We start from the raw sequence: 50,103 nt of genomic DNA, 5'->3' as shown, positions 1-50,103 counted from the left end.
TTGAGACGGATGGCGCAAATGATCGGGCTGCGCGATAAGGTGAGAGGGGAAATGGAGGTTTTTGGACAACCGTTTTAATGAAGAGAAGGCGGAGAAGGGTGCATGGCGTTGGAACGTCTTACGCTCCGGGTTGCTTAAGGCCCGGTCTGAACCACGGTTTCGACGGCCAGTGCTTTCTGTGAGTTGGAAGGTGTGTAATGGAGTTTTTCAAATCCGATCACGTGACCGGCTTTATCCTTCATGAGAATGACTTCTTCATTCGTTTCTTCGCAGACATGCTCTCGGGCAGGATCATCTAACCATACCGTTAAGGTATGGCCCACTGTGTCATGAATTACTTTGATCTTGTCCATATTGGTTCTCCTGCCTTTATTATGTCGGTTGGATAGGCGGTAATCAAGAATCCTGTCCCATTTTCCTTTCTGACAACTGCGCAAAGCCATCGTGCCTGAGATTCACCATAGAACAATATGACGTGTGGGTCTTTTTTACTTCGACGAATTTCAGTGGGTTCCTTGAGTACTTGCTGAATTTCATCTTCCCTTCCAAGTAATACTGGGTGCTTTTCTGAAACGATAAACGACCAATAGTCTTGTGTACATCGGATTGTGAAGCCAAGGGGAGATTCCACCTGAAAAAGCCAATCCTTCATTTCATTCCTTGAAAGATATATTTATGCATCGGCTTGGGATTAGCCAGCCTGATATCTGAGTCTTGGCTTTTAGCCGATTTTTGGCCATTCATAGCTCCTGTCGACTCTGGTGCGGTGGGGACCAGGTTGGGGCCCTTTTTTGAGGGACTTAGGTCATTTAGTAGGGGAAGGGCATGAGTACAAGGTTATTGGCGCTACACGTCATTCCACACCTCATCCTCGGAATTGTCCCATACATGTTTCATGGCCGGAGTTTGAGCGAGCTTGAGTTCTTCAGCTAGTCGATCTTTGAGCCCATGTTTCAACTCAATGTACCCGATGAAATCTAAGACTTCCTTCGCCAAAGGTTCTGGAAGCTTTTGAATTTCTCGCATGATTTGTTCTGCCGTTGACATGGCGTGACCCTCTTTTTTTGTTCTAAGGGATTCCTTAGAAGAATGTACCCAACCTATTGCTTAAAGTACAGATTTTGTAGAGCCGGGGGTCGGCACGGCAGCCGAGGTTCTTTTGTTTCGGCAAAAGGACCCAAAACCATTGACGCCCCGTCTGGGCGCATGGGAGAGGAGGGACGCGAACTTTTTGAAGAGCGGACCAACTCGCCAGGCTCAAACAGGGTCCGCTGCTGAAAAGAGCGTCCCTCCTTGGGGCCAGCCGGCAGGCGTCGGATCAAAAGAACCTTGCAGAGACCCATATGAAAAAGCGAGGACTGTAGGAATGTGGACTGGGGAAGATAGATGCCGGGGGTCGGCCCGGCAGCCGAGCCACTTTTGTTTCGGCAAAAGTTGCCAAAACCATTGACGCCCCGTCTGGGCACATGGAAGAGGAGGGACGCTAACACTTTGAAGAGCGGATCAACTCGCCAGGCTCAGACAGGGTCCGCTAGATGCGAAGAGCGTCCCTCCTTGGGAACAGCCGGCAGGCGTCGGGCCAAGATTAATGCGTATCGAGGTAAAACCATGGAGCGTGAGCCCACTCGCAAGGTTCAGGATTTCAAATACAGAGAATATGAATTTTGCTGGTTCATTGTTCACGTGGCTGGGCACAGATCCTTCGCTGCGCTCAGGATGATGACCACGAGGGGAGAGGGATGGGCGAGGACGGATGGTGAGGATGACGGAGGAATTAGGATGAAGAGTCTGTGGCCATGGTGGAGGAGTCCTATGATTTTGCTAGATCCTTCGATTCTCTCAGGATGACAACTTGGGAGGGGGATGGGCGAGGGCTGATGGAGATGGCGGGAATGCCGGAATGGGTTTTAGCGGAGGCCGTATTCTTTGAGTTTGCGTTGGAGGGTTTTCCGGTGGATGCCCAGGAGTTCCGAGGTGCGGTTTTCGTCGCCTTGCTGGGCATCGAGGACTTTGAGGATGTGTTCCCGTTCGAGCTGTCCGAGTGTTTTCCAGTCCGGGTGGGATGGCGATTGGTCGGGTAGCGCGGGAGGCGCGACGAGCGCTAACGGGAGGTCGTGAGACATGATAAGGGAATGTGGAGTCATGACCACGGCTCGTTCGATGGTATGTTCGAGTTCACGCACATTTCCCGGCCACGAATAGTTGGTGAGCAGGGCTAACGCCTGCGGGTGCACGCCGGTGATGACCTTGTTGTTGAGCTGGGTATATTTGGTGAGGAAGTAGTCGATGAGTGTGGGAATGTCTTCGACCCGTTCTCTCAGCGATGGCAGATGCAGCGTGACGACGTTGAGCCGATAGTACAGGTCTTCCCTGAACTTCCCGGATTCTACCAGTTTTTTGAGGTGTTTGTTGGTGGCGGCAATGATGCGGACATCGACTTTGATCGATTCCATGCCGCCCACACGGCGAATTTCATGCTCTTGCAGGACCCGGAGAAGTTTGCTCTGCAGGTTCGGGGAGATATCGCCGATTTCATCCAGAAAACAGGTGCCTCGATTGGCCGATTCCAGGAGTCCCTTCTTGAGCGTGATGGCTCCCGTGAAGGCTCCTCGTTCGTGACCGAATAATTCACTTTCCAGCAGATTTTCTGTGAGGGTGCCGCAATCCACGGCGATAAACGGCCCGTCGCTTCGGAGACTGTTGGCATGGATGGCCCTGGCAATGAGTTCCTTTCCTGTTCCCGTTTCACCATGGATGAGGACGGTGGATTCCGTCGGGGCGACGCGGGCGATAAGTTTGTAGACGGCCACCATCGGCGGACTGTTGCCTTGTATCTGATTGATGCCATTGCCTTTTGGCAGAAGCGGCTGGATCGATACGCGTGCCTGCTCCAGGGTATGTTTATGGTCACAGGCCCGTCGGACGACGGAACGAATTTCTTCCAATGCGAACGGCTTGGAGAGGTAATCGAAGGCCCCGGCTTTGATCCCTTCTACTGCGGTCGACAACGACCCATAGGCGGTGAGGAGAATGACCTGGGTGAGGGGGCTGCGTTTCCGAGTTTCAGCCAGGAGGGCCAGCCCGTCCATGTGTGGCATTTGAATATCCGACAACACCACATCCGGTGTTTGATCGACGAAGGTCTGTAAGGCGGCTTGACCGCTCGTCGCGGTGTAGACCTGATAGCCTTCTTTTTCCATGATTTCCCGAAGCAGGATCAGTGTGTCCGGTTCATCATCGACGATGAGGATGGTGGCTTTATGCATGATCCAAGTTCCTCCAGGCCGGCAGCCGAATGAGAAAACGGGTGCCATGGCCCTCTTCGCTGTGCACGGTGATGTGGCCCTTGTGCAATTGAATAATTTCGGTGGTGATGGCTAACCCCAGGCCCGTTCCCGATCCCACGCTTTTGGTGGTAAAGAAGGGGTCAAAGATTTTTTCTATGTGTTCCCGCGGAATCCCTGGCCCTGAATCGTGAATATCAATGATGACCTCCGGTCCCGCTTGAGGGGTATCTTCGGCGTTTCGGGCCTGAATGGTCAATTGTCCGCCGTCCGGCATGGCATCGATGGCATTATCGATGAGGTTGTTGATGGCCTCCTGAAGATGAAAGGCATCTCCCTGGACCGGCCACAGATCGGGTGCAAAGTGGGTCAGGCCTTGAATGCCGTGCTCTTGGAGAAGCGGGCGAAATAATAGCAACGACTGGTCGATCAGGGTCGGAACCGAGACCTGTTCGACGGAGATGGTGGGTGTTCGCGTAAAGGTGAGTAAATCCTGGATGCTGTGGGTGAGACGATCGGTTTGTTTGAGCATGGTTCGCACCCGCTCCAGGACTTCCTGGGGAAGATGCGGATCTTCCTGGAGCAGTTGCAGGTGTCCGAAAATGGCCGTTAAGGGTGTGCCGATCTTGTGGGCGATGGTGGCGACCAGTTGGCCCAAGACCGCCAACCGTTGTTGCCGGAGAATGTCACGTTGCGCAATGGAGAGTCGCTCGTTGACGGCGGCCAGTTCTTCATTCCGTTGCCGGAGTTCTGCTGTCGCATCCTCCACTCTGGTCTGTAGGGCATCCCGGGCCTGAGCTAACGCCTGATTCAATGAGGCATTTTCCCTCATGACCTCTTGGATCTGTTGTGCCATGGAATTGAACTGGTGGGCTAAATCGCCTATTTCGTCTGTTTTTTCTATCGAGACCAGGGTGGCCCATTGGCCCTTTTCGACTTCAGCCAGCCCGGCTTTTAGGCGTCCAAGTGGACGGATCACATGCCGGTAGAGAAAGAAGTTTAACGCCGCCACGATGCCGAATCCCATGATCAGGCTGATGATGAGCGACCAATTGAGAAAGAATCGGGTGATGGTGGTGAGTTGTCCCGTCCAATATTCGGCGTAGATGACCCCGGTGGTTTTTCCCTGTATGGCAAGAGGCGTGGAGAGTTTGAGCCGATCGTCACCGGGTTGATTGTGAAAGCGGCCTTGGGGTTCTTCGAATTGGAAGGTGTGGGTGACCATCAACGGGATTTCACTTGAAGCGTCCTTGGTATCTCCCACTTGCGTCAGCAATATAGGCGGTTCATCGGGTTTGGCGCCTTTCCCATACACACGGAGGAAGATGAGGTCCGGGTTCCGGCTCATCAAATCTTTTAAATATTTCTCCCGCAATATCGCATTGTGAAAATGCTTTTCTGATTGAAAGCGCGCGCCGATTTGCCGCAGAAGGACAAGAGATTTGGAGTGAATGACATCTTTGGCCAATTCCGCCACATAATATTGATGCAAGAGTTCGGTAACCAGAATGGCCCCGCCCACAATGAGGATGATGATGAGGGAGGCCTTGGCTTGGAGTTTCCAGGGATGTTGCCAGGACATCATTGGGTGAAATTTCAACGGATTATGATCATCTTGTGGTAAGAATTCCAGGAATGCTACAGCCCGCATACCGGATGGAGGATTGGGGAATGCGTTTGTAACATGTCTCTATCCTGAATAAGCTTTTTCATCCTGAGAGAACCGAAGGATCTCGCCCAGATGTGCCTCTTCAATCTTGGCACAGATTCTTCGCCTCCGGCTCAGAATGACCATATGGTGCGGGCTTGCCGGTTCACCGTGCCAATGTCTCATGCAGGGTCTGTTGAAAAAAGCCGCCAGCGGCGTTCTCGTCATTTTCCCGTGCTCACGTACTCAGCGTACGCTCTGCGCGTAAAAACGGCTGCGGCCATGCTGGACGGACCCTTCGGGCAGACTCAGGGCATGCTTTTTTGAACCGACCCGGAGCCTTTGATGAGTCATCTAATCCTGGGCAATTTTGCCCTTGAACATCCTTATTATTCAACACTCCCATGCCGGATGAGTGCCTTTCAGATTGCCGCATGGCACAGCCTGCCACTCTTCCCCGTTTCATTTTCTGATTCCTTGCCCGTATGGATTACGATGTTTGGGTTGGACAATTGGACGAGTGAAAGGCCTTACGAGTTTCTTCTTCGCTGGTAGTGTTGGCAGGATCGGACGAAGGCCCGCAAGAGCCGTTGTGTGGTTTGGCTGCGAAGTTGTCGTTCCGGATGCCACTGAATGGTAAAAATCTGAGGGTATTTGGGATGTTCCATCGCCTCAATGAGTCCGTCGCTGGCGATGGCGGCAGGAATGAAATCCGGGGCCAGAGTCCGGACGCCCTGATGATGTTGTGTGGCCACTATCTTGCGACCCTTTCCGAGAATTTTTGCTAATCGAGTGCCCTGAATGACTCGGACCGGATGCAGCCCGTTTTTCTTGCCTTCATGATCCACATTGTAGCCCTTCTTGGGGGGATGAATATGTTGATGAAGAGTTCCGCCTTCCAGGACATTGATCAGCTGCATGCCATAGCAGATTCCTAAAATGGGCAACCGCCGAGTTTTCCCGGCCTTGTATAACCAGGCTTCAAATTTGGACCGGTTTTGAAACGCCACTTTTGTGCGTTTTTTGGGACGTTCTCCATACCAGGTGGGATCCAAATCGTCTCCTCCGACAATAACCAACCCGTCGATGCCCTCTAGATAGCGATTGCGAAGGGTTTCCCTGTGGTTAATCGGGAGCAATACGGGGTGTCCGCCCGCTTCGGTGACGGCGGCCGCATAGCGGTGATCACATAACAAGTCGTAGTTGGCGAAGTCCTTGCGTTTAGACACGGCTTCACAGGTGATCCCGATTAACGGAGCGGGATAGCGTTTACTCATCGATGGATGCTCGTTTCCGGCCCAGCCAGACCCGTTCGGTGCTGGGAAAGGGCACTTCGAGTTCTGCTGCAAAATCCTGCAAGGTATTCCCACTGAGCAAATGACCCAATCCTGAGCGATAGCGTTTGGCGAACCGGCGTTGCCAGGTTTGCGGGTGCTCGCGAATGGCCAGAGCCACCGCATCATGAATGAGGCGGGCTCCGTTATACCGGCGTTTGAGCAGGCGCAGGACCTCATAAATTTCTTCAGGAATATCCATGGCATCGAATTCCTCACGGTGCTCCCACAAGAACTGGTCTAAATAGTCCGGGGCCGGCATCCATTCACGTTTCCAGGGAAGCCTGGCTTTCATCCCTTTAGTGGCGGCTTCTGTGCGGGCGAGGAGGTAATCGGCATGGCTCATTCGATTGGCGGCGGCTTCTCCCCTTAGCCATCGCAGACAGACTGCTTTCACCAGACATAAATTAGCCACGACAAATTCCGGAATGTTGGAATCAAAGACCCGAATTTCCAGAGTGGGAGGTTTGGTTTTCCGGCCTTTGCTATAGACCAGTTCTCTGGTATCGACCGATGTGAGATCGCCTCGTTTCGTAGGCGTGAAGTAGGTGGCATTGCCTCGAAGAAACCGGTTAGAGGCTTTTCCTGTGACTTTTTTGTCCCATATGGGAGAATTGGCTCCGGTCGCGATGAGTAACGGGAGTTGGTCATGGAGATGCCAGCTGAGCGCGGTGGCTTCTTGTTTGGTGAGTTTACGATTGGCGACAGAGATGTGGAGGTGGGTGCCGGCAAACCGGTTCGTCCAGCCTCCCACAAATAAGGGCACACGATAGTCCTGTTCGTCCTCTCGACTGCGATACAGGCCTCGTAGATATTTCCGCAAACCGGCCTTGAGTAAAAACAAGCTTTCCCGGATGGTTGTGAATGGGCGGCTGTTATATTCGCTGCCGATGGAGGCATCACGGGTAAATCGTTCGCCGGACTCAGAAAGACCCGGCCGGGGTTTTGACAGGCGCCTGCCGATCTTGTGATCGGTGACATTGATACTGTAGGCCTCAATTTCGACGCCGATGACGATTCGTTGATGAAAGGGAGTGTGTGTTAGGCCTGCCATGGCAAGATCGTATGTCCTTATCTGTTGTGGTGGTCCAAGAACTGGACCGGTGTTGTGCCTGGTGTCTTATCGGATTCGTGCCATCTTCCCCCGGCGAAACTATCCGTCAGAGAGGGGGATTTTCTTGAGAATGTGAAGGAGGTGTGTTTGGTCAATGTACAGCAGACCACTGCAGAGAATCCCGCTCAAAATTTCGGGAATAACTTGTATTGTGGAAACACGTTCAATAGATACCGGAATATTGGAAGGTTAATGGGACAGACAACAGAAACTGATTGTATCCCTCTGGGCAGGAAGTGTCTAGAAGGTATCAGTTGTTCCTCGATTTTTTCAGGTTGTTCCGGGGGTCCAAGGCTCCAGGGTTTGAAGCAGGCTTGGGAGTATGTGGATAACCAGGGATAGCCTTATTCCGGCCAAGGGCAAGCACCTGCTCCATTAGCGAGGTCGTCTCCAAATATTTGTCTCCCTGACCCCGTGGGAAGATTCTGCGACAAGTTTGGATAGGCCACACCTGACTCAAAGCCTCCGATGAACTTGGGCCGAGCCCCTTCGATTATGCTCAGCGCAGGCTTTTCGAACGGTTCTGTATGATTAGGTCGTTCAGAATCTCATCGCCCGCCACGGCGTGTTCTTCGCTTCGTTCAGGGCTACACGCTTTGCCTCCTGTCTGACCGCTCGAGTACAAAACGTGCCCGAATTAGGCGCCCATGACGGCCGCTTTTCCTCGTTTGACAAAATCGTCAACGGTTTCTTTGGTACTATCTAGCCAGTCTTCGGCTTGCTCTAATGTATCGGAGGCAAGATCATGCAGATCTTCTCTGGTTCGTTTCCCGGATTGCGGAGCCCACAGGAGCCCGGCTGCGATTCCCAATGTGATTCCGGACACAAAGGCCATAGTCCCGATTGCGCATCCTGAAGACATCCATTTCATTGCGACCTCCCTGGGTTTTAACGTCTGTTGAAAATGGTGAAGGCTGCCGTCTTGTTTGGTTTACCTTCTCTTTCTCAATCTTTTAAGAAGCAACTGATGTGCCAGTAATGGTTGTGTCGATTCATTATAAACGATGGTCTGATTGTGAGCATTATGTGAATTTCCAGTTTGGTTCTGTATTCAAGATGGAACAATTTGTCTTTGTGTGAGACGGTTTGTTTTGGTAAAGGATAGACTTGCCGGGTTTTGGGGTAAGAGGATATGCCGGGATATGCACCGCTCTCGCTTGAGGTCTATGGACTCTACCAATTCCGGAAAACGTTAATTGTTGGATACGGCCTGTGGGCCCTAGTGCATTGTTCATGAGCGAGGAGAGTTAGTGGATGTCAGATGACATGTTGAATTCGGAAAGTTCCCCCTTCATTCAAATCCACCATGCGACCGTATTTCGCGGAGCTCAGCCTGTTCTCCATGATCTTTCTTTGGTGATTAACCAGGGGTGTTCGACCGTTATCCTGGGTCCCAATGGGTCAGGGAAATCGACATTTATGAAGCTGTTATCGAGGGAACTGTATCCCGTCGTTGGGCCGGATCAATATGTCCGGCTGATGGGTAAGGAGCACTGGAATGTGTGGGACCTACGCGCACAGATCGGATTAATTTCAGCGGAAATGCAACAGGTCTATCCCTGTCATACGACCGGGCTGGATATTGTTATTTCCGGGTTTTTCTCCAGCTTGGATGTGTATGACCATCAAACCATCAGTCTGCAACATCGAACCAAAAGCTTTGAGATGATGCGCATGCTCGGGATTGCCCATCTTCGAGATCGCGCCTTCGGGGAAATGTCGAGCGGAGAACAACGGCGAGCCTTGCTAGGACGGGCTTTGGTTCACGAGCCTCAGATTCTTGTCTTAGATGAGCCAACCACCGGGCTGGATGTGCAGGCTTGTTTTCAATATCTTCAAATCATTCGGAATTTTATACGTCAAGGAGGCACGGTGATATTGGTGACGCACCATGTCCATGAAATTCCTCCGGAGATTGAGCGGGTCGTGTTGTTGAAGCAGGGCCGGATCATAAAAGATGGTCCTAAGGGTGACGTTTTGAATGATCTCAGCTTGTCCGTCCTTTTTGAGACTCCGGTTCATCTTCTTCATGATCAGGGATGGTTTCAGATTGTTCCGGCCTTCCCCGGGTAAAATCGGGTCATGAAGACTGTTTAACGGGTTGGGGATGACATTGCCCTCCGGGACGTGTTCTATTCCCTACAGTCTTTTTGTTCATCCGGCATGGCCTGGGTAGAAGTTTTCCATTTTTTCAATCATGTATTAAGGAAAGAGAACGGATATGGTTGACGGGTTTCTCCTCTTTACGGTCTTGGATGTATGGCGAATGGTGTTGCCGTTAGGGTTGACGCTTCTGTTCCTGATGACGGACCTGCTGTGTCGATGGCAGAGCGATCCCCCACATAAAGGTCTTCGCGACCTTCTCAGCCCGCTGGTTTTTCGCTTAACGGTTGGTTTCTTGGTGTTGTCCGGGATTGTCGGTCTTCTTGTGCCCGCCATCCTTGGTTTTCCGCTGCCTGAATCTCATATTGCCGTGGGACCGTGGAGCTATGAAGAAATACTGGGTTTTGTGTTAGGGGGAATCTGTCTTTGGAAAAGCCGGCCGCAGAAATATCCTGGAGGACATTCAGGACTTGTCTGGCTGGTTTGTGCAGGTATGCTATTTGGGGTAGCAGGTGTCGTATGGGTTGGGCGATGGGATGCGATGGCTCATGAGGGGTACGTGGGCGGTGGGTGGTTTCTCCTTGGATTGTCGCCTGTGGATTGGACTCGTGTCATTCCGAAAAGCCTGCACCTCCTTTTTGCCAGCTTGGCGGCAGGGGGGTTGGTGGTGACGTTGCTTGGTTTGCTCGGATGGTCCGGTACGTCGAACCAATCCTCTTCAACCGTTCCATCCCGCTTCAATCCTTCTGATGACCGTGTTCGTTACGGGGTCGGATGGATGTTAACGGGGCTGGTTCCGCAAGTGCTTATCGGACCCTGGTTGTTTCTCGTCTTAGGTGAGGGACCGAGGGGAGGGCTGATTGATGGGGCGGGTTGGCCCTCTGTGTTCTTCTTTGTGGGGGTAACGACTGCGTTACTGGCCATGGTCTTGTTGAATGCGTCATTTATGGTTCCCCAGGTCAAAGGTCTTGTTTGGGGAGGTCTCATTTGTACGGTGATCACGCTCGTGCTGATGGGGATGATCCGGTATGTGATGTTTCTAGGTACCCTTCAGGCACAAGGGATTCCCATTGCGATTGGAAATTTGACCTTGTTTCATCTTCTGACTGTTCTGGTTCTAACAGGTCTTGTTGGCGCGATTCTCGTTCGTTGGTGTGTATGGCCCATTGCTGTTGTTCCAACAGGGCCGAACCGTGCTGGAGACTAGACAAATCTTGATGAGCAATTTAAGGTATGGACATGCATATTTCAGAAGTGTTGCGGACGTATAATCCTGCGATTAGTTTTGAGTTTTTCCCTCCAAAAACGGAACGGGGGTTTCAAGAACTGTTTGAAGCGATTTCGGCCCTCATGCCGCTAAAGCCTGCTTATGTCAGTGTGACTTATGGTGCCGGCGGATCTACCCGTGAACGCACGCATGATTTAGTGGTCAAGCTCCAGCGGGAAACCGATTTGACCATTGTGTCGCATTTAACCTGCGTGGGGTCCAGGCGTGATGAAATTCATCATATTCTCTCGAAATATCAGGAGAGCGGCATTCATAACATTATGGCGTTGAGGGGAGATCCTCCCAAGGGAAGCACGGATGTCCAGATTCCCGAAGACGGCTTTCAGTTTGCCTCTGACCTTGTACGGTTTATTAAGCAGCAGTTTCCTGAGATGGGCGTGGGCGTGGCAGGATTTCCCGAGGGACATCCCGGTACGCCCAACCGCTTACAGGAAATGGACAATTTGAAGCGAAAAGTCGATGCGGGTGCTGATTATATCTGCACCCAATTATTTTTTGATAATCGGGACTTTTTCGATTTTTGTGAACGTTGCGAAGTTGTGGGCATTAAAGTCCCCATTATTGCCGGCATTATGCCGATAGTTTCCCGGAAGGGCATGGCCCGCATGTCCGAGTTGGCGCTTGGCGCCCGTATTCCCGCCAAACTCCTACGGGCTATGGATCGAGCGGAGAATGATACTTATGCGGAAGGGGTTGGCATTCATTGGGCGACCGAACAGGTGGTGGATCTTGTGGATCATAAAGTGAAAGGAATTCATTTTTATACCTTGAATAAGTCAAAAGCGACCTTGAAAATCTATGAGTCTCTCGGTATTCAAAGTTCGGAAAGTTTGCAGCAACCGGTTGAATAAGTCCTGCCTCCGTAATCCGGTATTTTCCTCCATTCATCAATGACGGGTATTCCGCTTCTCAGCTTTCGTGGCCTGGTTCACTGTTTTCCTCCTCCTGTGTTTTGTGGTGGCAGTGAGCTATTTGGGGTTGGCCAGTGGTTTGGGGATTTTACTCTTTCCCCTTGTGGGGTATGTTGGGTAAGATATCCCGGGTTCTAAAGGAGGATACTCATGACGAAGAATGCAGGGTTTCAAGTAACAGTTGATTTGGATGGCCGCCAGTGTATGGTGATTGGTGGTGATGAGGAAGCTGTGGAGAAGGTGCATCGCCTACTGGATGCCGGAGCAAAAATTACCGTGGTTAATCCCACCCTTCATGTTGATTTGCGGAAGTTGACCGCTTCAGGAAAAATTATCCACCGGGGACGGACATTTCGATCGGGGGATACCCAAGGTGTTGTGCTGATTATGAATGTGTTGAAGAATGATTTGGACTTAGCCAAGTCCTTGTTTGAGCTGGCGAAAACCGAACGCTTTCTGGTGTGGTCGATGGATTTGCCTGAATACTCCACGATCATGATGCCTGCCCTGGTCAAACGCGGGAATCTTCGAATAGCGATTAGTACGAGTGGGACTGCTCCGGCTCTGGCGAAGGTGCTTCGGCACAATCTTGAATTGTTGTTTGATGAAGAATTTGACCAGTTTCTGGATTGGCTAGGAGCCCTGCGCGAAGAACTGAAAAACACGGAAATGAGCGATCTGCGACGGCGGGAACGCTTGGCGGAAGCGGTCAACGGCTTTCAATTGTCCGGGGAGTTGCAGTATCCCAATAGTTGGAAATTGTCGGGTGAAGAACAGGTGGAACCCGTTGGAAAGGAAGGTGGGTAATGGTGCTGTTAGAATTTAGCATGTCACCTCTTGGTAAGGGTGAAAGTGTCGGAAAATATGTGTCCCGGTCACTAGATCTGATTGATAAAAGCGGGGTGGAGTACCGACTCAATCCCATGGGAACGGTGTTGGAAGGTGAGTGGGATGACGTCTTTCGTGTCGTGAAGCAATGCTATACCAGGATGAAAAAGGATTGTCCTCGAATTTCTTGTGTGATTAAGGTTGATTACCGGCGTGGCCACAAAGGCCGGTTGGCCGGCAAGGTTGCCAGCGTGGAGAAACATTTGAAGCGTAAGCTAAAAACGGCATGATCCAAGTACGTTTTGAACGAAGCGGGATGCCGTGTTGTGAAGGCACCGTTGGGTTAAGGAGTTATTCCGATATTTTTTGGGCCGACCGGGTTAGGGGCTGTCCAGGAGAGGAGTCAACTGTAGGGGAAATGTAGACCCGGTTCGCTTTTCCTCCGATTCCGCACAACACTTCATAGGGAATCGTGTTCAACCATCCGGCATGATCCTCAGCTGTTATTTCCCGTGTTCCCTGTTTTCCCAGTAACACGACCTCGTCTCCAACCGTTGGATGGGGAATGTCCGTGACATCCACCATCATCATATCCATGCAAATTTTTCCAATGATGGGAGCCTGTTCTCCTTTGAGGAGGACATGGCCGACTCCCGTGAGGTGTCTGGGAAATCCGTGAGTATAACCTACCGGTAGCACAGCAATTTGAGATGGCCTCCGTGTGCGAAATAGGGCATTATATCCCACAATTTCCCCAGGCTGTAGAGACCGGATATGGGCCACGTATGTGGTGGCTTGCATCACCGGTTCAAGAGAAAGGGATTGTGGAGAACTCTCCTGCCGTGGTGCGTATCCATATAACATTAATCCAGGCCTGACCATTCCCAAGTGGGCGGTTGGATGAAACAGGATTCCTGCGCTATTGGCCATATGAAGTATAGGTGGTTGGACTCCCAATTGCTTCGCTTGGTCGATAAAGGCCAAGAATTTTTTGATTTGAACATTCGTTAAGGTGGGATCCTGATTGTCGGCGTCAGCAAAATGGCTTAAGAGTCCCTCTATTTCAACAAAGGGGGGCGAGAGGGATAGCAGCCTGGTTAGGAGGGAGAGGGCTTCAACATCCTCCAAGCCGAGTCGGTGTAATCCGGTGTCGACTTTGAGATGGATGGGAAATGGGGTGGCGCGAGGAAAAAGTAACTCGATAAGTTGTTGAACGATTTCTGCACGAGAAATTACCGGAGTAAGCTGATGGCGAATAATTTCGCTTAGATGTTGGGGAAGGATGGGCCCCATGACCAGGATGGGGCAGTGTATATGATGTTTTCGAAGGGTTATCCCTTCCATGACTGATGCCACACCAAATCCAAAAATTCCCAGGTGTTCCAGGGTCTGGGCCACAGGAACCGCCCCATGACCATAGGCATCAGCTTTAATGACTGGAAGAATTTTTGTAGACGGAACGATCCTTTGCCGGATTTGTTGGAAATTCCTGGTCAGGGCATCAAGCCTGATAGAAACGGTAATCGGAGACGAAACGTGTCGGAGGTCGGAAGGTGAAGGTGGGGTGATCGGTATCACAAATATTCCTCAAATCGCGAGTATTTCCTCCTCCTTTTTCTTGGTGAGGTCATCGACGCTCTGTATAAATTTATCTGTGAGCTTTTGGATTTCAGCCTCCAGCCGGTGCTGGTTATCTTCGGTCAGTGAGCCTTCTTTGTGAAGATGTTTGAGTTCGTCATTGCCTTCCCGCCGAAATCCACGAATCTGTACCTTGGTCTCTTCCCCATATTTTTTGCTGAGTTTGACCAAATCTTTCCGTCGTTCTTCACTTAGTGGGGGAATGGGAAGCCGGATGAGTTTGCCATCATTGGATGGAGTCAAACCAAGTTCTGAGCTGATGATGGCCCGTTCAATTTCTCTGATTTGGGAGGTATCCCATGGCTGAATGGTGATCAGTCGGCTCTCAGGAATCGCGAGGTTGGCGACTTGCTTGAGAGGAGTGGGCGTCCCGTAATAATCAACGGTGATATGGTCGAGTAATCCCAAGGAAGCGCGACCGGTTCTAAGGGACATGAATTCTCTCTTGAGGTGCTCTATGGCTCCCTCCATTCGCTGTGTGGTTTTAAGAATGGTTGGATCGTTCATGATCATTCCCCACGTTAAGTGACAAGCGCATTTTTGGAAACAATCGTACCGACAGGTTCGCCTTCAAGGATTTTTCTGATATTTCCTGATGAGGTCAGATCGAACACAATGATAGGCAAATCGTTATCCATACAGAGTGTAATGGCTGTGGCGTCCATGACTTTCAAGCTTTTATTGAGCACCGATAAAAATGGTAACTCCGTGAAGCGTTTGGCTGAGGGTGTCGTCATTGGGTCCGCGTCGTAGATGCCATCAACCTTAGTGCCTTTCATGATAACATCTGCACCAATTTCCATGGCTCGGAGCGCGGCAGCGGTGTCGGTGGTAAAGTAGGGATTCCCGGTGCCGGCGGCAAAAATCACCACCCGCTTTTTTTCCAAATGCCGAATAGCTCGACGACGAATGTAACTTTCGGCTAATTGCCGCATTTCAATTGCGGATAAGACACGGGTAGGGATGTCTTTGCTCTCCAAAGCATTTTGTAAAGCTAGGGCATTCAACAAGGTGGCCAGCATGCCCATGTAATCGGCCGAGGCTCTTTCCATGCCAGATGCGCTGGCAGCAAGACCTCTGAAAATGTTCCCACCTCCAATCACAATGGCGATTTCGACATTCAGGGTCAGAACGTCGGCAATTTCGCTTGCGAGATTATGTAAAATGGAAGGTTGGATGCCGTAAGTTTGCTCTCCGGCGAGCATTTCTCCACTAATTTTCAAGAGGACCCGGCGATATTTGAGGGGCATTAGTCCTGGCCGAGTTGGTAGCGCGTAAAGCGACTGATCGTGAGGTTCTCTCCTAACTTCGCGATTTTCTGCGAAAGGAGATCTTGAATGCTGATGCTGGGATCCTTAATAAAGGCTTGTTCCAAGAGGCACTGCTCTTGATAATATTTTTCGAGTTTCCCCTTGATAATTTTTTCCCAGGTCCCCTCGGGTTTTCCCGACTCTTTCATCTGTGCGAGATAAATATTCCTTTCCCGTTCGATCGAGTCCACCGGAATGTCTTCACGTTTAATATACATAGGATGGGAGGCAGCGATTTGTAAGGCTACTTCCTTAACGAACGCTTGAAATTCTTCATTGCGTGCGACAAAGTCCGTTTCGCAATTGACCTCAATCAGGACTCCAATCTTTGATCCTGAATGAATATACGAGGAAATTATACCCTCTTTGGTTTCTCGGCCCGCTTTCTTTTGTGCAGCGGCCAACCCTTTTTGACGTAACAGATCGATGGCTTTTTCGACATCATTTCCTGTGTCTTGAAGGGCTTTTTGGCAATCAAGGATTCCTGCCCCTGTTTTGCCTCGCAACTCCTTCACCAAGGCACTCAAACTAGACATGTGCATGCTCTCCTGCTGACAGTAATATTCATTTCAATGTAAATAGATGAACCCGGGATCCTTAAACAGGTTGGGTATTCTTGTTTGGCACAACCGATGGATGACCTTGTTCGGTGTTGTCGGGAAGAAACCCCTCGCCATTTGCCACTGACTCCTGGCGCTTCCGGCGAATTTCCGCACCTTCTATGCAGGCATCGGCAATTTGTCCGGTAAATAATTTGAGGGATCGAATGGCATCGTCATTGCCGGGTATAGGAAAGTCCACGCCTTCAGGGTCACAGTTGGTGTCTACTAAAGCAATAACCGGGATGCCAAGACGATTAGCTTCCTTGACCGTAATGTGCTGGATCCTGGTGTCCAATATGTAAATGCATCCGGGAATATCGTTCATTCCTTTTATGCCGCTTAAATATTTTTCCAGTTTGGCTTGCTCTTTTTTCATGCGAACGATCTCTTTCTTTTTGAGTCGTTCGTATGTGCCATCGGTTTCCGCGGCTTCGAGTTTTTTTAGTTGGTTGATGCTACGACGGAGTGTCTGGAAATTTGTTAACATGCCACCCAACCATCGCTGGTTTACAAAAAACATTCCACAACGATTGGCTTCTTCCTCCACAATACCCATGGCTTGCCGCTTGGTCCCCACAAATAAGACGGATTCTCCGGCAGCCACTGTATCCCGGGTAAATTCGTAGGCTTTTTGAAAGCATTGGAGAGAAATTTGGAGATCAATAATATAAATACCGTTCTTTTCCCCAAAGATATAGCGTTTCATCTTCGGGTTCCAGCGATTTGTTTGATGCCCGAAGTGAACTCCAGCTTCTAATAACGATTTAATCGTGACCATAACGGACCTTCCCACCCCCTTTCAGAGATATACGGATTAACACAAAACCGTGGATTTTTTAAAGAAACACAAAACAGTAATTTGGCTCAAATGGGACCGGCAGGAGACAATAGATATGGATTGTCTTATCAGGCAGGCTGTTCCATGTGAAGAGACATTCATGCAATTAAGTGATGTTCAATATTTTTCCACTAAACCGATCGAGGTTAACATAGGTGAAAATTATAATTCAACCCCGACCACCTTTTATGGGTACGCGAGGCACGCTTAGCTTGGAAGAGGGATCATAGAATAAGCTGAAGGTATTTTGATGAAAATCTTTTTTGAATCAATGCTGTTTTTGACTCTGTGAGCTTTCATGGCTATAGTCAGTTCGGCATTCAGAAAATTTTTATGATGAAGGAGTGCGAAGGATGGTTGAAGTACCTCTGAAATTATATGTGCAAGCGCTTCTAAAAGCAGCGAAGGTGGCTGGTCGCCCAACGGCGTGCCTGTCTTCCTGTGTGAAAAATCAGGTATTACAGGCGATGGCCGAGAGTTTAATCGATCATACTCAGGAAATTTTAGAGGCCAATGCAAAAGATCTGGCTGGCATTTCTAAGGAAACCGATCAACAGGCCCATCGTGAGGCGTCAGAACGGATTCGAATTTCAGAAGATACCATTCGCCACATGCACAAGGGGTTGTTAGATTTGCAAGCTCTTCCTGATCCAGTCGGAGAGGCGAGTCATGCCTGGCTGACTCCAGATGGAATGCAGGTTCATACGGTCCGTTCCCCCTTGGGTGTTGTGGCAGTGGTGTCGGATATGGGGCCCTTGGTGACCGCTGAATCATTAGGGATGTGCATGAAGACCAATAATGTCTGTATCTTTCGGGGAGGAACCGAGTGGTTTCATACTAATAGTGCGATTGTTCACCATCTCCAATCAGCAGCGGTGGCCAACGGTGCTCCTAAAGGTGGGCTGACATTTCTTGACAGGAGTTCTCCGGAGGCGGCCCTGGAAATGGTGCGATATCCTCAATATGTTCAAGCTGTGATTGCACGAGGGAGTGCTGGTTTGCGAAATGGGATCTTGGAACATTCGAGAGTTCCCGTCATTGGATTTGAGGGAGGCCTGTGTCATGTTTATGTTGATCAGGATGTCGATATCCCTTTAGCTCAAACCATTGCGGTGAATGCCAAGCTGCAAGCGCCAGCTGCCGCGAATGCTATGGATACTCTTCTGGTTCATCAGGGGGTTTCCCGGCATTTATTGCCTGGGTTAACACGAAGACTTCTTCAGGAGTATCGGGTGAGCTTGCGTGGCTGTCCTAAAACGGTTTCCATGATGGGTATTTTGGAAATGACCGGGCATTTAGGGATTAAAGCGGCGGAGGAAGCGGATTGGGGGAGAAAATATCAATCCTTAACTCTGAATATTAAAGTGGTGAAAGATAGTCAAGAAGCTATCGATCATATTGGGACCTATGCCCCAGGGCATACCGATACTATTGTCACTCGGGATTATCAGTTAGCCATGCGCTTTGTTCGGGAAGTCGATTCGAGTGCCGTTATGGTGAATGCTTCGACCCGTCTTCATGGCGGACCCCAGTTTGGACTTGGTCCGGATATCGGGAGTAATAGCACTCGTATGCATGGGCGAGGTCCTCTTATTCTCTCAAAGCTCACGATTGAAAAATATATGGTATTAGGAACCGGACAACTTCAACAGCCACATCCAGTTCCTCAGACCTACCAGGATGCGATGATGTTATCTGCCAAGTTCTAGATTTTGAGATGAAGAATGCATGGCCAGTCTCTTTGTGTCGGCTGTGCATATACCCAGGTCTCGGTTACCCTCTCCCGTTATTGGTCTTTCTTCTATCCCTGTGCTTTTCTTGTTTTCCAACATTTACTGTATTCATTTTTCAGAGGAATTATCTCAATCTGATTAATTATGGGATATAAAAGGGAAGAAACTTCTGATTACCATGCGGAGCTTTTCCCGTATTTGCTGTCATGGGGATTGCGAGAATTTTATGAAGAGACGTCATACTATGACTGGCAACGAAAGACTCTTTCCAAAGAGGAATTGTGCGATTTTCAACGATTAATCGAGAATCGATACGGTGGCGAAGACGTAAAAGGCGACATTGATTTTTATGATGAATTGGCGCGTCGAGATCTTATTCCTGTTCTGTATTCTCAACGGTACCATTATTTTTTGACGATTGGAACCGCTGTATGTGCCAGGATTGCTCCGGCCAACCAGGTATTGGACTTCGGTTGTGGGGTTGGCATTCTGACACTGTTTTTTGCTCAACAGCATCCTGGGATTCAATTTGTAGGAATCGATCGGTCGTCTCGTTCGATAGAAATGGCTTGTTTCGAAGCAGAAAAGCGACGAATCAGGAATGTTCGCTTCGAAGTCTCTCAGGTGCCACCACAGCAGATTTTGGGAACCTACGATCTGATTCTGTCAACGCATGCGTTGTTCCAGGCGGAATGGGAGCCAGGGCTACCAAGCCAGACCTGGAAAACGTTTCAGCGTGCCTGGGACTTTCAACGACAGGAACAGCTGGAAGTTCTGACGGGGATAAAGGGACGTTTGGATGCCTTGTTGCGGACTTTAGGGCCAATGGGACGGATGATCCTTTTTGAAAAAACATGGAATCTTGGTCGACGGATTTTGTTTCAACGAGCGTTAGATGCCAGAGGCCTGTTTCCCATATCCTCGCCGGTTTTCTGCCGATATCGGTCAGTTGATGAAGAGGTGCTTGATGGACCTCTGTATGAAGTTGCCCGACTCTCATATGGCGTGGAGCCTTTTGAGTGGAATGAGGAACCGTATCGGGCGCCGGGCGAAACACTCTATCGTTGTATTGGAATTGCCGCCGAGCGAATGAGGCAGGTGCTGGTTAAGGATAAATTGAGTACCACCATTACCGGTGTTCATTCCAATATGGGATCCTGGAGGTTTCGTTTCGGACTATGGAAGGAGATCGTTGCTTGGGGTTTGTGTGAATTTTCTTCTGGTTTGACAGGATTGGTCATTGGGGGTGAGGCAGATCGGGATTTACTGTACCAATTAGTTGCAACTGTTTCAGACATAACCGAACCTGATTTTCAACACTTGGTTCATGACTTTTGGGGAAACATGATTGACGCACCTGAGGATCCATTGTTGCCATGTTATGAAAATCACCATGCCTCTGCTCAAATCATCTACGAGGGGCTTCCCTCCAAATGCATTCAACAGGAGACGACGTGCCAGGATGGTGGGGGAAGAGAAATGCATATCGAGTTAGGGACTACAATCCATTTGACCTATCTGTATTGCGCCAATACATTCGATCAACGCCAGCTCGTTCTTATGGATGAAGGACGGGCTCAGGTTCTATATGATTATTATCGAGAGTCCATCCAGCGCCCACACGGTCTACCTGCCTGAGTTCCTTCCACCTTTGTCGTGAGTTAGGTTCATTTATTGCGTTTCCATAACCTGTAGTGTGCGACGTTGTGTTTTGGCATAGCAGGCGACTGCTTCATATGTCTCCTGCTGAACGTCAGGGGGGAGGGATGTCCAATCAGGGGGGAGGCCAATAGTGAGTATGTGCCCATTATCCCTTATGCCCTTAATCCTACCTATGTATAGATAATCCAGGAGAACTTCTCCATTGGCTTCTCCCGAACAGGCTTGAGCCATGGAAGTGGTGCCGGGATTTCGATCCCCATACTCAATCGAGATGGTCATTGACCAAAAAAAAAGACTTGACAAGAAAATAAGGACAAATCGCATATGACTAGATCTCGATACTGCGAAGATTCTGTCCGACCTACCCTTACCGGTAAATACCTCAAAGGTAGGACCTGGAGTTAACGGGATGCCACGGCGGCAGGGTCTTGGGAAGGAGATTGGGCTGGAATTAATTATCAAAGCAAAGAGCCTGTATCAAAGTGGGTGGGAACTCATTTTCTTAAGATGCCTTGGGAAATTTCCGACAATGAAAGCGAGGCTATGAAATGCACCCGGTAAGGGATTTGTATTTCATGGCACGATCCGTTCTCGTTATAGCCGACATGATTGGAGACACGTTAAAGAGAGAGTGGCTTATTCAAGGTGAAGAAGGAATGTCCAGGGGAGTGTTGAATAATAATAATTTCCAAGGGCATATTGACCGACAGGCACATTGCATATTAGAGGCCTTGGAGCTGTTCAAAAAAGTTGTCCAGCAAGGCCGCAGTCATTTTTGCGCGCAGAGCGTACTTCCAGTACGTGAGCACGGAAAAATGGGGAGAACGCCGCTGGCGGCTTTTTTCAACAGCCCCTCCAGGTATCCTGAGGAAAGGACGTCTTACATAGATGGCTAGTGGAAGCTTCCTGTTTTGGGTATTGCTCGCAACCTGTCTGATGCATTGGTTGACGGTCTTTTTGCTTCTTCGTCGAATACGTTCGACTGAAAACCCCATGGTGTGGAACCTTTTGGGGGCGGCAGTTGGGCTCCTGGCCATTCAAAAAACCTATGGGGTATCTATTCAATTTCTTGAAATCCTTACGCCTCCTTTGAATTTTGTGAGTACATGGCTTGGTTTTATTATCGCGGGATTATTATTAGGCGGAATCATACGTTTGTCTCCATTCCTCTATCTTCTTCAACGCAACAAGGAATTATTAGCCGTCATTGAAGAACGAAATGTAATTATTCTACATTTTCATGAACGAATAGCCCGCGCCTTACATAAAATTCAAATGTCTATGGAAGTGGGGCGTCCCACCACCTTCATTATTGAGCAAGTGGCGGAAATGTCAGAAATGCTCCAGGTGTTTTTGGAGAATCTCAAGGCAGGTGTCTTGCTGGGAAACAAATTTGAGGTGGCACTTAAGACCCTTATTGAGGATTTGAGTCGAGAAGCCTCATTCCCGATATTGGTTTATGTTGATCCTTCTTGTGAGGATCATCTGTCACGGGAGCAGGGAACGCAACTGTTACATATTGTACGAGAAGCCGTTCGGAATAGCGTACAATATTCGCATGCCAAAAGAGGACAAGTGTCTGCAAAGGTGACACATACAAGCGCGGTTATTGAGGTGTCAGATAATGGAAAGGGCTTTGAAGTTGATCTTGTCGGGGCTCAGGGCCATGGATTGGGAAATATGGTTAACCGGGCAAAAAAGATTGGGGCTCGTCTGAAAATCCACAGTCAACCTTCTAAGGGGACTTCGGTGCTCATTGAGGTGCCATTGAATGAAGCCTCGTTCGATAGAAAACATTCCGCTTCAATCGTGGATGCCTCATTGAATGCAGACAAAAACATTCATGTCGGATGACGTTTGTGTCGATGCTTCCGAAGAGGGAGAACCTTCTGGCGTCTTCTGGGATCCGGGCAGCAAAGGGGGAAGAAGGAGCTTGGTGGCGGTGGAGGGATTTGAACCCCCGGCCCGCGGCTTATGAGTCCGCTGCTCTACCACCTGAGCTACACCGCCGTATTTCACCCTGAACGAAAAGATCTATACCATAGCTGGAGAACTTGGGACAATTCTTTTTCAGAAAATGATCAAGTTTTAGGTGGATTTTTTAGCTCTAGCGTCCTGGATTCAATGAGAGCCGCCTTATTTGATCCTTGTAGGTCCTAGGGATCGTGGAGATACTTCTAAAACTCATATTTATTTACCTTGGAAGGTTTTTATGACTTCAACGGCTGCTCCAAACATCAAGGAATCCGTTCTGGTTGGGCGACAGGCTATTTTTGATCGTCAAAAAGAAGTTTTTGGGTATGAACTCCTATATCGAGATGGTCAAGCCAATAGTGCACAAGTCGTGGACGGGGATGAGGCCACCGCCAGGGTCATGGTGAATACGTTTTTGGAGATGGGAATTGACCAAATAACTGGAACGAGTCAGGCGTTCATAAACCTGACAGCGAATTTCTTTTTAAGCCAAAATTATGAAGTCCTCCCAAAGCACAATGTGGTTCTTGAGGTGTTGGAGTCCATTGAGCCTACGCCCATCGTCATTCAATCTCTTGTCAGAGCTAGGCAGCTGGGCTACAAAATTGCTTTAGATGACTTTATCGTTCGGGATTCTCATCGAGGATTACTAGAGGTTGCTGACTTTGTAAAAGTGGATATTTTGGCATTGACGAGTGAACAGCTTCTTGAGCAAATTGAGGTGTTGAAGCAATATCCGGTTCGATTGCTGGCAGAAAAAGTCGAAGATCAAGAAGTGTATGCGCTGTGTTATGAAAAAGGATTTGAATATTTTCAGGGATACTTTTTCTGTAAACCGCAAATCATGGAGGGAGTCAAGCTTTCCGGTAACCGCATGGCGATTGTGCTTTTATTGGCTAAATTGCAAGATCCTGATATTCACATAAAAGATCTTGAGGAATTAGTCGAAAATGACCTGTCATTAAGCCTCAAACTTCTTCGTTTTGTGAATTCTGCATCTGTGGGCCTTCCTCGAGTGGTTAATTCAATTGGGCAAGCTGTGGGGATGGTAGGGACCGAACGAATGCGACAATGGGCCTCCTTACTGGTGCTGGCTCATACTGGTGGAAAGCCAAGTGAGCTGATGCGCATTGCCCTCATCCGTGGACGTATGTGTCAAGGTTTGAGCCGGTTGCAAGGAGAGTCTGCCAGCCAAGGCTTTACCGTTGGCCTCTTTTCTGTATTGGATGCCTACTTTGATTGTGAAATGAAGCAACTTCTCGCAGACCTTCCTCTTGCTCCTGAAATTCTGCTTGCTTTGACCGAAGGGCAGGGATGTTTAGGGAAAATTTTAAAATGCGTGATGTCTTACGAACGAGGGGAGTGGGATCAAATTGAGAACAGTCGTTTTGAACCCCATGTGTTGCGACAAGAGTATCTTTTCAGCACCGAATGGGCCAACGAAGTCATGAAGACGACTCTCGCTGGGAAGGAAAAATAGCGGAGCGGGATGAGGGGTAAGGTTAGAAGCCATGATTATCCCCTTCGTTTGTCGTCTTGTTCTCCTACGAAATAATTCAGCACCCCCAATCCCTTCTCGCTAAGCTCAATAGGCTTATCATCGGATTCCGGGGCCAGTTGGTCATCAGGGAGTTGTGGGTAGATTTTGATTCGTAGGCTTTCCTCCAACCCTTCATCGGAAAAATCCATATCATTGAGCAGAGCGTGTAATCGTTGGAAAGCTAAAATAGAACGTGCGTGGGATTTCCATGTTCCAGAGAATTCCGTGTCATTTACTTTGGTAATGCTTGTCCAAAACTTTGATTCTTCAGGCTCTGACATGCTTCCGTCGACGAATGCTCGTAACTTATCAAGTAACGCCTCTTCTGTTTTTTCCAAACCATCATATTCAACCATTGACCTTTCGATGGGGCGTTGAGATAACAGCGCAAGTGTTTCTTGCCAGAGGTTAATTGGTTGTAACGATTCATTCGATGCGGAGATTTTTTCCTGGTATTTTTGTAATTCAGTTAGAAAGTGTTGAAGTGCCTTAACCTTCCTGGCAACTAAGCTTCCTAAAGGAATTCCCCAGACATGAGCAATCTCGTGATCCTTTAACGGGGAGCTACCGGAAACAATGAATTCATTTTGAGCGAACTTCAGTCGACGTCTGAAGATCCCACGTCGTCGCAATAAGGCCTGATATTCCAGTACCAGTCGCTGAACTTGATACTCTTTCGTGGAGAGTTCCTGATTATCCCATCCACGCTGTAATTTCCGGAGTTCCTGCCGAAGTAGAACCGAGGGTGCTTGGGTTTTAGCATCATGCAAGGCATTCTGGGCTAATCCAAATTCTGAGGTGAGTAACCGCTCTGCGATCTGAATGGATTTGTCAATGTGTTTCAATGCTTGATTTAGGAATTCAATATGCATTCCTGGGCGTTCTCGTTTTTGTCGGTAGTAATCTTTGTACTGGTTCGCCCGGGATGTGATATTTCTTTCGGCTTCGAGAGAGAGGGGGTTTCCTTTTGGCTGATTGCCTGCCAGGAAGCGGGAATCAGGTTGATCGCTGACCATATAGGCGATGGATTCAGAACTCAGGTTCATGTACTGCAACAGAAGAAGCTGGAGCATGGTGCGGCCTTGAGTTGGTAGCGCCTGAATGGCTGATTCAATGTGTTCAAAACGCAGTGTTGTAGGCATAGTTATTTATGAACTCAAGGACAAGATTGTGTATTTCAGCCTTTAGGTTTATTTATGGAGTGCCACTATCAAGAGATTCGAGAACGGTGGCGGCGTATTCTCTTAGTTGCTGTACCGTTCCATTGGCATAAAGTTCCCGGGGAATTTCAATTTTGACTAATTGTGATGGATCGACCCCACGTTCTGCAGCCCAATCTTCGTCAATATATAAGGTTACGGCGCCATCTTTGTCCCGGCGCACAAAGAGAATATCTTTTTCCCCTTCCATCTTTGACGCTCCAAATTGAAAATTAGATTTTGTCTGCTTTGATAACACACCTCTTTGAAGCCTGTCAAAATCGTTGCGTGCCTTAGTTGGGGTAACCAGAGGTTCTGAAATTCCCTGCATTTTATGAGAAATTTAATTTGTTGCTGCAGGCGGGAAAATTGGTAAGGCAGATATGCCGCTGTTGTAGCTGATGAAATACTCGGTACGCACTGGCTGGCAGGGGGCACCATCAAGTATCCACCCGCTAGGGTTGAGGAAAGCGTTAATCTATTAAGAAAATTTGAATTGTAATCAGATGCAGATACCCTTCACTTGAAGGGTATCTGTTAAAAAGCTCTCATTTAGGAATGAAGTTTGTGGTCTGTTCTGAAGTGCGATACAAGAATGGTTGAGAGAAATTATCCTCCCAGGGTTTCAACAACTTCCTTGAGACTTTTCATAATACAGGTAAAAATTGGAATATCACGTTTGACATACCGGCTGCCTTCGGTAGAGCGCAATTCCATAACGAGGTCTAGAAAGTCCTGGGGGGAATCGGTTTCAAAGGCGACCACAAATTCCTGGTCATCCAATCCAAATGAATAGGTGGTATTGAGCTTGACGGAGGGGTACTTATGGCCGATGGCGATATGTTCATCCATCATGCCTTGGCGAGCGGCTTTGGTAAGCAGGTACCACTCTCTGGTTTTTTCAAATGGGTAAACAAATATATATTTCGCACGGCCTGGAGAAATTTTCAATCTTCGGCTTTCTTGCCCTTCATGCACGTGATGATCGACGTATATGGATCGTTTCGTCATGGAAAGATAAGAGTACGGCGTGGTAAGATAGCGTCCCAGGCCTGTAGCCAAAAGCTTTGAACTCATTTCTTGAAACATTTCGAGATCATAGCTAATTCGCCACAACATAAAGTCGCAATCCCCTCGTATGCCTGTTGTGGTGTAAGACACGACAATGACCTTGCCGGTATATTCTTCCGCTGCACGGATAAATTCTTGCTTGCCGAGGTCTCGCTCTTCTTTGGGAAGACGTCTCCACAAAGGGTCCACTTTATAGAAAGCAAAATTGACAAATTGTTGTTTGGCAGCCTCTTCGGCACCAGCCATAATCATACCTCCCCTGGAAAGAAAACCCGTGTTTTTTTAATCACTTAAAAAAATAGGTCTTAACATCGCTACTGCAATATTGTCAATGAGCAGGTGACCTGATGGCTGTTAAGATCCACACTAAATAGGAAGAGTAAGGAATAAGACTGTAATCTTTAGGGGAGAGAAACTTTTTGGGTCATAGCCAATGAGTCAAATCTTGTTATTTCAACTATTTACCCGATGTATAGGATCTATGCTGGGGTTAGTAAGATGTGCCGGTTTTTGGTTTCTTTTAGAGGCGGGGCTGATCCTCATCGTTTCTTCTCCTGTGTGGGGTATTGTTCCGCATCCCTCGGAATCTCAAATTCTCGAAGCCATCAAAAATGGTCAGGAGGGAGCCCGAAGCCGCACCCCCCCCAATATGCTGTATTGGCATTTCGGTGTATCTTCTGAGGATGCTCCTCATGCCCATGGATTTCTTATGACGAAATTAAATGGAATTGCGGTGATGTCCAGTCATTTTGCTCTTCGAGGAGAATCCCTCGCATCCCAGGATATTCAGCGAATCCTGGATGAACAATTCCTTCAAGTTGTGGTGTTGATTTTTGGGGATTCACCAAGCTTTGCCAAAGACAGCTACCTTTTGCTTCAACAGGGAGATCGATTGATTAAGCCTGATCGGATTCGGTTTGATGCCAGAGCGACGCTGCTCGACCCAAGCCAAGGACCTCCCATGTATCGTGCCAAGGTTGTGGCGTCCTTTCACTATGACGTTTTTGATGCCTTGGCTCAAACCACCATCAAGGTTTTCCCAGGAACCGGAGGCGAAGTGACTTTTGATCTGGATTTTGCTTCTATTCCCTAAGAGTCAAGGGGATGGGTGAACGACTGTCTCATTGATGCAATTTGGCTGAGTCTTTTGAACATGAAATCCCTCCATGCTGACATCATTGCCGTAGGTTCAGAATTGCTTCTGGGCGGACGCCTCGATAGTAATTCGGTATTTGTCGCACAACTTCTCTCTGAGTGTGGCATTGAGGTTCGGAGAAAAATCTCCGTTGGTGATCAAAAAGTTGATATTCAAGAAGCCCTTCGTGGTTCGCTGAATCGCGCTCATGTGATCGTTTTGACAGGTGGACTCGGATCAACGCTTGATGATTGTACCCGTGAGGCTGTTGCCTCGACGCTTCAATGCCACCTGATCAAACGAAAAAAAGCCTATGACCATCTCAAGGCTTGCTATCGACGCTTTGAAAGACCGGTCACACCGCTATTGGCCAGGCAGGCGTTTCTTCCTTCCCGAGCCACGATGTTGGCAAATACCGTCGGCACGGCGCCCGGTTTTTTGGTGCGTAGCGGACGAGCAGTCATCATTGCATTACCAGGTGTGCCTCGCGAGGCCAAAGTCATGATGGTTTCTCAGGTTCAGCCGATACTCCGGAAGTTATTTCACAGCAATAGGCACTATTGGCAGCATACGTTTCAAACATTTGGATTGCCCGAAACCGATGTTCAAAAACACTTGAATCCTGTTTTGAAGGATTATGGAAGCATTCAGTTCGGTATTTTGGCTTCGCCCAGGGGCGTGATGGTGACGGTGAGTTGTTGGGTGTTCGGCGGCCCACCCTCTTCTGTGAAGAAGATGTCCCCCTTTTTACCGGAATGGGATCACCTGATCCTTCAAATCCGTGAATGTTTAGGTCCCTGGCTCTTTGCAGAAGGTGAACGTACCATGGAAGAAGTCGTCGGGGAAGCCTTACGAGCTCGTTCCTGGACGGTGGCACTTGCCGAATCCTGTACCGGAGGATTAGTGGCTCATCGCTTGACGGGTGTGCCCGGGAGTTCGCGTTATGTGGACCGGGGAGTCGTGTCTTATAGTAATGAGGCGAAACGAGAACTCGTAGGAGTTCCCGCCTCGACGCTTCGTCGGTATGGGGCCGTGAGCGCACAGGTTGCCATGGCTATGGCCAAAGGCATTCGAATGCGGAGTCGAGTTGATGTGGGAGTTGGAGTCACGGGAATTGCGGGGCCTGGAGGAGGGACTCCGAACAAACCAGTGGGATTGGTGTATGGAGCGATTGATGGTCCGCAAGGGCCTCAGAGTCAATGTTGGAGATTTCATGGGGATCGCGCGGAAATTACATTGAAGACATCTCAAGCTGTTTTGGATTTGATCCGACGATACGCCAATGAAGCTGCATTCTAATCAGAAGAGCCTGCGAGTCTTTCTGGCCGTTGAACTTTCCTTAGATTTGCGCCGGAAAGTGGTCGAACTGCAACGTCAGCTGCGAGAAAGCTTACCAATGGTCAATTGGGTTCGCCCTGAGTCGATGCACCTCACACTGAAATTTCTTGGATATGTGGACACTTCCATGGTAGAAAAGGTTCTGACTGCCATTGAGCCTATCCGAACAAGGCAGGCTCCTCTCACCTTAGAAGTTCAGGGGCTGGGGGTTTTTCCGCATCCTCGACGTCCAAGGATATTGTGGGTCGGATGTACTGGGAACATTCCTGCCTTGATCAATCTTGTTTCACATATCGAAGCTGCATTGGAACCGTTGGGCTTTCCTCCTGAGGACAAGCCCTATTTCCCTCATTTGACCCTGGCCAGGATCAAACATGACCAATCTCAGGTTGGTGGCGTACTGATTCATTCCGGCTTACTGGAGCAACCTCGGAACCTTGGGACGCTCTATGTTGACCGGATCACACTTTTTCGAAGTGAGGTGAGCCAATCCGGTGCGGAATATACCGCTTTGAGGACGGTGCCATTCAATGAGCCTGGATCACCTATTTCAATCTAAGTTAGGCATTTACCTGTTAAAGAGTGTGGGGTAAGATAGCCGCCACTTTGCATGCTCGGGAATATTGAACAAAAGGATACCCAATGGCAGAACGCGTAGCTTCTCAAAAAGAGACCCCAAAAGACGGAAAAAAACGAGCGCTGGATTTGGCTCTGACCCAAATTGAAAAGCAATTTGGCAAAGGGGCCATTATGAAACTAGGGACGGAAGACGTTCCGCGTGATATTCCGGCCATTTCGACGGGGTCTCTCGGGCTTGATATGGCCTTGGGGATCGGAGGCTTGCCGCGAGGTCGAATTATTGAGGTGTTCGGACCGGAATCGTCTGGAAAAACCACCTTGTGCTTGCATGCTATTGCCGAAGCGCAGAAAGCCGGCGGGGCGGCAGCCTTTATCGATGCCGAGCATGCGTTGGATATCTCCTATGCTAAAAAGCTTGGGGTCCAGACCGATGATCTGCTGGTGGCCCAGCCGGATACTGGTGAACAGGCTCTGGAAATTGCCGAGACCCTGGTCCGGAGTGGGGCGTTGGATATTATTGTCGTTGATTCCGTTGCAGCCCTGGTTCCTCGTGCCGAAATCGAAGGGGAAATGGGAGACTCCCATATGGGGCTTCAGGCGAGATTAATGTCCCAGGCCTTGCGAAAATTAACCGGGGCCATTTCCAAGTCTCAAGCTTCGGTGGTATTTATCAATCAGATTCGAATGAAAATTGGGGTGATGTTTGGGAATCCGGAGACCACCACCGGGGGCAACGCTTTGAAATTTTATTCTTCAGTGCGGTTGGATATTCGCCGGATTGAATCGATTAAAGAGGGCCAGGAAGTGATGGGGAGTCGCGTACGGGTGAAAGTGGTCAAAAATAAAATGGCGCCACCCTTCAAACAGGCCGAATTTGATGTCATGTTTGCCGAAGGTATTTCCAAAGTCGGGGAATTAGTGGATTTAGGCGTTGAGCGTCGAATCGTGGATAAAGCCGGAGCGTGGTATTCGTATAAGGAGGAACGGCTCGGCCAGGGTCGGGAGGCTGTTAAAACCTTTTTGAAAAGTAATCCGGATATTGCCCAGGACATCGACGCGCAATTACGAAACAGCTTTGGCCTTTCCGGGGAGCCTGAAAAAAAAGAGGAATCATCCCCCCCAGTCAGTTCTAACTCAAAAAAATCAGCAGGAGATCGTGACTGATCTGGCCGCGAGGCACAATCATCTTGAGCGAAAATCATTGATATGATTGCAACATCACTCGAACTTCGGCAGGCGTTTGTAAGCTATTTCTCAAACTGTGGGCATACGGTGGTGCCCAGCGGGCCACTCATCCCGCAAGCAGATCCTACTCTCCTGTTTACCAACGCGGGTATGAATCAATTTAAAGGGGTGTTTTTAGGTGAGGAATCCCGACCCTATAGCCGGGCCGTCTCCATTCAAAAATGTCTGCGGGCGGGGGGGAAACATAATGATTTAGAGAATGTGGGTTTTACGCGCCGCCATCACACCTTTTTTGAAATGCTGGGCAATTTTTCCTTTGGAGATTACTTTAAAGAAGAAGCAATTGCGTTTGGGTGGGAATTTCTCACTCAGGTTGCCGGACTGCCGGCTGATCGATTGTGGGTGACGGTGTTTCGGGAGGATCAGGAAGCCTATGATCTATGGCATACACGAATGGGTATTTCAGAATGTCGACTTGTTCGTTTGGGTGAAAAGGACAATTTCTGGCAAATGGGAGAGACGGGGCCCTGTGGTCCTTGCAGCGAAATCCTCATTGATCAGGGTGAGGCATTCGGATGTGGTCAGTCGACCTGTGCCGTTGGCTGTGACTGCGACCGATTTCTTGAGATTTGGAATTTGGTGTTTATGCAATTTGATCGGGATCCTGTTGGCACGCTCAAACCTCTACCCAGGCCCAGTATTGATACCGGAATGGGGTTAGAGCGGTTGGCAGCAGTGACCCAGGGAGTTGCGTCTAATTATGATAGCGATGTATTCAGCCCTATTTTGGAACAAATAGGGAAGAGCACCGGACAGGTGTATGGTATCTCCCCAACGGCTGACCGGTCGATGCGGGTGATTGCGGACCACCTGCGGGCGATGACCTTTTTAATCACAGAAGGGGTGTTGCCATCAAATGAGGGGCGTGGCTATGTCCTGCGACGGATTATGCGTCGAGCCTCACGCCATGGTCGGTTATTGGGAGTGGAGCGAGAATTTTTATATGATCTCGTATCTAGCGTGGTTGATCGAATGGATTCGGTCTATCCGGATCTTCGTTCGATGAAAGATACGGTTTCTGAGATTGTCCAGGGGGAGGAAACACGCTTTATTGGAACCTTAGAACAGGCCTTGCCTCTCCTTAATCAAATCCTTGAGGAAGCAAAGCAACAGGGGAGTCAAATCCTAGAAGGGGAAGCGGTTTTCAAGTTATATGATACCTATGGGTTTCCCATTGATTTGGTGGAAGATGCCGCACGAGAAGAAGGGCTGGCCATCGATCATGTCGGTTATCAGCAAGCGCTAGAAGCGCAACGTGATCGAGCCAGAAAAACTGCAAGGTTCAGCCATGCGGATTCTCGAAGCGACCTGATGAATGCTCTCGGTCAGTTCCCTTTGACAAAATTTGTGGGTTATTCCAGTCATGAAGATAAAGGGAAACTGCTCGCCCTAGTAAAGGACGAGCATGTCATCAAGAAAGCCAAGCAAGGGGAGAAAGTGGAGTGCGTTCTGGATACCACGCCGTTTTATCCCGAAGGGGGTGGACAGGTCGGGGATCAAGGCACTTTGGTGGGCCCGTCGGCAAGAATTGTCGTTCAAGATACCACAAAGCTGGCAAAGGGGTGGTTTCTGCACAAGGGCCAGGTCATCGAAGGATCTGTTCATGTTGGCGATGTTCTTACCGCCACAGTATATGGTCATTTAAGGCAGAGTGCAGCACGAAATCATACGGCGACCCATCTTCTTCATGCTGCATTGCGGGAAATTCTAGGTCCTCATGTGAAGCAACATGGATCTTTGGTGGCCCCTAATCGATTGCGGTTTGATTTTTCACATTTCAAAGGATTGACCCCCAGAAATATTGAAGAAATCGAAGGACTGGTGAACGAACAAATCCGTCGGAACTTGTCTGTTAAAATTGAAGAAATGGGCATTCAGGATGCTCTGAGTCGAGGAGCTCTGGCTTTTTTTGGTGATAAGTATGGTGAACAGGTTCGGGTCGTAGAAATGGGTTCGTTTAGTCAGGAATTGTGCGGGGGGACACATTGTGCTCGAACCGGTGATGTCGGTCTGTTTCGTATCGTGTCCGAAGGAGGTATTGCGGCAGGCGTCCGACGTATTGAGGCCCTCACGGGCGAGGGGGCTGTGGCGCAAACTCAGCATCAGGAGGCCGAATGGAGAGAATTGGCCGCGGTGTTAAAAGCCGGCCCCAATGAAGTCGTTGAAAAAGTCAAAAAACTTATTGGAACGCTGCGTGATACCGAACGCGAATTAGAGCGTGCAAAGCAAAAATTGCTTGATCAGCAAGGGGCTGGTCAGGAAGCGTCGATTCGGGACATAGCCGGGATGCCGATCCTTATCCAGCGGATCGATGGCTTGACCATCCAAGAGTTGCGAACCTTCTCTGATAAACTCCGCCACAAAGTGCCTTCCGGTCTTTTGGTTTTGGGGTCGGTTAAAGAAGGAAAGGTTTCGTTGTTGGTTATTGTGGCCAAAGAACAGGCTCACAAAATCCCTGCAGGAAAAGTCGCGCAACATGTGGCTCAACTCGTTGGGGGGTCTGGAGGGGGCCGACCAGATATGGCTCAGGCGGGTGGTAATCAACCAGAACAGTTAGATGAGGCATTACGGAGCGTATATGACTTTGTTGCCTCATACATAGCTTGAAGGAGGAGTAAACTCCTTCAGCATGATGATGTAGTTGCATTGTCCCCCCACATGGACTGACGGGGAGCAGTAGGAAAGGGGACGTCGTGACGTGATCCTTGTTCGCCGGACCGTAGTAAGTCTTTTAACGGGTATAGTTCTGGTCATGGGTGGGTTTGTGTGGATGAATCAACCCATGGGTGGATCAACCGAACCGGTTCTTGTCGAAATCCCACCCGGTACGCCTTTTACCCAGGTTTCCCGTATTCTCGATCAACATCACCTCATTGGATCAGAATGGTTTTTTTCTCTTTTGGGGCGTGTGCAGCGGGTCGATCGAAATATCATTCCAGGCGAGTATGAATTGGATGCGGGAATGCAACCCACCCAATTACTACACAAACTTGTGAAAGGGGAAGTCTATCAATATGCCATTACCATACCCGAAGGTTATACGGTTGCACAAATTGCGGATATCCTGGATCAAAAACGTCTTGCCCTCAAGCAGGATATTTTTCGATTAAGCCATGACCCGGTATTTATTCAGAGTCTGAATATTCAGGCACCCACATTAGAGGGTTATCTTTTTCCTGATACCTACCATTTTTCTCGCTTTACTCCTCCAGAATCCATTATTCGAACATTTGTTCACCGGTTTCATGATGTGATGAATCCCGAACTCAAAGACCGGGCAACGGTCATGGGCATGACTCTTCAAGAGGTGTTGACCCTAGCCTCCGTGGTGGAAAAGGAAACGGGGTTAGCAGCTGAACGACCCCTGGTTTCCGGAGTATTTCATAATCGTCTCCGGCTGGGCATTCCCTTGCAGAGCGATCCCACCGTCATCTATGCTCTCGAGTCGTTTGATGGAAATATTCGGAAAGCCGATCTGTCGGTCGATAGTCCCTACAACACTTACAAGGTACGCGGGCTTCCTCCTGGACCCATTGCCAATCCGGGTTTGGCTGCAATTCATGCTGCGCTCTATCCAACGACAACCGATTTTGTCTATTTTGTGGCACGGAACGATGGGAGTCATCAATTTTCTGTGACATTAGCGGATCATAATAAGGCGGTAGATCTTTATCAACGACGATCGATGAGTAAGCGTGCTTCCTAAGTGAGTAGTTGCGTCACTATGGGTGTTCATGAAGCATTAAGCCGATTGGGGTTAAAGCTGCCGGCGGCCCCTTGTCCTGTCGGGTCATATGTTCCGGCTCGTCAGGCAGGAGACCTAATCTTTGTGAGTGGGGTGCTGCCTTTTCGTGACGGGGTAATTGTGCAGCCTGGAAAACTCGGGCGAGAGCTGACCGTAGAGGAAGGGGCTGCCGCTGCGCAATTAGCCATGCTCAACGGGTTAGCCATTCTCCAAGAGATGATGGGAGATTTCGCGTGTCTCAAACAGGTGGTTCGCCTGACGGGGCATGTAGCGTCAGTGGAAGGGTTTGTGGATCAGCCTGCGGTAATTAACGGGGCCTCTGATTTGTTGGTCAAGCTGTTTGGTGATGCCGGCCGCCATGCCAGATTGGCTCTTGGGGCATTCGAATTACCTCTTCATGCTCCAATCGAGCTTGAATTGATCGTTCAAGTATCTCCCCCTTAAGCTGGTTCATACTCTGAAATTACCCCTTCAGCACGCGCACAACCGGCTCCTGCTTTGGATTCATTCCTCTTGGTCCTCTAGCCGCTTTATTTGAGATTTTAGGCGTTGTTGCGATGGCTCGATATCTGAATTTTGTGAGGCTGCTTCTATTTCGGGTTGTTCAAATCGGAACAGCTCCATTAAGAAGGGTGTCGGGAGATATTTTACCTATGTGATTTTAAATTTTTTTCAGCCATTTGATCCTAAAAGGGCACTGGTAAAACTGAGCGTGTTTCGAAAATTCTATGGTAAGAAATGGCTGTGAATGTTCATCCTTCTGATTATACAGTTCCTTTAAATTGACGCATGAAAAGATCGCTTGATATAGTCTTTTTGGAAACCCGCTCTGACTTGGTTCCATCCCCTGTGTTGGTAGCCCGAAGTTGGGTTGGCTCCCCTTTCCAGTTTGATTTAATGAAGAAGTCCATTGTTCATACCTAATTCATTTTTTGAATCAATAAGCAAGGTTTGTTACCTATGAAACGAGTTAGAAGTCTCTTGAGCGTTGCCTTAGGTTTTTTCCTTTTCTCATCAATGGCCTATGCTGAGATGTTCCCTTCCGATGGGCCTCCTGGCACGACAGTGACAATTAGTGGGGAAGGCTTTGGTGAATTCAAAAATACTCAGGCTAATCGAGTGGAATTTCAGGGTGTTTCGGCGCTCATTCAATCCTGGGAACCTGATTTTATTCTGGTGAAGGTGCCTTTGCAGGCTCGTTCCGGCCCTGTCATGGTTATCAATGGATCGGACAAAAGAGAAGCCGGAATTTTTTCCGTTACCAAAGTCCGTATTGCGAGCTTGAATCCTTCGCAAGCCGAAGCGGGTTCCTTGCTCACGATTGTTGGGGAACATTTCGGCAATACGGCTGGGTCTCGTGATCCCAATACTATGTTCGGGGTCAATCAAGTGATGATCAATGGGATTCGTGCGGAGGTGCGACGATGGCGGCCAACCAAAATTGAAGTTCTTATTCCGGCTAATGCCAAGTCCGGGGATGTGGAAGTGCGCTTAGCGTCAAGCGACCCCCTACCAGATGGATCATGTTGTGCACCTGTTGAATATGCGGTCAGTAATGCCGTCCCTCTGACGATAATTCCTTCGATTGCCTTTGATCCTACGGAGGGCCCAATCGGGAGTAAGGTCGTGCTGTCGGGTCAGGGATTTGGAGAAAGCCGCCCTGGAGATGGACGAATATTTTTTGGAGGAAAACCTGCGATCATTGCGCAATGGTCCGATCGAACCATTGTGGCCCATGTGCCGTTAAATGCCGAATCAGGTTCCCTGATACTCCATCGAAAAGGAAATGAGCGGGAGATTGGAACATTTACCATATTGACCAGTCAGATATCAGGAATGATTCCCTCCCAAGGACCAATTGGGACACTCATGACGATTAAGGGAAAAAATTTCGGTGTGTATTCAGAAGCCGGCGGAACGGCATATGCCTTTGATTTTCTCTCAGGTGGCAATGGGGTGGAGATTGGGGGAGTGCCGGCTGTCATTCACCGTTGGCTTGATGAACAAATCGATGTATGGGTGCCATTCAGCGCCAAAAGCGGTCCGGTGGTTGTGAAACGTGGAGGAGCTACTCCTAAAAGTGATGGCACCTGTTGTGAACGACAAGAAATTGTGACATTAAAGGCCGGAGATTTTACTGTTGTTCAGCCGGAAATTCACTCCTATTCTCCCAAAGAAGCCGGCTTGGACGAAGTCGTGACTATTACGGGTAAGGGATTTGGTGAATTTCTGAAGATATCCGAAGCCACTCGTTTATCTCTCAATCAGGAAGCCCATGACTGGCATAACTATAGATTAGGGCAGGATGTGTCTCGCAGTGAGGTGCTGGTGAACGGCATTGCAACCCATGTCGAATCATGGACCGATACGGAGATCAGGATCCGTGTTCCTCGCCGTCCGGTCTTTGGTTTTGGAAACCCAGAAGGTTTTGAGCCTGACCTCACTAAAGGGGAACTGATTTTGAAGCGAGGGTCATGGGATATGTTGGATACCGGCGAATGCTGTACGCCAAAAAAGTATATCACGGTCGTGGGGGGGCCATTTACGATTTTAAAGAGAGGCCTTCCTGACAAAGATTATTGGAATGAAAAGGGGCGGGCACAATAATGAATTCTGGCATAATTAAGAATCATGATCTATTGAAAAAAAACCGCCCTGCCTGGAATCAAACGGTCGGGCTATGTGTGTTGGGAGTCCTTGCTGGTATAGCCTTGGTTGTGAACCCTCAGCCAACCTTTCCTCAAACCACTTCGTCTGCTCTCTCACTCCAAACCAGTCCTACCAAGGTGACTTTTCTTGGTGTGCATTTTCTGGATGCCAGAAAGGGATGGATCGTAGGAGCAGGAGGGACGATTCTTCACACCGACGACGGTGGGACTACCTGGGTTTCTAGCCCTCGACGCACCAATGCGTTATTAACTGCGGTAACTTTTGCGGATGCAACGCACGGATGGATTCTTGGACAAAACGGAACAGTATTGCATACTGTAGATGGTGGAAAAAAGTGGATCTCGCAGGAGAGTGGGACAAATGGAACGCTCTATGCGGCTGATTTTCTGACGACCGATCATGGATGGGTGGTCGGTTCCCGTGGTGTCATTTTACATACGGAAGATGGGGGAGAAAGTTGGGCTGATCAGGTCAGTGGGACGACAGCAGATCTCTTTGGTGTTCATTTTCTTAATGAAAACCATGGTTGGGCCGTTGGTGCCCTTGGTGTCATCTTGGCAACTACTGACGGGGGAAAGAATTGGGGGCTCCAGACCACCAATAATCCCGCCACATTTTTTGATATTGTGTTTACGGATAATGTGGCTGGATGGGTTGTTGGGACGCAGGGAACTATGTTCCAAACGCTGAATGGAGGCAAAGTATGGGTTGACCATACTCGATCCTGTGGAAGTCCATGTATTAAACCCGCTGATTTGGTGAATATTAGGTTTATAAATTCACTGGTTGGTCGAATCGTCGGTGAGCGGGGAACCATTTTAGAAACTCATGACGCTGGCTTTACGTGGCAGGAAATTGAACCTCTCAACTCTGAAACCCTGTATGCTCAATCATTCCTGGAACTTTCTAATGGGTTTGCTGTGGGAGACCATGGGACGATCATTCATTTGAAATCTTCCTCATCCCAACCCTAGTGCTTGGCACTTTCGTTGTTGTATTTCAGAGATAGTTGAGTTTGGCCTGTAGAATAACCAATGAGGCCAGGCTTGCAGTTTCTGCTCGTAAAATTCCCTGCCCCAATGTGGCAAAAACTACATTCAGGTTTTTGGCTATCTCGCGTTCCTCCCTCGTCCAACCTCCTTCTGGGCCGGTGAACACCGTAATTCCGTTTGGATTATCCGGTGGTAAGTCCATGGTCGATAGCAAAGCTTTCTCCTGCCGCTCGGCTAACATGATTTGTATTCCTTTATTTTTCTGTCGTAGAAATTCCTGAAAGGTCTGGATGGGAAGTATCTTTGGGATGCTCCATCGCTCGCTTTGCTGGGCCGCTTCCAAGGCAATGCGATCCCATCGCTCCTGACAATTTGTTGCCTGAGCTGGGGACATGCGTAAAATGACTCTTTCCGTAATCAGTGGTGCAAGCGCATGGACCCCAAGTTCGGTGGCTTTTTGGATGACCCAGGCCATTTTCTCTCCTTTTAAAATTGCTTGTGCGAGGGTGATAGGGGTTGTGGAGGAGAGAGGGCATTCTTGAATACTCAGAACCGTCGAAGAGATAGTCTTTTTGGTTATCTGAAGAATTGTTGTTTGGTATCGACGATTTTGCTCATCATTAAGAATAAGCGGATCTCCCGGTCTCATTCGTAAACTTTTTGAAAGATGGCTGAATAAGGGATCGGGGATCGTGACTCTATCATCCTCAACCTGGGTTGAATGGATGAAAAAGACGGGCATCTGTTTCCGTGAAGATGGAGAGGAAGTAAAAGAGGCTGGTTAATCAAACATGTTTTTCACTTTATCGAACAGGCCTTCTCCTTGCGTGTCCGTAGATATTCCGCACTCTTCCGCATATGCGGAAAGAAGCTCGTGTTGTTTTGGAGTCAGTTTTGTAGGAATTTGAATTTTAGTCCGAATCAGTTGATCGCCACGATTTTGGGACTTAAGACCAGGAGCCCCCAACCCTTTGAGGCGAAGAATTTGATCGTGTTGGGTCCCTCCAGGGATTTTCACCATGGTTGTTCCACTTAATGTAGGCACTTCGACTTTTCCTCCAAGCGTCGCTGTGACAAAATCCAATCGAAGGTCATAGAGTATATCCTGGCCTTTTCGTTGAAAGTGCGGATGAGGCCGGACATTGAGTGCCACATACAAATCTCCAGGAGGTCCACCATTCATGCCATGTTCCCCTTCATGGGAAAGCCGAAGTCTCATGCCGGATTCGACTCCAGCTGGAATGGTGACTGCCAAGAGCCGTTCCTTGTGAACGCGTCTTTGTCCTCTACATGTCTTGCACGGGTCGGCAATGACTTGACCTGATCCTTGGCATTGCCCACAGGTTCGATTAATGGTGAAAAACCCTTGTTGTAACCGTATTTGTCCGGCTCCACGGCATGCGGAACAGGGTTTGACGGCTTGATCGGATTTCGCGCCAGTTCCATGGCAGGTTTCACAGACTTCCCAACGAGGAATTTTGAGTTTGGCTTCCTTGCCGTTAATGGCCTCTTCAAAGGAAATTTCTAAGTTATATTGAAGATCATTGCCCTGTTCGGCTCGATTTTGACCTCTGCCTCCACCAAAAAAGTCCTCAAAAATATCCCCAAACATATCTCCGAAGCCGCCACCTCCAAACCCGAATCCATCGGCTCCTCCTCCTTGGCCGGCCGCTGCATGACCAAACATGTCATATTTTCTTCGGCGATCTGGATCACTGAGTACTTCATAGGCTTCCCCGGCTTCCTTAAACTTTTCCTCAGCCGCTTTTTTTTGAACTGGGTCAGCATGCAGGTCCGGGTGATGTTGCCTGGCAAGTTTTCTAAAGCCTTTTTTAATGTCTTCTTCCGAGGCATTACGGTCCACCCCGAGAATTTCATAATAATCTCGTTTTTGGGTCTGTGCCATCAGCGTTGTCCAAAGGTGGAAAAATGTATGCCTATGTTCATCAATCTGTTCAAAAGTCTTTAATTCTTGCCTTTATCAACTTCTTCAAATTCTGCGTCTACAACCTTTTCCTCCCTGCCAGCGCTTTCGCCGCCGGTGGTTCCTGGGCCGCCATCTGGTCCAGAGCCGGTGGCAGAGGCATCCGTAGAAGCTTTTTTGTACATTTCCTCTGCTAATTTATGAGAGGCGGTGGTGAGATTTTGCATGGCGGTTTTAATCGCTTCGAGGTCGGTTCCCTCCATAGCTTTACGAAGTGCGTCAACCGCCCCGGAGATGTTGGACTTCTCTGTTTCCTCAATCTTGTCTCCATGCTCGCTCAAATTCTTTTCGGTACTATAGATAAGGGTATCGGCTTGGTTCTTGACTTCGACCAATTCCCGTTTCTTTTTGTCTTCTTCGGTATGACTTTGAGCTTCCTTAACCAGACGCTCAACTTCTTCCTTGCTTAATCCGCTAGATGCCGTGATCTTGATTGATTGTTCCTTTTGCGTGGCCATGTCTTTGGCTGAGACGTGTACAATACCGTTAGCGTCAATATCAAATGTGACTTCAACTTGGGGAACACCTCTTGGTGCCATCGGAAGACCTACTAAATCAAACTGTCCCAAGAGTTTATTGTCATTGGCCATTTCCCGCTCACCTTGGAAGACTCTGATGGTCACGGCAGTTTGGTTGTCGGCGGCGGTTGAAAAAATTTGACTCTTTTTGGTGGGTATGGTCGTGTTGCGTTCGATGAGTTTCGTGAAAATTCCCCCTAATGTTTCGATGCCGAGTGATAGCGGGGTGACATCTAATAACAAGACATCCTTCACATCTCCCTTGAGGACTCCACCCTGAATGGCCGCACCGATTGCCACGACTTCATCAGGATTCACGCCACGGTGGGGTTCTTTGCCGAAAAATTGCTTAACTCGTTCAATCACTTTCGGCATCCGAGTCATTCCACCTACCAAGACGATTTCATTGATGTCGCTGGTGGTCATATCAGCATCGGCAAGGGCTTTTTTGCAGGGTTCGATTGTTCGCTCAATTAAATCATTGACCAATTGCTCGTATTTTGATCTGGTGAGTTTAAGTACCAAATGCTTTGGTCCACTGGCATCGGCAGTGATGAAGGGTAAATTTATTTCGGTCTCTTGGGAGGAGGAAAGCTCGATTTTTGCCCGTTCGGCGGCTTCTTTCAATCGTTGCAGGGCCATTCGATCATTTCGTAAATCAATTCCTTGATCTTTTTTGAATTCTTCAACCAGCCAATCCATGACCCGAAGATCAAAGTCGTCTCCGCCCAAAAAGGTATCACCATTTGTGGATTTGACTTCAAAGACTCCTTCACCGATTTCTAAAATGGAAACGTCAAAGGTTCCACCACCGAGATCGTAGACCGCGATACGTTCATCTTTTTTCTTGTCGAGTCCATAGGCCAGTGATGCTGCAGTCGGCTCATTGATGATGCGCAAGACATTTAATCCCGCGATTTTTCCTGCGTCTTTGGTCGCCTGGCGTTGGCTGTCATCAAAATAGGCTGGGACCGTAATGACAGCGTCTGTCACCTTTTCCCCCAAATAATCTTCAGCCGTTTGCTTCATTTTTTGTAGGATCATGGCAGAAACTTCTGCTGGACTATAGCTTTTCCCTCGAATGATGACGTGGGCATCCCCATTAGCACCTTCGGCGGTCTTATACGAAAGCCGGTTTGCCGCATTTTTGACCTCTGAAGAAGCATGCTTTCTCCCCATAAGACGTTTCACCGAATAAATAGTATTTTCGGGGTTGGTTATGGCTTGCCGTTTGGCAATCTGTCCGACCAATCGTTCGTCTTTGTCGGTCAAAGCCACAACCGAAGGGGTGGTCCGTCCGCCCTCTGAATTAGCAATAACCGTTGGGTCTCCACCACTCATCACCGCCACGCAAGAATTTGTTGTTCCTAAGTCAATCCCAATAATTTTGCTCATACGTGTATTCCTCCCTCTTCACCAGATTCTTCAGTTGAACCAGGATCAGTCAATTCTAATTTTTCTTTTGCTACGCTTACCATCGCTGGACGTAAAATCCGATCATGCAATAAATATCCTTTTTGAAATTCCTCGATGACAGTGTTCGGCTCCACATTTTCAGATTCCACCTGGGTCACTGCTTGATGAATAGCGGGATCAAAAGAGTTTCCTGTGGTGCTTACTTGTCGAACGCCAACTTTGCCCACGGTTTCCAGGAATTGTTTATGGGTAAGCTCTACTCCCTCCAGTAATGGGCCGCTCGTTCCGGCATCTTTCGCGCATTGTATGGCTCGCTCAAGGTTGTCAATAATAGGAAGGAGATTTTTCAATAATGATTCATTGCCAAATCGAATCGAATCGTTCTGATCCCGCTGGGCTCGGCGTTTGTAGTTTTCAAATTCTGCGGCCAGGCGCAAATATTTATCTTGGAAAATTTGAAGTTCTTCTTCCGGCGTTACGCCATTTTCAGAAGTACTTTCTGATGTGTCCTCGGTTGTTTGTGCTTGAGGGCTGACTTCTTCTGTAGTGACTTCTTCAGTAGTTTCCTCTGTTGAGGACATGATTTTACCTTTTCCCGATTGTTGCGTCATAAATGACCAGTAAGAGGAGAAAGACATTTCAAATTGCTTGTCGCAAGTCAGATAGTCACTTCATCTGGCAAGTCAACCCATCCTCTTAAATTTCTTATGATTTTTGGTTAACCTAAAGGATTTAAAGGTCTGGCATAAAGTTATCCACAGGGAGGGGTCATTCGATCATAGAGGAGCTTTAAGCCTTCTAATGTAAGGTTGGGTCTAACCTCCTGAATAGTGTGCGAAATTGGAACAATTGTTTGAGCCAACCCTCCTGTTGCGATGACAAGTGGGAATTCTCCGATTTCCTGTTGAATTCTCCTCACGATTTCATCAACTAATCCAGCATATCCATACATGATTCCTGCCTGCATACTGGATGTCGTGTCCTGGCCGATCACGGATGCCGGGATAACCAGATCAACCTTTGGAAGTTTTGCCGTTTTGGTATGCAGGGTATCTGCTGCGCTTTTTAAACCAGGGGCAATGGCTCCGCCTAGGTACTCGCCTTCTTGGGTGACGATACAAAATGTGGTCGCAGTCCCAAAATCCACAATAATGAGATATCGTCCATAGCGGGCAAATGCTGCAGCCGCATTGACGAGACGGTCCGTCCCGATTTCCTCTGGATTTTTGTATCGGAGGATGAGCCCATGAGGACATGCACTGGTGACTATTAGGGGCTGATGTCCGAATAATGATTGGGCCAACATGTCGAAACTATGTGTGAGAGGGGGGACCACACTCGTGACAATACAGCCTAAGATGTCTTCCGGCAGAATTTTATGAAATTGAAGGAGGGAGCGAAGAACAATCCCATATTCATCGGGAGTCTTGGAATGGTCGGTGGATAGGCGCCAGTGCGAGATCAGTATCCTGTCTTGAAAAACCCCACAGACGATCTGTGAGTTTCCAATGTCGATGGCTAGCAGCATGAAAAATGGGCACTCCTTTTTGAGCCATCCTTCAGAGATGGGCTATTGTTGGGAGGTTGTGCGCAGATGAAGGATTTCGCCGGAATGAATATTTCGAATCCTAGCTGATTGATCATTTGAATCGGAAGGGGAGGGTATGACTCGTAGTTGGCCATGCTCTCCGATGGAATGAGCCAGCCCTTGAAGTTGGCTTCCGTCAGGAAACAGAATCTGAATCGGTTGCCCAATGGTGACACACCAATGTGTGTATTCCTCAAGATAGTACAGAGGTCCGTTTGCCTTCAGGGTTTCCCAGTTTTTTTCCAAGGATGTGATCACCTTCATGATGAGTTCCTCTCTGTCCACAGCGCCATGACAATGGATCTTCAGAGAAGTCGCACTCGTTTGAAGTTCTATAGGAAATTCCGGTTGAGAGAGGTTAACGTTAATCCCAAACCCGATAACCACGCATGAATGGTGTTTTGGATTCCGAAAAGAATCACATAAAATGCCGCCTAATTTTCGTCCTCCAATTACCAAGTCATTGGGCCACTTTAGATCGATACGAATAGATGCTTGTTGTTCGATTGCCTGGGCAATGGCCACTCCGGCCATCAGAGGAACCCATCCTAAATATTGAATGGGGGTCTCTTGAACAAAAAGGAGAGATCCGTAAATATTGGACTTGCCCGGGGAAAACCAAAAACGATCTAATCGACCTCGTCCCGCGGTTTGTCTGTCGGCCAGAATAACGGTTCCAGAAAGTGCTTGGTTTTTTGCTTTTTCCATGGCAAATGCATTGGTTGAGGCTAATTCTTCGAAAATATAAAGGGTCTCGCCAAACTTTTTTGAGGGGAGAAGTCCGGCTAGTTTAGTGGAAGATACCACTGATTAGTCAGGGGGTTAGAGTAAAATCAGGTTCGTGGTCCGCGCTTTTGAGGACGTCTTTTTGTTCGGAGAGGAACGATCTCCATGGAAAGGTCCATGGATGGGGCGGAATGTGTGAGTGCCCCAATCGAAATGAAATCCGGTCCCGCTGCTGCCATATCTCGAACATTCTCCAAGGTCATGCCCCCTGATACTTCCACTAAGGCCTGCTTTTTGATGATGTCTATGGCCTGTCTGACATGATCGGGGGTCATGTTATCTAATAAAAGGACATCGGCCTTTCCCTTCAAGGCCTGTCGGACCTGCGCCATTGTTTCGACTTCCACGCAAATTCGAAGGCCATGCGGGGCATGTTGTCTGGCCAATAGGCAAGTCTGGGTAATGTTTAACCGTTGGGATGCCATCACCATCAAGTGATTATCTTTAATGAGAATGCCATCATGAAGTGAGAAGCGATGATTTTTGCCCCCGCCAAGGCGAACGGCCCATTTTTCTAAGGCCCGGAGTCCCGGTGTTGTTTTCCGTGTGTCCACTAAATTGACTGGATAATCACGGACAGCCTCGCAGAACTGATGGGTGAGCGTGCTGATCCCCGAAAGCCGTTGGAGAAAATTCAGGGCGATACGTTCGCCTTGAAGGAGCGATTGTGCCTTTCCTTTCATGCTCAGGATAGTGGTTGACGGGCGCACTATGGTTCCATCGCCAGCATGAGTGGTCAGTTCAATGGTTGAATCGACAGTTTGAAACACCTCCCTGGCAATGGCCACGCCAGCCACAATCATGTGGCCTTTCGCGATGATGTTGGCGCGAGCTAATAAATTCGGTGGAATGAGAAGGGTTGAAGTCAGGTCTCCGTAGGCAAGATCTTCTTCCAGTGCAGCGCTGATTATGCGCCGCATGGAGAAAAGGGAAGCAGGAAAGTCGGGAGAAGGCACACCCATCAGGTCGTCATGGAAACCAGTTGTTGTTCGGTCATGTTCAGAATTCCCAACTCATCGATCAGCTTGGTACGGCGGTCTTCTGATTCCTGGATTACGGAAGGATCCGCTTTCTCCCTGAATTCCGGAGAGGATAACCGACTGCCTAGGCGCTGCACTTCTTTTTCTTTTTCTCCAATTTGTTTCTGAATTTTTTTAACCACTTCATGGAGGTCAATCTCATTGGGAACGGGGATACCAATAGTGCTGAAATGACCAGAAGGCAATTGTAATGTACGGAGAGATGGGATGCCCTGGTCTGTGATGACCGATGAGCGTAGAATTGACTCAATATAGGGCGCAAGAAAGGTCAGAAGGGCCGTGTCATTGACCTGGGTGCTCGCTCCATAGATCGAAGGGGTTTGAGCGGAGGAAATATTCAGGAAGGCTCGCCCAGTTCTCGCCGTGTTGACAAACGCCTGGAGAAGTAAAAAAGCCTGTTCGGCTTCAGCATTGAACCATTCCGGCTTTTCAGTGGGATAGGGCTGCGTCATGATTGATGGCCCTTCGTGCGGGAAGGATTGCCATATTTCTTCCGTAATAAATGGCATTACGGGGTGTAACAGCCGTTGGATGATTTCAAATGATTCTAAAAGTGTCTGACGGGTGGCAGGGGCATCAGGATGGTTTTCCTGTTGGAGGCAGGGCTTGGCGAGTTCTATGAACCAATCACAATATTCATGCCATATGAATTGATAGAGAGCAGAGGCGGCTTGGTCAAAGCGATAGTCTTCAAAAGCTTGGCTCACTTCACGGATCGTATGGTTCAGTCGGCTGAGAATCCATCGATCTGGAAAAGGTCGGAATTCTGCTGCGAGTGATGTCCGCGGTCCGTCCGCATAGAGATGAATAAAGCGTGCGGCATTCCAGAGCTTTGTGACAAAATTTCGATACCCTTCAATGCGTTCCTCGGCTAGTTTAATGTCCCGGCCAGGAGAGGCCATTGAGGCCAGGGTAAACCGCAGGGCATCCGTTCCATATTGTCGCATTTTGGTTAGGGGATCAATCACATTTCCTTTGGATTTGCTCATCTTTTGACCCTCGGCGTCTCGAACCAGGGCATGGATGTATACATCGCGGAATGGGACCTGCCCCGTAAATTTCAGGCCCATCATGATCATTCTGGCAACCCAAAAAAAGAGAATATCCAGTCCGGTGACTAGAGTTCCTGTTGGGTAAAATGATTTAAAGTCTTCTGTGTTTTCTGGCCACCCTAGGGTAGAAAATGGCCATAGGGCCGATGAGAACCAGGTGTCTAATACATCAGGGTCTTGAAAAAGGCTCGTCCCGCCGCATGTTGGACAGGATTGTGGGGGAGTTCTCGAGACGATGGGGTGTGCGTCTGGGGCGATAAAGCAGCTCATTGTGAGCTGGTCGGAAGAAATGCCTTTATCCTCAGGGACTTCGCCCACCTGGCTAGTTTTGAGTATCCTGTCCTTGTTGCAGGTTCGACAGTACCAGGCAGGGATTTGATGTCCCCACCAGATTTGGCGAGAAATGCACCAATCTTTAATCTGGCGCATCCAGCCCAGATAATTGTTTTTCCATCCATCGGGAATAATTCGAATGTGTCCGGCTTCAACCGCTTGTATGGCAGGAGTTGCCAACGGTTGGATTTTGACGAACCATTGTGGTGAAAGATAGGGTTCGACAACGGTTTTGCATCGATAACATTTCCCGATGGCCATGGCGTGATCTTCTACCTTTAAGAGAAGTTCGTCCTTCTCCAGGGCTTCTATCACCATGGTGCGGGCTTCCTGAGCTGGCTTGAGGTTGAGGATGCTTCGAAGTCTGGAGTCTGCTTGAGCTTCTTGAAGTCCTGTTGGGCTCATTCGAGCTTGAAAATCGAATATCGCCAGGCGTGGAAGATCGTGTCGCTGGCCTGCTTCAAAGTCATTAAAGTCATGCGCAGGGGTAATTTTGACGGCTCCGGTTCCAAATTCCCGGTCAACTAATATCGGATCAGCTAAAATGGGAATGGTTCGTGTCGTCAATGGGACGCGAACTTCTTTGCCAATGTACTGTTGATAGCGAGGATCCTCAGGGTGGACAGCCACTGCGGTGTCTCCAAGAATAGTCTCTGGTCTGGTCGTAGCCACCATGAGGAATTGTGTTGGATCGTCAGCGAGGAAATACTGAATGTGATAAAGCTTTCCTGTGATTGGTTCGTGCTCGACTTCAATGTCAGACAGGGCTGTCAGGCAGCGCGGGCACCAATTTATTAAACGTTCCCCTCGGTAAATAAGGCCTTCCTCGTACAGACGAACAAACACCTCTCGAACTGCCCGCGAAAGTCCTTCGTCCATGGTAAACCGGAGACGAGACCAATCGCAGGATGCTCCTAATTGTTTTAATTGTTCGATAATAGTATCTCCCGATTGGTGTCTCCACTTCCAGATCCGCTCGATGAAGGCTGAGCGCCCGAGATCTTCTCGTGACTGACCTTCCTGTGCGAGTTGTCGCTCGACGACATTTTGGGTCGCAATCCCCGCATGGTCCGTCCCGGGCACCCAAAGAGTCTTGAGTCCCTGCATGCGTCGCCATCGAACGATAATGTCCTGGATGGTCGTATTGAGAGCATGGCCGATGTGGAGTGACCCCGTGACATTGGGCGGAGGAATGACCAGGCAAAATGATGTGGATCGGTTGCCGAGGTCAGGCTGAAAGAGTTGGTGCTCCATCCAATAGGAACCCCATCGCTGCTCGACTTCATTAGGATTGTACGTTTTTTCCAACTGTGAAGATGACATACTTCGTTAGACAGGGTATTTAGGATTTGGCAAAAAAGTCTTCGATGTTATCACGGGCCCTACACGCCTGCAATACGACCTCTTGTCCCTCCTATGATGCCTATGGTAAAAATGGCCTCCGTTAAGTTTTTAACATTTTCAATTCACTCAGGAGAGTCACCCATGCCACGTGGTCGACAAAAAGATCGTGATTTGCGAAGAAAACACCGAAAAAATCAACAGCGGGTAAAAGGGTTAGAAGTGGCCCGGCGCGAAAAGGGCAAAAAGAAATAAGAAACTAATTGTTTGAGGCTGGGGCCTTTATTCCCAAGAGCCTCATTTCTCTTCTTGAATTTCCTTCCTTATAATTTTCGTTTGATCGAACCCACAAGGCCATTTTTGGCGGAGAGCAGATCAGCCGTCCTACGCCATTGATCCTCTTTCCACCTTATATTTAATGTATGAGTTCCTCCCCCATAAAAGTTATTTTTTTTGATGCTGTTGGGACCTTATTTGATGTGAAGGGATCGGTAGGGGAGGTCTATTTAACGTATGCAAAAAAATACGGGGTTCCGGACACCGAGCACACGCAACATGCATTGAATGCAGCTTTCAGGCAAACCATAAAAGACATGCCTCCTCCGATTTTCTCTGTGGAACGGCCTGAAAAACTTAAACAGTGCGAGCGGTTGTGGTGGTTTGATGTCGTCCATGCTGTGTTTTATCGGGTAGGGATGTTCGAAGGATTTGACGATTTTTTTGAGGAGGTATTTGAGGCGTTTGGGAATTCTACCCATTGGGAGCTGTTTCCTGAAACATTCCAGATCTTAGCTGAATTGAAGGGGAAAGGCTTTGAACTCGGAATTATTTCCAATTTTGATAGTCGGTTTTTTCAAGTTTCGCGTGGGCTTGGTCTCAATACGTTTTTTGATTCTGTGACCATTTCCAGTTTGGTCGGGTCCGCCAAGCCAGCCAAAAATATTTTTACTCATGCACTCGATGAGCATATGGTGATCCCTCAAGAAGCACTTCATGTGGGAGATCATCCTATTGAGGATTTCGAAGGGGCTCGAAAGGCCGGTCTTCATGCCGTCTTGATCGATCGTTCAACAAATAATAGCCTTCCTCATCCACAGACCCTCTCAAATTTGACTCAACTGTCTTCATACGACCTCTTGCATCCCTAAAACCAAGCCTGCATTCAATTTTTACAGCCCTGCCTAGTGCCAATTGAAGAACTGATGTCCCGTGCCTTTATGTAAGCCAAGGGTAATTAAGAGGTTGAATCCTGAAAGGCCGAATGTCGGCCAATGATAATTCACCAAGATCAAGTCAATCCTTCACGACACTCAGAAGCCCACAGAAGATCAAAAGGGGAATACTTGACCATTTTGGCCATTCAGGTTACGGTTTACAATCAAAGTAGACCCCTCAAGGCTGGTGCGGCCTTTTTTGACATGATGAACTCTTTCCAGGTGTGGATCCTTAAGTTAGTACTCCTTCGTCACTAACACGAAGCCCGTGGAATTTTTTGCCATCAGTGGATTGTTGAATGGATTAGCCGCTTGCGGGCTGGCGTCCTTTGTCTACTTCCGCGCTCCAAAGGATCCCAGGCATTGGACGTTTGGTTTATTTGGCATTGCCACCGCTTTATGGAGTTTTGGGTATTTTGCCTGGCAAGTCGCGGATTCTGAGTTTTTTGCGCTTCTCAATCTTCGCATATTAATGGCAGGGGCTATCTTTATTCCCATTACATTTCTGCATCATGTTTTGTATTTACTGGGGAAGGAGAATGTTTATAGCGCTACGATTAAATGGAATTATTTTGTAGGTGGAATTTTCCTTCTTGCCGATTTTACTCCTTTCTTTATTCAAGGTGTGCGCCAAATTTCTGTCTTTCCGTTTTGGGGTGTGCCTGGCCTGGTTTTTCATTTTTGCCTGATTTGGTGGGTCGGTCTTGTAGTTTTTGCTCATCTTTTACTTATTCAAGCCTATGCAAAGGAAAGGGGATTGCGTCGAAGGCAATTTTTGTATCTCCTCATAGGCTCTGGAATTGGATACATAGGTGGGGCGAGTAATTATCCCCTCTGGTATGGGATTGAAATATTACCCTACGGGACTATTGGCTTTGCGGTCTATATTTCAATCGTAGCCTATACCTTGTTGCGATTCCACTGGTTGGAATTTTCGGTCTATGTTGAAAAAGGATTGTCCTATTTTGCTATTTTATTATTTGTTTCACAGCCTGTGTATCCGATGTTGCTACTGGCACAGAAATCCCTCCTGGGTGCCATAAATGTCAG

44 protein-coding genes and 1 tRNA gene (1 of these 45 cut by a window edge) are annotated in these 50,103 nt (G+C 48.6%); 20 read left to right on the top strand and 25 right to left on the bottom strand.

Annotation, left to right across the window (positions count from 1 at the left end; genetic code table 11):
- Positions 1–134: 134 nt before the first annotated feature.
- The 7 genes from H6750_17700 to H6750_17670 form a co-directional block, all read right to left on the bottom strand.
- Entirely contained in the window at positions 135–353 is a 219-nt protein-coding gene (locus H6750_17700; protein ID MCB9776142.1) for a DUF2283 domain-containing protein, read from the bottom strand.
- Positions 354–846: 493 nt separating this feature from the next.
- Positions 847–1,047, bottom strand: a complete 201-nt coding sequence (locus H6750_17695) for a hypothetical protein (protein ID MCB9776141.1) — start codon at positions 1,045–1,047, stop codon at positions 847–849.
- Positions 1,048–1,907: 860 nt separating this feature from the next.
- A complete protein-coding gene (locus H6750_17690; protein ID MCB9776140.1) occupies positions 1,908–3,266 on the bottom strand; it encodes a sigma-54-dependent Fis family transcriptional regulator in 1,359 nt (452 codons plus the stop codon).
- Entirely contained in the window at positions 3,259–4,869 is a 1,611-nt protein-coding gene (locus H6750_17685) for a HAMP domain-containing protein (protein MCB9776139.1), read from the bottom strand. Before H6750_17685 ends, H6750_17690 begins: the two co-directional genes overlap by 8 nt.
- A gap of 593 nt (positions 4,870–5,462) precedes the next feature.
- Positions 5,463–6,209 carry a gamma-glutamyl-gamma-aminobutyrate hydrolase family protein gene (locus H6750_17680; protein MCB9776138.1) on the bottom strand — a complete coding sequence of 249 codons (747 nt, stop codon included), beginning with the start codon at positions 6,207–6,209 and terminating at the stop codon, positions 5,463–5,465.
- Entirely contained in the window at positions 6,202–7,320 is a 1,119-nt protein-coding gene (locus tag H6750_17675) for a hypothetical protein (GenBank protein ID MCB9776137.1), read from the bottom strand. The genes H6750_17680 and H6750_17675 overlap by 8 nt, the downstream gene beginning before the upstream one ends.
- Before the next feature lie 697 nt (positions 7,321–8,017).
- On the bottom strand, positions 8,018–8,251 hold the full coding sequence (locus H6750_17670; protein ID MCB9776136.1) for a YtxH domain-containing protein: 234 nt from the start codon (positions 8,249–8,251) through the stop codon (positions 8,018–8,020).
- Between the two features lie 395 nt (positions 8,252–8,646).
- Between H6750_17670 and H6750_17665 the strand changes: the two genes are divergently transcribed.
- The 5 genes from H6750_17665 to H6750_17645 all read left to right on the top strand — a co-directional run bounded on the left by H6750_17665 (position 8,647) and on the right by H6750_17645 (position 12,800).
- On the top strand, positions 8,647–9,453 hold the full coding sequence (locus H6750_17665) for an ATP-binding cassette domain-containing protein (GenBank protein MCB9776135.1): 807 nt from the start codon (positions 8,647–8,649) through the stop codon (positions 9,451–9,453).
- Positions 9,454–9,601: 148 nt separating this feature from the next.
- Positions 9,602–10,690 carry a hypothetical protein gene (locus tag H6750_17660; GenBank protein MCB9776134.1) on the top strand — a complete coding sequence of 363 codons (1,089 nt, stop codon included), beginning with the start codon at positions 9,602–9,604 and terminating at the stop codon, positions 10,688–10,690.
- A gap of 32 nt (positions 10,691–10,722) precedes the next feature.
- On the top strand, positions 10,723–11,622 hold the full coding sequence (gene metF / locus H6750_17655) for a methylenetetrahydrofolate reductase [NAD(P)H] (protein MCB9776133.1): 900 nt from the start codon (positions 10,723–10,725) through the stop codon (positions 11,620–11,622).
- Between the two features lie 210 nt (positions 11,623–11,832).
- Positions 11,833–12,489 carry a bifunctional precorrin-2 dehydrogenase/sirohydrochlorin ferrochelatase gene (locus tag H6750_17650; GenBank protein ID MCB9776132.1) on the top strand — a complete coding sequence of 219 codons (657 nt, stop codon included), beginning with the start codon at positions 11,833–11,835 and terminating at the stop codon, positions 12,487–12,489.
- Positions 12,489–12,800: an MTH1187 family thiamine-binding protein gene (locus H6750_17645; protein ID MCB9776131.1), complete on the top strand. Its 312-nt coding sequence runs from the start codon at positions 12,489–12,491 to the stop codon at positions 12,798–12,800. Before H6750_17650 ends, H6750_17645 begins: the two co-directional genes overlap by 1 nt.
- 61 nt (positions 12,801–12,861) lie before the next feature.
- On the opposite strand, the gene alr is transcribed toward H6750_17645, so the two are convergent.
- From alr to rpsB, 5 genes are all read right to left on the bottom strand, one after another.
- Positions 12,862–14,088: an alanine racemase gene (alr, locus tag H6750_17640; protein MCB9776130.1), complete on the bottom strand. Its 1,227-nt coding sequence runs from the start codon at positions 14,086–14,088 to the stop codon at positions 12,862–12,864.
- Between the two features lie 9 nt (positions 14,089–14,097).
- Positions 14,098–14,655: a ribosome recycling factor gene (gene frr, locus H6750_17635; GenBank protein ID MCB9776129.1), complete on the bottom strand. Its 558-nt coding sequence runs from the start codon at positions 14,653–14,655 to the stop codon at positions 14,098–14,100.
- A 14-nt stretch (positions 14,656–14,669) separates the two neighbouring features.
- Positions 14,670–15,398 (bottom strand): UMP kinase, encoded by a 729-nt coding sequence (locus H6750_17630; protein MCB9776128.1) that lies wholly within the window; start codon positions 15,396–15,398, stop codon positions 14,670–14,672.
- Positions 15,398–15,994, bottom strand: coding sequence for a translation elongation factor Ts (tsf, locus tag H6750_17625; GenBank protein MCB9776127.1), 597 nt, complete (start codon positions 15,992–15,994; stop codon positions 15,398–15,400). The genes H6750_17630 and tsf overlap by 1 nt, the downstream gene beginning before the upstream one ends.
- A gap of 61 nt (positions 15,995–16,055) precedes the next feature.
- Positions 16,056–16,838, bottom strand: a complete 783-nt coding sequence (rpsB, locus tag H6750_17620; GenBank protein ID MCB9776126.1) for a 30S ribosomal protein S2 — start codon at positions 16,836–16,838, stop codon at positions 16,056–16,058.
- A gap of 413 nt (positions 16,839–17,251) precedes the next feature.
- Here rpsB and H6750_17615 point away from each other — a divergent pair, with 413 nt between their 5' ends.
- Together H6750_17615 and H6750_17610 are read left to right on the top strand one after the other, a co-directional pair.
- Positions 17,252–18,607, top strand: coding sequence for a glutamate-5-semialdehyde dehydrogenase (locus H6750_17615; protein MCB9776125.1), 1,356 nt, complete (start codon positions 17,252–17,254; stop codon positions 18,605–18,607).
- A 168-nt stretch (positions 18,608–18,775) separates the two neighbouring features.
- Positions 18,776–20,269: a methyltransferase domain-containing protein gene (locus tag H6750_17610; GenBank protein MCB9776124.1), complete on the top strand. Its 1,494-nt coding sequence runs from the start codon at positions 18,776–18,778 to the stop codon at positions 20,267–20,269.
- Between the two features lie 33 nt (positions 20,270–20,302).
- Here the strand turns inward: H6750_17610 and H6750_17605 are convergent, their stop codons facing one another.
- On the bottom strand, positions 20,303–20,572 hold the full coding sequence (locus tag H6750_17605) for a hypothetical protein (protein MCB9776123.1): 270 nt from the start codon (positions 20,570–20,572) through the stop codon (positions 20,303–20,305).
- 609 nt (positions 20,573–21,181) lie between these two features.
- Between H6750_17605 and H6750_17600 the strand changes: the two genes are divergently transcribed.
- Complete coding sequence (locus H6750_17600) at positions 21,182–22,147, top strand: hypothetical protein (GenBank protein MCB9776122.1); 966 nt, start codon at positions 21,182–21,184, stop codon at positions 22,145–22,147.
- Positions 22,148–22,227: 80 nt separating this feature from the next.
- Here H6750_17600 and H6750_17595 read toward each other — a convergent pair.
- Positions 22,228–22,303 (bottom strand) — tRNA-Met (locus tag H6750_17595).
- A gap of 202 nt (positions 22,304–22,505) precedes the next feature.
- Here H6750_17595 and H6750_17590 point away from each other — a divergent pair.
- Positions 22,506–23,747, top strand: a complete 1,242-nt coding sequence (locus tag H6750_17590) for an HDOD domain-containing protein (GenBank protein MCB9776121.1) — start codon at positions 22,506–22,508, stop codon at positions 23,745–23,747.
- Positions 23,748–23,782: 35 nt separating this feature from the next.
- On the opposite strand, the gene H6750_17585 is transcribed toward H6750_17590, so the two are convergent.
- From H6750_17585 to H6750_17575, 3 genes are all read right to left on the bottom strand, one after another.
- Positions 23,783–24,949, bottom strand: coding sequence for a hypothetical protein (locus tag H6750_17585; GenBank protein ID MCB9776120.1), 1,167 nt, complete (start codon positions 24,947–24,949; stop codon positions 23,783–23,785).
- A gap of 52 nt (positions 24,950–25,001) precedes the next feature.
- Positions 25,002–25,217: a hypothetical protein gene (locus H6750_17580; GenBank protein MCB9776119.1), complete on the bottom strand. Its 216-nt coding sequence runs from the start codon at positions 25,215–25,217 to the stop codon at positions 25,002–25,004.
- Positions 25,218–25,615: 398 nt separating this feature from the next.
- On the bottom strand, positions 25,616–26,323 hold the full coding sequence (locus H6750_17575; GenBank protein ID MCB9776118.1) for a chlorite dismutase family protein: 708 nt from the start codon (positions 26,321–26,323) through the stop codon (positions 25,616–25,618).
- Between the two features lie 235 nt (positions 26,324–26,558).
- Between H6750_17575 and H6750_17570 the strand changes: the two genes are divergently transcribed.
- From H6750_17570 to H6750_17530, 9 genes are all read left to right on the top strand, one after another.
- On the top strand, positions 26,559–27,170 hold the full coding sequence (locus H6750_17570; GenBank protein ID MCB9776117.1) for a hypothetical protein: 612 nt from the start codon (positions 26,559–26,561) through the stop codon (positions 27,168–27,170).
- 60 nt (positions 27,171–27,230) lie between these two features.
- The gene (locus H6750_17565) at positions 27,231–28,511 is read left to right on the top strand and encodes a CinA family nicotinamide mononucleotide deamidase-related protein (GenBank protein ID MCB9776116.1); all 1,281 of its coding nucleotides are present in this window, start codon (positions 27,231–27,233) and stop codon (positions 28,509–28,511) included.
- Positions 28,495–29,109: an RNA 2',3'-cyclic phosphodiesterase gene (gene thpR / locus H6750_17560; GenBank protein MCB9776115.1), complete on the top strand. Its 615-nt coding sequence runs from the start codon at positions 28,495–28,497 to the stop codon at positions 29,107–29,109. Before H6750_17565 ends, thpR begins: the two co-directional genes overlap by 17 nt.
- Before the next feature lie 83 nt (positions 29,110–29,192).
- On the top strand, positions 29,193–30,293 hold the full coding sequence (gene recA, locus H6750_17555; protein MCB9776114.1) for a recombinase RecA: 1,101 nt from the start codon (positions 29,193–29,195) through the stop codon (positions 30,291–30,293).
- A gap of 42 nt (positions 30,294–30,335) precedes the next feature.
- Complete coding sequence (alaS, locus tag H6750_17550; protein MCB9776113.1) at positions 30,336–32,981, top strand: alanine--tRNA ligase; 2,646 nt, start codon at positions 30,336–30,338, stop codon at positions 32,979–32,981.
- A gap of 91 nt (positions 32,982–33,072) precedes the next feature.
- Positions 33,073–34,080, top strand: coding sequence for an endolytic transglycosylase MltG (gene mltG, locus H6750_17545; protein MCB9776112.1), 1,008 nt, complete (start codon positions 33,073–33,075; stop codon positions 34,078–34,080).
- 18 nt (positions 34,081–34,098) lie between these two features.
- Entirely contained in the window at positions 34,099–34,563 is a 465-nt protein-coding gene (locus H6750_17540; protein ID MCB9776111.1) for a RidA family protein, read from the top strand.
- Positions 34,564–35,079: 516 nt separating this feature from the next.
- A complete protein-coding gene (locus H6750_17535; GenBank protein MCB9776110.1) occupies positions 35,080–36,726 on the top strand; it encodes an IPT/TIG domain-containing protein in 1,647 nt (548 codons plus the stop codon).
- A complete protein-coding gene (locus H6750_17530) occupies positions 36,726–37,763 on the top strand; it encodes a hypothetical protein (protein ID MCB9776109.1) in 1,038 nt (345 codons plus the stop codon). The genes H6750_17535 and H6750_17530 overlap by 1 nt, the downstream gene beginning before the upstream one ends.
- A gap of 25 nt (positions 37,764–37,788) precedes the next feature.
- On the opposite strand, the gene H6750_17525 is transcribed toward H6750_17530, so the two are convergent.
- The 8 genes from H6750_17525 to H6750_17490 form a co-directional block, all read right to left on the bottom strand.
- Complete coding sequence (locus H6750_17525; GenBank protein ID MCB9776108.1) at positions 37,789–38,523, bottom strand: 16S rRNA (uracil(1498)-N(3))-methyltransferase; 735 nt, start codon at positions 38,521–38,523, stop codon at positions 37,789–37,791.
- Positions 38,524–38,562: 39 nt separating this feature from the next.
- Positions 38,563–39,687 (bottom strand): molecular chaperone DnaJ, encoded by a 1,125-nt coding sequence (gene dnaJ / locus H6750_17520; protein ID MCB9776107.1) that lies wholly within the window; start codon positions 39,685–39,687, stop codon positions 38,563–38,565.
- Positions 39,688–39,746: 59 nt separating this feature from the next.
- Positions 39,747–41,678 carry a molecular chaperone DnaK gene (gene dnaK / locus H6750_17515; GenBank protein MCB9776106.1) on the bottom strand — a complete coding sequence of 644 codons (1,932 nt, stop codon included), beginning with the start codon at positions 41,676–41,678 and terminating at the stop codon, positions 39,747–39,749.
- Positions 41,675–42,310, bottom strand: coding sequence for a nucleotide exchange factor GrpE (gene grpE, locus H6750_17510; GenBank protein ID MCB9776105.1), 636 nt, complete (start codon positions 42,308–42,310; stop codon positions 41,675–41,677). Before grpE ends, dnaK begins: the two co-directional genes overlap by 4 nt.
- A 140-nt stretch (positions 42,311–42,450) precedes the next feature.
- Positions 42,451–43,227: a type III pantothenate kinase gene (locus H6750_17505; protein MCB9776104.1), complete on the bottom strand. Its 777-nt coding sequence runs from the start codon at positions 43,225–43,227 to the stop codon at positions 42,451–42,453.
- Between the two features lie 42 nt (positions 43,228–43,269).
- Positions 43,270–44,094 carry a biotin--[acetyl-CoA-carboxylase] ligase gene (locus tag H6750_17500; protein ID MCB9776103.1) on the bottom strand — a complete coding sequence of 275 codons (825 nt, stop codon included), beginning with the start codon at positions 44,092–44,094 and terminating at the stop codon, positions 43,270–43,272.
- Positions 44,095–44,120: 26 nt separating this feature from the next.
- Positions 44,121–45,035 carry a carboxylating nicotinate-nucleotide diphosphorylase gene (nadC, locus tag H6750_17495; GenBank protein ID MCB9776102.1) on the bottom strand — a complete coding sequence of 305 codons (915 nt, stop codon included), beginning with the start codon at positions 45,033–45,035 and terminating at the stop codon, positions 44,121–44,123.
- Positions 45,035–47,821, bottom strand: a complete 2,787-nt coding sequence (locus H6750_17490) for a valine--tRNA ligase (protein MCB9776101.1) — start codon at positions 47,819–47,821, stop codon at positions 45,035–45,037. The genes nadC and H6750_17490 overlap by 1 nt, the downstream gene beginning before the upstream one ends.
- A gap of 440 nt (positions 47,822–48,261) precedes the next feature.
- Here H6750_17490 and H6750_17485 point away from each other — a divergent pair, with 440 nt between their 5' ends.
- Both H6750_17485 and H6750_17480 read left to right on the top strand, forming a co-directional pair.
- Positions 48,262–48,987, top strand: coding sequence for an HAD-IA family hydrolase (locus H6750_17485; GenBank protein ID MCB9776100.1), 726 nt, complete (start codon positions 48,262–48,264; stop codon positions 48,985–48,987).
- 334 nt (positions 48,988–49,321) lie between these two features.
- On the top strand, positions 49,322–50,103 hold the start of the coding sequence (locus H6750_17480) for a hypothetical protein (GenBank protein ID MCB9776099.1). The gene runs 1,438 nt beyond the window's last position; 782 of the gene's 2,220 nt are visible here — the first part of the coding sequence; it begins with the start codon at positions 49,322–49,324; the stop codon falls past the right edge of the window.

The sequence above is a fragment of the Nitrospiraceae bacterium genome (genome assembly GCA_020632595.1).
GTDB lineage: Bacteria > Nitrospirota > Nitrospiria > Nitrospirales > UBA8639 > Nitrospira_E.
Note: the sequence above shows the minus strand (reverse complement) of the source record. Positions and strands in the feature narration are given on the sequence as shown.

Excerpts from the sequence above, each read along its gene's own strand:
- H6750_17700 (MCB9776142.1), bottom strand. The coding sequence starts at position 353 with ATGGACAAGATCAAAGTAATTCATGACACAGTGGGCCATACCTTAACG.
- H6750_17695 (MCB9776141.1), bottom strand. The coding sequence starts at position 1,047 with ATGTCAACGGCAGAACAAATCATGCGAGAAATTCAAAAGCTTCCAGAA.
- H6750_17690 (MCB9776140.1), bottom strand. The coding sequence starts at position 3,266 with ATGCATAAAGCCACCATCCTCATCGTCGATGATGAACCGGACACACTG.
- H6750_17685 (MCB9776139.1), bottom strand. The coding sequence starts at position 4,869 with ATGATGTCCTGGCAACATCCCTGGAAACTCCAAGCCAAGGCCTCCCTC.
- H6750_17680 (MCB9776138.1), bottom strand. The coding sequence starts at position 6,209 with ATGAGTAAACGCTATCCCGCTCCGTTAATCGGGATCACCTGTGAAGCC.
- H6750_17675 (MCB9776137.1), bottom strand. The coding sequence starts at position 7,320 with ATGGCAGGCCTAACACACACTCCCTTTCATCAACGAATCGTCATCGGC.
- H6750_17670 (MCB9776136.1), bottom strand. The coding sequence starts at position 8,251 with ATGAAATGGATGTCTTCAGGATGCGCAATCGGGACTATGGCCTTTGTG.
- H6750_17665 (MCB9776135.1), top strand. The coding sequence starts at position 8,647 with ATGTTGAATTCGGAAAGTTCCCCCTTCATTCAAATCCACCATGCGACC.
- H6750_17660 (MCB9776134.1), top strand. The coding sequence starts at position 9,602 with ATGGTTGACGGGTTTCTCCTCTTTACGGTCTTGGATGTATGGCGAATG.
- metF (MCB9776133.1), top strand. The coding sequence starts at position 10,723 with ATGCATATTTCAGAAGTGTTGCGGACGTATAATCCTGCGATTAGTTTT.
- H6750_17650 (MCB9776132.1), top strand. The coding sequence starts at position 11,833 with ATGACGAAGAATGCAGGGTTTCAAGTAACAGTTGATTTGGATGGCCGC.
- H6750_17645 (MCB9776131.1), top strand. The coding sequence starts at position 12,489 with ATGGTGCTGTTAGAATTTAGCATGTCACCTCTTGGTAAGGGTGAAAGT.
- frr (MCB9776129.1), bottom strand. The coding sequence starts at position 14,655 with ATGAACGATCCAACCATTCTTAAAACCACACAGCGAATGGAGGGAGCC.
- H6750_17630 (MCB9776128.1), bottom strand. The coding sequence starts at position 15,398 with ATGCCCCTCAAATATCGCCGGGTCCTCTTGAAAATTAGTGGAGAAATG.
- tsf (MCB9776127.1), bottom strand. The coding sequence starts at position 15,994 with ATGTCTAGTTTGAGTGCCTTGGTGAAGGAGTTGCGAGGCAAAACAGGG.
- rpsB (MCB9776126.1), bottom strand. The coding sequence starts at position 16,838 with ATGGTCACGATTAAATCGTTATTAGAAGCTGGAGTTCACTTCGGGCAT.
- H6750_17615 (MCB9776125.1), top strand. The coding sequence starts at position 17,252 with ATGGTTGAAGTACCTCTGAAATTATATGTGCAAGCGCTTCTAAAAGCA.
- H6750_17610 (MCB9776124.1), top strand. The coding sequence starts at position 18,776 with ATGGGATATAAAAGGGAAGAAACTTCTGATTACCATGCGGAGCTTTTC.
- H6750_17605 (MCB9776123.1), bottom strand. The coding sequence starts at position 20,572 with ATGACCATCTCGATTGAGTATGGGGATCGAAATCCCGGCACCACTTCC.
- H6750_17600 (MCB9776122.1), top strand. The coding sequence starts at position 21,182 with ATGGCTAGTGGAAGCTTCCTGTTTTGGGTATTGCTCGCAACCTGTCTG.
- H6750_17590 (MCB9776121.1), top strand. The coding sequence starts at position 22,506 with ATGACTTCAACGGCTGCTCCAAACATCAAGGAATCCGTTCTGGTTGGG.
- H6750_17585 (MCB9776120.1), bottom strand. The coding sequence starts at position 24,949 with ATGCCTACAACACTGCGTTTTGAACACATTGAATCAGCCATTCAGGCG.
- H6750_17580 (MCB9776119.1), bottom strand. The coding sequence starts at position 25,217 with ATGGAAGGGGAAAAAGATATTCTCTTTGTGCGCCGGGACAAAGATGGC.
- H6750_17575 (MCB9776118.1), bottom strand. The coding sequence starts at position 26,323 with ATGGCTGGTGCCGAAGAGGCTGCCAAACAACAATTTGTCAATTTTGCT.
- H6750_17570 (MCB9776117.1), top strand. The coding sequence starts at position 26,559 with ATGCTGGGGTTAGTAAGATGTGCCGGTTTTTGGTTTCTTTTAGAGGCG.
- H6750_17565 (MCB9776116.1), top strand. The coding sequence starts at position 27,231 with ATGAAATCCCTCCATGCTGACATCATTGCCGTAGGTTCAGAATTGCTT.
- thpR (MCB9776115.1), top strand. The coding sequence starts at position 28,495 with ATGAAGCTGCATTCTAATCAGAAGAGCCTGCGAGTCTTTCTGGCCGTT.
- recA (MCB9776114.1), top strand. The coding sequence starts at position 29,193 with ATGGCAGAACGCGTAGCTTCTCAAAAAGAGACCCCAAAAGACGGAAAA.
- alaS (MCB9776113.1), top strand. The coding sequence starts at position 30,336 with ATGATTGCAACATCACTCGAACTTCGGCAGGCGTTTGTAAGCTATTTC.
- H6750_17540 (MCB9776111.1), top strand. The coding sequence starts at position 34,099 with ATGGGTGTTCATGAAGCATTAAGCCGATTGGGGTTAAAGCTGCCGGCG.
- H6750_17535 (MCB9776110.1), top strand. The coding sequence starts at position 35,080 with ATGAAACGAGTTAGAAGTCTCTTGAGCGTTGCCTTAGGTTTTTTCCTT.
- H6750_17530 (MCB9776109.1), top strand. The coding sequence starts at position 36,726 with ATGAATTCTGGCATAATTAAGAATCATGATCTATTGAAAAAAAACCGC.
- H6750_17525 (MCB9776108.1), bottom strand. The coding sequence starts at position 38,523 with ATGCCCGTCTTTTTCATCCATTCAACCCAGGTTGAGGATGATAGAGTC.
- dnaJ (MCB9776107.1), bottom strand. The coding sequence starts at position 39,687 with ATGGCACAGACCCAAAAACGAGATTATTATGAAATTCTCGGGGTGGAC.
- dnaK (MCB9776106.1), bottom strand. The coding sequence starts at position 41,678 with ATGAGCAAAATTATTGGGATTGACTTAGGAACAACAAATTCTTGCGTG.
- grpE (MCB9776105.1), bottom strand. The coding sequence starts at position 42,310 with ATGACGCAACAATCGGGAAAAGGTAAAATCATGTCCTCAACAGAGGAA.
- H6750_17505 (MCB9776104.1), bottom strand. The coding sequence starts at position 43,227 with ATGCTGCTAGCCATCGACATTGGAAACTCACAGATCGTCTGTGGGGTT.
- nadC (MCB9776102.1), bottom strand. The coding sequence starts at position 45,035 with ATGGGTGTGCCTTCTCCCGACTTTCCTGCTTCCCTTTTCTCCATGCGG.
- H6750_17490 (MCB9776101.1), bottom strand. The coding sequence starts at position 47,821 with ATGTCATCTTCACAGTTGGAAAAAACGTACAATCCTAATGAAGTCGAG.
- H6750_17485 (MCB9776100.1), top strand. The coding sequence starts at position 48,262 with ATGAGTTCCTCCCCCATAAAAGTTATTTTTTTTGATGCTGTTGGGACC.